Annotated in this window: 53 protein-coding genes, 1 pseudogene and 1 riboswitch (2 of these 55 running past the window's edge); of the genes and pseudogenes, 31 read left to right on the forward strand and 23 right to left on the reverse strand. The window is 69.4% G+C overall.

Annotation, left to right across the window (positions count from 1 at the left end; translation table 11 throughout):
- Positions 1-1155: the 5' portion of a helicase HerA domain-containing protein gene (locus AC2IPW_RS08515; protein ID WP_486376681.1), read on the reverse strand. Its footprint begins 864 nt before the window's first position; the window shows 1155 of its 2019 coding nt (coding positions 1-1155); its start codon is at positions 1153-1155; the stop codon falls past the left edge of the window.
- A 302-nt stretch (positions 1156-1457) separates the two neighbouring features.
- On the opposite strand from AC2IPW_RS08515, the pseudogene AC2IPW_RS08520 reads away from it, so the two are divergent.
- The 3 genes and pseudogenes from AC2IPW_RS08520 to AC2IPW_RS08530 all read left to right on the forward strand — a co-directional run.
- A pseudogene (locus AC2IPW_RS08520) lies at positions 1458-1790 on the forward strand (transposase); the annotation flags it as partial.
- Between the two features lie 279 nt (positions 1791-2069).
- Positions 2070-3350: a glutaminase gene (locus tag AC2IPW_RS08525; RefSeq protein WP_486376984.1), complete on the forward strand. Its 1281-nt coding sequence runs from the start codon at positions 2070-2072 to the stop codon at positions 3348-3350.
- 70 nt (positions 3351-3420) lie between these two features.
- Positions 3421-4635 carry a GNAT family N-acetyltransferase gene (locus tag AC2IPW_RS08530; RefSeq protein WP_486376682.1) on the forward strand — a complete coding sequence of 405 codons (1215 nt, stop codon included), beginning with the start codon at positions 3421-3423 and terminating at the stop codon, positions 4633-4635.
- Positions 4636-4723: 88 nt separating this feature from the next.
- Here AC2IPW_RS08530 and AC2IPW_RS08535 read toward each other — a convergent pair whose 3' ends face one another.
- The 4 genes from AC2IPW_RS08535 to AC2IPW_RS08550 all read right to left on the reverse strand — a co-directional run bounded on the left by AC2IPW_RS08535 (position 4724) and on the right by AC2IPW_RS08550 (position 7343).
- Entirely contained in the window at positions 4724-5404 is a 681-nt protein-coding gene (locus tag AC2IPW_RS08535) for a DedA family protein (RefSeq protein ID WP_486376683.1), read from the reverse strand.
- Between the two features lie 57 nt (positions 5405-5461).
- A complete protein-coding gene (locus AC2IPW_RS08540) occupies positions 5462-6610 on the reverse strand; it encodes a serine hydrolase domain-containing protein (RefSeq protein ID WP_486376684.1) in 1149 nt (382 codons plus the stop codon).
- A gap of 105 nt (positions 6611-6715) precedes the next feature.
- Positions 6716-6850, reverse strand: coding sequence for a hypothetical protein (locus AC2IPW_RS08545; protein ID WP_486376685.1), 135 nt, complete (start codon positions 6848-6850; stop codon positions 6716-6718).
- Between the two features lie 40 nt (positions 6851-6890).
- The gene (locus tag AC2IPW_RS08550; protein ID WP_486376686.1) at positions 6891-7343 is read right to left on the reverse strand and encodes a DUF5994 family protein; all 453 of its coding nucleotides are present in this window, start codon (positions 7341-7343) and stop codon (positions 6891-6893) included.
- Positions 7344-7533: 190 nt separating this feature from the next.
- Here AC2IPW_RS08550 and ppk2 point away from each other — a divergent pair, with 190 nt between their 5' ends.
- The 3 genes from ppk2 (at position 7534) to AC2IPW_RS08565 (ending at position 9507) form a co-directional block, all read left to right on the forward strand.
- Entirely contained in the window at positions 7534-8481 is a 948-nt protein-coding gene (ppk2, locus tag AC2IPW_RS08555) for a polyphosphate kinase 2 (protein ID WP_003935142.1), read from the forward strand.
- Positions 8482-8616: 135 nt separating this feature from the next.
- Positions 8617-8787 (forward strand): hypothetical protein, encoded by a 171-nt coding sequence (locus tag AC2IPW_RS08560; RefSeq protein ID WP_200863113.1) that lies wholly within the window; start codon positions 8617-8619, stop codon positions 8785-8787.
- A gap of 30 nt (positions 8788-8817) precedes the next feature.
- Positions 8818-9507 carry an alpha/beta fold hydrolase gene (locus tag AC2IPW_RS08565; protein WP_486376687.1) on the forward strand — a complete coding sequence of 230 codons (690 nt, stop codon included), beginning with the start codon at positions 8818-8820 and terminating at the stop codon, positions 9505-9507.
- A gap of 11 nt (positions 9508-9518) precedes the next feature.
- Here AC2IPW_RS08565 and AC2IPW_RS08570 read toward each other — a convergent pair whose 3' ends face one another.
- Entirely contained in the window at positions 9519-11606 is a 2088-nt protein-coding gene (locus AC2IPW_RS08570) for an elongation factor G-like protein EF-G2 (protein WP_486376688.1), read from the reverse strand.
- Between the two features lie 149 nt (positions 11607-11755).
- On the opposite strand from AC2IPW_RS08570, the gene AC2IPW_RS08575 reads away from it, so the two are divergent.
- The 3 genes from AC2IPW_RS08575 (at position 11756) to AC2IPW_RS08585 (ending at position 14907) form a co-directional block, all read left to right on the forward strand.
- Positions 11756-12829, forward strand: a complete 1074-nt coding sequence (locus AC2IPW_RS08575) for an alpha/beta hydrolase (protein WP_486376689.1) — start codon at positions 11756-11758, stop codon at positions 12827-12829.
- A gap of 96 nt (positions 12830-12925) precedes the next feature.
- Entirely contained in the window at positions 12926-14350 is a 1425-nt protein-coding gene (locus AC2IPW_RS08580) for an aldehyde dehydrogenase family protein (RefSeq protein WP_486376690.1), read from the forward strand.
- Between the two features lie 89 nt (positions 14351-14439).
- Positions 14440-14907 carry a hypothetical protein gene (locus tag AC2IPW_RS08585; protein WP_289381223.1) on the forward strand — a complete coding sequence of 156 codons (468 nt, stop codon included), beginning with the start codon at positions 14440-14442 and terminating at the stop codon, positions 14905-14907.
- 85 nt (positions 14908-14992) lie between these two features.
- Here the strand turns inward: AC2IPW_RS08585 and AC2IPW_RS08590 are convergent, their stop codons facing one another.
- Positions 14993-15289, reverse strand: a complete 297-nt coding sequence (locus AC2IPW_RS08590) for a chorismate mutase (RefSeq protein WP_003935148.1) — start codon at positions 15287-15289, stop codon at positions 14993-14995.
- Between the two features lie 372 nt (positions 15290-15661).
- Here AC2IPW_RS08590 and AC2IPW_RS08595 point away from each other — a divergent pair, with 372 nt between their 5' ends.
- Positions 15662-16513 carry a hypothetical protein gene (locus tag AC2IPW_RS08595; protein WP_289381220.1) on the forward strand — a complete coding sequence of 284 codons (852 nt, stop codon included), beginning with the start codon at positions 15662-15664 and terminating at the stop codon, positions 16511-16513.
- 114 nt (positions 16514-16627) lie between these two features.
- Complete coding sequence (locus AC2IPW_RS08600; protein ID WP_486376691.1) at positions 16628-17812, forward strand: thiolase family protein; 1185 nt, start codon at positions 16628-16630, stop codon at positions 17810-17812.
- A 63-nt stretch (positions 17813-17875) separates the two neighbouring features.
- Here the strand turns inward: AC2IPW_RS08600 and AC2IPW_RS08605 are convergent, their stop codons facing one another.
- Both AC2IPW_RS08605 and AC2IPW_RS08610 read right to left on the reverse strand, forming a co-directional pair.
- Positions 17876-19432 carry a long-chain-fatty-acid--CoA ligase gene (locus AC2IPW_RS08605; protein ID WP_486376692.1) on the reverse strand — a complete coding sequence of 519 codons (1557 nt, stop codon included), beginning with the start codon at positions 19430-19432 and terminating at the stop codon, positions 17876-17878.
- A gap of 115 nt (positions 19433-19547) precedes the next feature.
- The gene (locus AC2IPW_RS08610; protein ID WP_486376693.1) at positions 19548-20822 is read right to left on the reverse strand and encodes a hypothetical protein; all 1275 of its coding nucleotides are present in this window, start codon (positions 20820-20822) and stop codon (positions 19548-19550) included.
- A gap of 211 nt (positions 20823-21033) precedes the next feature.
- Between AC2IPW_RS08610 and AC2IPW_RS08615 the strand changes: the two genes are divergently transcribed.
- Positions 21034-21528 carry a MarR family winged helix-turn-helix transcriptional regulator gene (locus AC2IPW_RS08615; RefSeq protein WP_003935154.1) on the forward strand — a complete coding sequence of 165 codons (495 nt, stop codon included), beginning with the start codon at positions 21034-21036 and terminating at the stop codon, positions 21526-21528.
- The gene (locus tag AC2IPW_RS08620; RefSeq protein WP_450119989.1) at positions 21521-23311 is read left to right on the forward strand and encodes an AMP-dependent synthetase/ligase; all 1791 of its coding nucleotides are present in this window, start codon (positions 21521-21523) and stop codon (positions 23309-23311) included. Before AC2IPW_RS08615 ends, AC2IPW_RS08620 begins: the two co-directional genes overlap by 8 nt.
- 43 nt (positions 23312-23354) lie before the next feature.
- On the opposite strand, the gene malQ is transcribed toward AC2IPW_RS08620, so the two are convergent.
- Genes malQ through AC2IPW_RS08635 form a run of 3 tightly spaced genes read right to left on the reverse strand, consistent with a single transcriptional unit; the run spans position 23355 to position 27958 of the window.
- Positions 23355-25481, reverse strand: a complete 2127-nt coding sequence (malQ, locus tag AC2IPW_RS08625) for a 4-alpha-glucanotransferase (RefSeq protein ID WP_486376694.1) — start codon at positions 25479-25481, stop codon at positions 23355-23357.
- 48 nt (positions 25482-25529) lie between these two features.
- Positions 25530-26195, reverse strand: coding sequence for a response regulator (locus tag AC2IPW_RS08630; protein WP_003935157.1), 666 nt, complete (start codon positions 26193-26195; stop codon positions 25530-25532).
- Complete coding sequence (locus tag AC2IPW_RS08635) at positions 26192-27958, reverse strand: sensor histidine kinase (protein ID WP_486376695.1); 1767 nt, start codon at positions 27956-27958, stop codon at positions 26192-26194. Before AC2IPW_RS08635 ends, AC2IPW_RS08630 begins: the two co-directional genes overlap by 4 nt.
- Positions 27959-28105: 147 nt before the next feature.
- Here AC2IPW_RS08635 and AC2IPW_RS08640 point away from each other — a divergent pair, with 147 nt between their 5' ends.
- Positions 28106-29773, forward strand: coding sequence for a protein kinase domain-containing protein (locus AC2IPW_RS08640; RefSeq protein ID WP_486376696.1), 1668 nt, complete (start codon positions 28106-28108; stop codon positions 29771-29773).
- Positions 29774-30269: 496 nt separating this feature from the next.
- Here the strand turns inward: AC2IPW_RS08640 and AC2IPW_RS08645 are convergent, their stop codons facing one another.
- Positions 30270-30596 carry a DMT family transporter gene (locus AC2IPW_RS08645; protein WP_003935160.1) on the reverse strand — a complete coding sequence of 109 codons (327 nt, stop codon included), beginning with the start codon at positions 30594-30596 and terminating at the stop codon, positions 30270-30272.
- Complete coding sequence (locus AC2IPW_RS08650; RefSeq protein WP_003935161.1) at positions 30593-30967, reverse strand: DMT family transporter; 375 nt, start codon at positions 30965-30967, stop codon at positions 30593-30595. The genes AC2IPW_RS08645 and AC2IPW_RS08650 overlap by 4 nt, the downstream gene beginning before the upstream one ends.
- 296 nt (positions 30968-31263) lie before the next feature.
- Between AC2IPW_RS08650 and AC2IPW_RS08655 the strand changes: the two genes are divergently transcribed.
- The 9 genes from AC2IPW_RS08655 to AC2IPW_RS08695 all read left to right on the forward strand — a co-directional run bounded on the left by AC2IPW_RS08655 (position 31264) and on the right by AC2IPW_RS08695 (position 38693).
- Complete coding sequence (locus AC2IPW_RS08655; RefSeq protein WP_486376697.1) at positions 31264-32364, forward strand: aromatic ring-hydroxylating oxygenase subunit alpha; 1101 nt, start codon at positions 31264-31266, stop codon at positions 32362-32364.
- A 30-nt stretch (positions 32365-32394) separates the two neighbouring features.
- Positions 32395-32595, forward strand: coding sequence for a ferredoxin (locus AC2IPW_RS08660; RefSeq protein ID WP_003935163.1), 201 nt, complete (start codon positions 32395-32397; stop codon positions 32593-32595).
- On the forward strand, positions 32595-33779 hold the full coding sequence (locus AC2IPW_RS08665; protein ID WP_486376698.1) for an NAD(P)/FAD-dependent oxidoreductase: 1185 nt from the start codon (positions 32595-32597) through the stop codon (positions 33777-33779). The genes AC2IPW_RS08660 and AC2IPW_RS08665 overlap by 1 nt, the downstream gene beginning before the upstream one ends.
- A gap of 94 nt (positions 33780-33873) precedes the next feature.
- Positions 33874-35343, forward strand: coding sequence for an APC family permease (locus AC2IPW_RS08670; RefSeq protein WP_486376699.1), 1470 nt, complete (start codon positions 33874-33876; stop codon positions 35341-35343).
- A gap of 6 nt (positions 35344-35349) precedes the next feature.
- Positions 35350-36399 (forward strand): NAD(P)-dependent alcohol dehydrogenase, encoded by a 1050-nt coding sequence (locus tag AC2IPW_RS08675; protein WP_486376700.1) that lies wholly within the window; start codon positions 35350-35352, stop codon positions 36397-36399.
- A gap of 73 nt (positions 36400-36472) precedes the next feature.
- Positions 36473-36985 (forward strand): Lrp/AsnC family transcriptional regulator, encoded by a 513-nt coding sequence (locus tag AC2IPW_RS08680; protein ID WP_100246233.1) that lies wholly within the window; start codon positions 36473-36475, stop codon positions 36983-36985.
- 128 nt (positions 36986-37113) lie between these two features.
- On the forward strand, positions 37114-37446 hold the full coding sequence (locus tag AC2IPW_RS08685) for a putative quinol monooxygenase (RefSeq protein WP_486376701.1): 333 nt from the start codon (positions 37114-37116) through the stop codon (positions 37444-37446).
- A 20-nt stretch (positions 37447-37466) separates the two neighbouring features.
- Positions 37467-38309: a mycofactocin-coupled SDR family oxidoreductase gene (locus tag AC2IPW_RS08690; RefSeq protein ID WP_450120959.1), complete on the forward strand. Its 843-nt coding sequence runs from the start codon at positions 37467-37469 to the stop codon at positions 38307-38309.
- A 93-nt stretch (positions 38310-38402) separates the two neighbouring features.
- Positions 38403-38693 carry a WhiB family transcriptional regulator gene (locus AC2IPW_RS08695; RefSeq protein WP_486376702.1) on the forward strand — a complete coding sequence of 97 codons (291 nt, stop codon included), beginning with the start codon at positions 38403-38405 and terminating at the stop codon, positions 38691-38693.
- Between the two features lie 272 nt (positions 38694-38965).
- Here AC2IPW_RS08695 and AC2IPW_RS08700 read toward each other — a convergent pair whose 3' ends face one another.
- Together AC2IPW_RS08700 and AC2IPW_RS08705 are read right to left on the reverse strand one after the other, a co-directional pair.
- The gene (locus AC2IPW_RS08700; RefSeq protein WP_486376703.1) at positions 38966-40348 is read right to left on the reverse strand and encodes a T3SS (YopN, CesT) and YbjN peptide-binding chaperone 1; all 1383 of its coding nucleotides are present in this window, start codon (positions 40346-40348) and stop codon (positions 38966-38968) included.
- A 151-nt stretch (positions 40349-40499) separates the two neighbouring features.
- On the reverse strand, positions 40500-41495 hold the full coding sequence (locus AC2IPW_RS08705; RefSeq protein WP_486376704.1) for an alpha/beta hydrolase: 996 nt from the start codon (positions 41493-41495) through the stop codon (positions 40500-40502).
- Between the two features lie 284 nt (positions 41496-41779).
- Between AC2IPW_RS08705 and AC2IPW_RS08710 the strand changes: the two genes are divergently transcribed.
- Complete coding sequence (locus AC2IPW_RS08710) at positions 41780-43162, forward strand: WS/DGAT/MGAT family O-acyltransferase (RefSeq protein ID WP_486376705.1); 1383 nt, start codon at positions 41780-41782, stop codon at positions 43160-43162.
- A gap of 5 nt (positions 43163-43167) precedes the next feature.
- On the opposite strand, the gene AC2IPW_RS08715 is transcribed toward AC2IPW_RS08710, so the two are convergent.
- The 4 genes from AC2IPW_RS08715 to AC2IPW_RS08730 form a co-directional block, all read right to left on the reverse strand.
- Positions 43168-44004, reverse strand: a complete 837-nt coding sequence (locus tag AC2IPW_RS08715) for an ABC transporter ATP-binding protein (protein ID WP_486376706.1) — start codon at positions 44002-44004, stop codon at positions 43168-43170.
- Complete coding sequence (locus tag AC2IPW_RS08720) at positions 44001-44795, reverse strand: ABC transporter permease (protein ID WP_486376707.1); 795 nt, start codon at positions 44793-44795, stop codon at positions 44001-44003. Before AC2IPW_RS08720 ends, AC2IPW_RS08715 begins: the two co-directional genes overlap by 4 nt.
- Positions 44776-45804: an ABC transporter substrate-binding protein gene (locus AC2IPW_RS08725; protein WP_450120954.1), complete on the reverse strand. Its 1029-nt coding sequence runs from the start codon at positions 45802-45804 to the stop codon at positions 44776-44778. Before AC2IPW_RS08725 ends, AC2IPW_RS08720 begins: the two co-directional genes overlap by 20 nt.
- Complete coding sequence (locus AC2IPW_RS08730; RefSeq protein WP_486376708.1) at positions 45801-46520, reverse strand: TenA family protein; 720 nt, start codon at positions 46518-46520, stop codon at positions 45801-45803. The genes AC2IPW_RS08725 and AC2IPW_RS08730 overlap by 4 nt, the downstream gene beginning before the upstream one ends.
- Positions 46513-46611, reverse strand: a riboswitch (TPP riboswitch). (Overlaps the previous gene by 8 nt.)
- 112 nt (positions 46612-46723) lie before the next feature.
- Between AC2IPW_RS08730 and AC2IPW_RS08735 the strand changes: the two genes are divergently transcribed.
- The 4 genes from AC2IPW_RS08735 (at position 46724) to AC2IPW_RS08750 (ending at position 50125) form a co-directional block, all read left to right on the forward strand.
- Positions 46724-48265, forward strand: a complete 1542-nt coding sequence (locus tag AC2IPW_RS08735) for a carboxylesterase/lipase family protein (protein WP_486376709.1) — start codon at positions 46724-46726, stop codon at positions 48263-48265.
- A 124-nt stretch (positions 48266-48389) separates the two neighbouring features.
- The gene (locus AC2IPW_RS08740) at positions 48390-49124 is read left to right on the forward strand and encodes a FadR/GntR family transcriptional regulator (protein ID WP_450120967.1); all 735 of its coding nucleotides are present in this window, start codon (positions 48390-48392) and stop codon (positions 49122-49124) included.
- Positions 49121-49792, forward strand: coding sequence for a sterol desaturase family protein (locus AC2IPW_RS08745; protein WP_450120951.1), 672 nt, complete (start codon positions 49121-49123; stop codon positions 49790-49792). Before AC2IPW_RS08740 ends, AC2IPW_RS08745 begins: the two co-directional genes overlap by 4 nt.
- A 123-nt stretch (positions 49793-49915) precedes the next feature.
- A complete protein-coding gene (locus AC2IPW_RS08750; protein WP_054374508.1) occupies positions 49916-50125 on the forward strand; it encodes a hypervirulence associated TUDOR domain-containing protein in 210 nt (69 codons plus the stop codon).
- Positions 50126-50251: 126 nt separating this feature from the next.
- Here AC2IPW_RS08750 and AC2IPW_RS08755 read toward each other — a convergent pair whose 3' ends face one another.
- From AC2IPW_RS08755 to AC2IPW_RS08765, 3 genes are all read right to left on the reverse strand, one after another.
- Positions 50252-51328: an ABC transporter ATP-binding protein gene (locus tag AC2IPW_RS08755; RefSeq protein WP_416063245.1), complete on the reverse strand. Its 1077-nt coding sequence runs from the start codon at positions 51326-51328 to the stop codon at positions 50252-50254.
- A gap of 75 nt (positions 51329-51403) precedes the next feature.
- Positions 51404-52333, reverse strand: coding sequence for a glycoside hydrolase family 68 protein (locus AC2IPW_RS08760; protein ID WP_486376710.1), 930 nt, complete (start codon positions 52331-52333; stop codon positions 51404-51406).
- A complete protein-coding gene (locus tag AC2IPW_RS08765; protein ID WP_486376711.1) occupies positions 52330-53454 on the reverse strand; it encodes a LacI family DNA-binding transcriptional regulator in 1125 nt (374 codons plus the stop codon). The genes AC2IPW_RS08760 and AC2IPW_RS08765 overlap by 4 nt, the downstream gene beginning before the upstream one ends.
- Positions 53455-53556: 102 nt before the next feature.
- Between AC2IPW_RS08765 and AC2IPW_RS08770 the strand changes: the two genes are divergently transcribed.
- The 3 genes in view from AC2IPW_RS08770 to AC2IPW_RS08780 are tightly spaced (at most 2 nt apart) and all read left to right on the forward strand, a layout consistent with a single transcriptional unit that may run on beyond the window.
- A complete protein-coding gene (locus AC2IPW_RS08770; RefSeq protein WP_486376712.1) occupies positions 53557-54906 on the forward strand; it encodes an ABC transporter substrate-binding protein in 1350 nt (449 codons plus the stop codon).
- Positions 54903-55850: a carbohydrate ABC transporter permease gene (locus AC2IPW_RS08775; protein WP_486376713.1), complete on the forward strand. Its 948-nt coding sequence runs from the start codon at positions 54903-54905 to the stop codon at positions 55848-55850. Before AC2IPW_RS08770 ends, AC2IPW_RS08775 begins: the two co-directional genes overlap by 4 nt.
- Positions 55851-55852: 2 nt before the next feature.
- Positions 55853-56052: the beginning of a carbohydrate ABC transporter permease gene (locus AC2IPW_RS08780; RefSeq protein ID WP_054374513.1), read on the forward strand. Its footprint extends 625 nt past the window's final position; only the first 200 of its 825 coding nucleotides appear in the window; its start codon is at positions 55853-55855; its stop codon lies beyond the right edge, outside the window.

Raw genomic sequence — 56052 nt, forward strand, 5'->3', positions numbered from 1 at the left:
ATCTGGCGCTTTGAAACCTGCGCGCAAGAGCGTCGCGTAGAGACCGAGGCGACCCCGACTAGCGTGGTTCTTTGCACTGAAGTCCCTCGGATCCGAGCCGCCGCTGAAGTCCGTAGCGATGAAGTCCTGGACATAACCCGACGTACTTTGCTGCGACAGTGTTGCCGCGATCAGGCCTTGCGCGGTGCCAATCTGCTTGTCGTCGAAGAAGTTGATTGCGAGTGACTTGACGTGCGACTCAGTCCCATCTGCACCGAACTTATAGATGCGCACGTGCTGTGCACCGAGGCCGGCAATCGCGGACTCATCCTGCACGTTTGCGTTCGCGTACTCGCCTTGGGGATCGAAAATCAGCTGCCCAATCGGCGACTTGCCCGCGCGGCGCCTCCGCTCCGACGCAATGAACGTCTTTGCGATGATGATCTTAGCGGTGTTCGACTTGCCGGATCGCGTCATGCCCAGTAGCGCTGTCTTGTGACCGATGAAGTCCTGGATACGGACATTCACAGACGAGTCCGCCTGGCCGGCCGCGAGCGCTCGGCGACGCGTGGCTGAGTACCGAACGACGCCAAGGCGCACGAGATCGCCGGGCTCGGTATCAGGCTTCATGTAGCTCGCGATCGTCGATAGACCCTCTCCTATCGGCTTCATTACACGATATGTGCTAGTCGCGTAGAAGTTGTCGACGTCCGCGCCAAAAAAAAGCTGAGCTGTACCATCGACGACATCTTCGTAGAACGTGCCGAGTACCCGGCAGCGCAGGCCTGTGAAAGATGCTCGGTTCTGGGTGAAGGGGTCCATGTGGCGATCGAGCACGAAACTTGGTGATGGACTCTCGGCCCGGCTAAGTGCATCACGCAGTGATTCTTCCCGCACAGCGAGCAGGTCAGACTCAAGCGACAGCGGCGCAGTCCCCTCGACACGAAGAAGCAGCACTTCATCGTCATCGCCAGGGCGGTTTACGTCTCGCGCCGTGGCGAGCAGAAACGAGTGCTGCGCGATGCCACCAGCATCGAACTTCCACTTATCATGGGTCAGCACGACTGCTTCATGGAAATCCAGCCGATGGATCGCACCAATTCGAATCGCACGATCGTCCGTCAGAAGCGTGGACTGCAGCACCGAACCGGCACTCACCCCGAACGAGATACTCACTCTTCCTCCTGTCGCCTCCCCAAGCGGGAAGGCGCCGATCATTCTAGCGGGGGCGACCGACAAAATAGGTCGTGCGTCTCGCATTTCCATGGCGTCGACGGCGGGTGAAGACTGATGGCGGTGTACGTGGCCGTCCGACGACCAGGGGTGAAGACAGGGGTCCCACTTCTCAGGTCGGTTCGGTGCGGAGGCCATGTACGAGAACAGCGGTGACAGCGCACCGAACCGCTCGCCCAGAGATCTCGAACATCCCGGCGCGTCGTCACCGCCGGACCGGTCCGCCGGTCAACCATGTTGGCGTGAGCCAGCAGACCGGACCGGCGTGGAGCGAATTCTTCGCCGACCTGGTCGGCCGGGGTCTAGGCGGGGTCCGACTGGTGAGCTCCGACGCTGACGTCGGTCTGCGGGAGGCAATCGCGGCGAACCTTGTCGACAACGCTTGAATTCGAACCGAAATACCCGCTCAGACTTCAATCAGAGCCGACACTCTGCCCTCGGATACGAGAGGGTTGACAGTGGGAGTCTGCCGAACGCACTACGCAGCGAACTTGATGTCGACCTGCCCGAAGAACATGTGGCCGGCGGTGACGGCGATGTTGCATTCGGTCTACGACCAGCCCCACGCTATCTCGGTCTCGACGTTCTGGCCCGCTGCCATCCAAGTACCGTCGCCGATACCAAGAGCGAGATGGAAGAGGACACCATGCCTGCACTCAGCGCCTAAGACCTACTCATGCGCGCGGTGTGGAGCGTTCCCACCCGCCGGCGACCGCATTCGAGGTCGTGCGACACCACCTGCAACTGCGTCTGGTAGTCCTTGGCGGTATCCGGCACCGCATCGACACACGGGAGCCCGGCGGAGCGAACGGCCTGTAGCAACCGCCGATTCGCCGACGGTCGGGAAGGATGGGGGCATGCGCTCCTCGATACCGGACTACCTGACCGAGGTGCTCGACACGTGCACCGCCGATGTGAGCGGGACCGTCGCCGACTACATCCCGGAGCTGGCCGCGGCCGACCCGGATCTTTTCGCGGTGGCTCTCGTGACGGCGGACGGGACGGTGTATTCGGCCGGCGACATCGAGCATGCCTTCTCGATCCAGTCGATCTCGAAGCCGTTCGTGTACGGCATGGCGCTCGACCGGCTGGGATTCGATGCGGTCCTCGAGAAGATCGATGTGGAACCGTCGGGGGAGGCGTTCAACGAGATCTCCCTCGAACACGACTCGGGGCGTCCGCTGAATCCGATGATCAACGCGGGCGCGCTCACCGCCCACGCCCTGCTGTCCGACGATGCGTCGCCGCACGCGCGGGGCGAACAGGTGCGGTCGCTGTTCTCCGACCTGGCCGGCCGCGACCTCTCCATCGACGAGCGCGTCGCCGCCTCCGAGCTGACCACGACGTACCGCAACATCGCGATCGCGAATCTGCTGCGCAGCTACGAGGTGTTCTTCGACGACCCGGAGGACGTGGTCGCCGGGTATGTGCGTCAGTGTTCGGTGTCGGTGACGGTGACCGATCTGGCGATGATGGCGGGCACGCTCGCCAACGGCGGCGTGCAGCCGAGCACGGGTGCCCGGGTGTTCTCCCGGCCGACGGTGCGTCAGGTGCTGTCGGTGATGGCCACGTGCGGGATGTACGACGCGGCCGGCGACTGGCTGACCACCGTCGGCATCCCCGCGAAGAGCGGCGTCTCGGGCGGCATCATCGGGATCCTGCCCGGCCAGCTGGGCATCGCCGTGTTCTCGCCGCGGCTGGATCGGCACGGCAACAGCGCGCGGGGTGTCGTCGCCTTCGAGCGTCTGTCCCACGACATGAATCTGCATCTGATGGACGCCCCGATGGTTGCGCATTCGGTGCTGCGCCGCCGCGAGATCCTCGGCGAGGAACCGGAGGCGGTGACGGTGCTGGAACTGCAGGGCGACATCCAGTTCACCAACGCCGAGACCGTGGTGCGGGCCGTGGTGGACGAGCCGGTGACCACCCGGCGGGTGGCGCTCGACCTGACGTTCGTGCACTCGGTGCTGCCGGTGGGCCGGCGGATGATCCTCGAAGTGCTGCGACGGCTGCTGCTCGACGGGCACGACGTCACGCTTATCGACCCGGACGAGCACCTGCCGGACCCCGACGTCGGCGACGGTCGCCGCCCGGACGTCCATCGGTCGGTCGACGACCTGCTCGCGGCGTCGCCGTGACCGCCGGGCGGACACCGTCAGCGGTCCGCGTCGTGACCCGTCCCGGACCGGCGGCCCGTATGCTGCGGTAATGCCGGAGATCCGGGTCCTCGAGACCGAATCAGAGCTGCTGTCGGCGGCGAAACTGTTCCGTACCGCGATGATCGGGATGCCCGCCCCGAATCCGCTCCAGCCGGGCCAGATCCTGACCCAGCGCGAGCAGGGCCGCACCCTCGGCGCGTTCGTCGACGGGGAGTTGGTGGGCACCGTGGAGTCGGCGTCGAGCGGGATGATCCTGCCGGGCGGGCGCCGCGTCCCGCACGCCGCCGTCACGCACGTCGGGGTGCTGCCCACGCACACCCGTCGGGGCGTGCTCTCGGCGTTGATGCGGCACCAGCTGAGCGACGCCCAGGACCGGGGTGAGGTGGTGACGTCGCTGCGGGCCTCCGAGGCGACGATCTACGGCCGATTCGGCTACGGCATCGCGACCACGACGCACACCGTCGAACTGGATGTGCGGCGGGCGGTGCTGCGTCCGTCGGTGGGGGAGGGCGGGCCGGTGCGGCTCGTCGACCCGCACGGCGCGTGGGACCTGCTCTCGCGCATCGCCGACGACAATCCGTCGTCGCGGCCCGGGAGCATCGATCGCATCCCGCCGTGGTGGCGGTCGCAGGAGCACCGGATCGTCGGGGACCGCGAACCCCGGTACGTCGCGGTGCACGGCGAGCCGGGAGCGGAGACGGGCTTCGCCCGCTACCGCCCGATCGGCACCGACACCTGGTTCGGCAGCCGGGAGCGCACGGTCGTCGTCGAGGACTTCTTCGCGCCGACCCGCACGGCCTACCTCGGTCTGCTGCGGTTCCTGCTCAACCTCGACCTGGTGGACACGTTCGTGTTCGTCGCGATGCCGCAGGACGACCCGTTGCCGTGGTTGCTGACGGATTCACGGGCGGTGCAGCTGCGCCGCGCCGGCGACGAGACGTGGCTGCGGATCGTCGACGTGCCCGCCGCGTTGCGCGACCGGACGTTCGCCGGTACCGGTGAGGTGCGGCTGGCGGTGGTCGACGAGCGTCTGCCCGAGAACTCCGGCACCTACCGGATCTCGGCGTCGGGCGCGGAACGCGTGGACGAGCCGGCACAGCTCGAGGTGGACGCGTCCACGCTCGCCGCGACGCTGCTCGGCGGGACCCGCTGGCATCAGCTCGAGGTCGCCGGTTTGGTGCGGGTGCACGACTCGGAGGCGTTGCCGGTGGTCGAGCAGCTGTTCGCGACGGCGTCGGCGCCGTTCGCCGGCGTCATGTTCTGAACCTGAGCTTGCACCCGTTGTCGCGTCCTTGCATCCGTTTCGTCGCGCCGGAACGGGTGCAAGCCGACGGGAACGGGTGCAAGGTCGGCTAGTTCGCGTCGCTCTGCGCGCGGCGCTTGCGCACCCGCTTGACCACCGCGTACCCGGCGAAGAGGACGACGGCGCCGATCACGATGTTCTGGAACGTGGACGCGTACGGCTCGACGCGGGACCAGTTCGCGCCCAGCCCGTAGCCGGCGAAGACGAAGATGCTGTTCCAGATGAGGCTGCCCGCGGTGGTGAAGAGGACGAACCGCCACGCGGGCATGCGGGTGACGCCCGCGGGGATGGAGATCAGGCTGCGGAACAGCGGGACCATGCGGCCGAAGAACACGGCCTTGCCGCCGTGTCGTTCGAACCAGGCGGTGGTGCGGTCGAGGTCCTCGACGTCCACGAGGGGAAGCCGGTCGACGATCCGGCGGATCCGGTCGGGGCCGATGCCGCGTCCGGCCGCGTAGAGACCGAGGGCGCCGACGAGCGAGCCGAGGGTGGTCCAGAACAGCGCGCCGAAGAGGGTGAAGCTGCCGAGGCTCGCGGCGAACCCGGCGAGCGGCAGGATGACCTCACTGGGCAGCGGCGGGAAGAAGTTCTCCAGCGCGATCGCGATCCCCGCGCCGACGCCGCCGAGCCGGTCCATCAGGGACAGCGCCCAGCCGGCGATGCCGTCGGTGGGGGCAGCGGCGTCGGCAGGTATGGCAGCGAGGAGTGCGACAGTCACCTGATCCACCATAACGACCGATCACGCCGGATCCGGGCCGACGTGAGGGCCGCCACGGCCGTCGTGCGGTCAGGATCCGGCGAGCGCGGCCTGCAGTTTCTGCACCACGGCGGGCGCCGGGTTCTGGTTCTGGGCGTTCGGGATGTCACTGTTGACCGCGACGAGGATGATGTCGCGCGTGTCCTGGTTGTAGCCGAAGTAGGTGTTGAAGCCGGGCAGCTCGCCGGTGTGGCTGAGCCAGCCGTCGGCGTCCCCGAGGCCGAGCCCGTAGGCGGCGGTCGCGGTGTTGGGCGGCAGCCCGTACAGGAACGACGACATCCGCACGTCCTGGGTCTGCTGGTCGTAGAGTCCCTCGCCGGTGCCGATGGCCTTCGCCCAGATCTGCAGGTCGTCGAGGGTGGAGATCATCGCCCCGGCCGCCCAGGCCCACGACGGGTCCCAGTTGGTGGCGTCGGTGGTCTGCCCCTCCGGCTGTCCCTGTTCGGTGATGCCGTCGAGGTGGGGGGAGGGGATGTCGGCGTTGTCGGGGAACGAGGTCTCGCTCATGCCGATGGGCTCGGTGATCCGCTCGGTGATGTAGTTACCCAGGCTCTGCCCGCTGACCTGCTCGACGACGAGTCCGAGGGCGATGAGATTGGAGTTGGAGTACTCCCATTTCTCGCCGGGTGCGAAGTTCGGCGGGTCGCCGCGCACGATGTCGAGCAGCTGTTCCGGAGTCCAGGGCTTGGTCGGGTCGCCGAACAGCTGGTTCTGGAAGTTCTCGTCGAAGGTGTAGCTGGGGATGCCGCTGGTCATGTCGGCGAGCTGGCGCAGGGTGGCGGTGTCGCCGTTGGGCAGGCCCGGCACGTACTTGCCGATGGGATCGTCGAGGGAGAGCTTGCCGTCCTGCATCAGCTGGAGGATCGCGGTGACGGTGAACGTCTTGGTGATGCTGCCGATGCGGGTGTGGTCGGCGGCGGTCGGTGGCTCGGTCGAGTCCGGCCCGGCCGTCCCGGAGCTGCCGGTCCATTCGTAGTCGGCGGTGATCACCCGCGCGACCACCCCGGGGAACTTGAAGTCGTCGCGCACGTCGTCGAGTGCGGCCTGGAACTGCTCGGCCTGGGCCGCGTCGGGGGCGCGCGTGGTGGTCGTCGCGGAGTCCTCGGTGCCGGTGTCGGAGCCGCAGGCGGCGGCCGCCAGAACGAAGGTGGTCATCGCAAGGATCGACAGCCGGCGCATGGCGTCTCCAGAGTTCGGGGGATTTCTCCGGATTTCAGTGTGACGCCTGCACCGGGGTCGTGCGCTGGATTCGATCATGTTCCCCCGCATCGGGGGTATGCCCGGTCAGTTCGGAGCCGAGAAGAGCCCGGAGTAGTCGTGCGGTCCGTGCCGGCGGGGATCCGTCTCGGCCTCGGTGGGAGTGTCCGCGTCGGTAGGGGCGCCGGGCTGGAGGAAGATCGGGTACTCGTGGTGCTGCATGGTGTCCTGTTCTGTGGTGGGAAGTGAGGGGAGAAGCGGGTCAGTGGTTGCCGGGCGTACCGGCGACGGTCCGCATGATCTCGTAGGCGCGGTCCGGATCGGTGTGGGGCGCGACGATCGTCAGCGCGATCCGGGTTCCGGATTCGCCGAACAGATACATCAGATTCGACGGCTGACCGGGGATCGGACCGGTGATCTCGATGCCGTCGACGTCGTCGATGCGCCGCTGAGCAGAGCTGACCGCATTCCATTCGAACGCGATCCGCGTGACGGGCCCGAGCCTCGGGACGAGCGCGGAGACCAGGTCGTGCAGTTCGGAGGTGACGTTCTGGGTCCAGGGGAACCAGGCGCCGTCGACGGACGACGTGGGCGCCCCGGCAGGTCGCAGCAGCAACCGCGGGGTGCGGGTGGGTTCGGGGAACGGTTGTGTTCCCGGCTGCGCCGGCGCAGCCCGGTCGGTGCCGAGCTGTCCGGGCAGCGGTGTGTGCGTCACGGGACGCTCCTTGGTCGGCCGCGAATCAGCCGGAAGATGTTCCAATCGGGGCCCACCGGGCGGGAAGCCCGATGCGAAATGCCCATCGATGACTCGAAGCCTACAGGGTGGGGTGGAAACGGGCGAATGCGCCGCGGGTGGCACCGGCGTTCGAACCGCACCGTGCCGGTGGCGGCGGTAACCTCACGGAGTGGACGAGTTGAACGAGAAGGGCGAACCGTTCGAACTCGCGTCGGACGGTCAGGTCGACGTCACCCCGGAGATCGACGAGATCGGCGAGTTGCTGCGGAAGTCCGGCCGCAAGAATCGGATCGCCGACGTCGACGAGCCGTGGCGGAACGGGTATCCGTACGACACGAAGATGACGCGGCGGCAGTACGAGGCCCGCAAACGCAAGCTGCAGATCGAGCTGCTCAAGCTGCAGGCCTGGGTCAAGGAGCACAACGAGAAGATCGTCGTCATCTTCGAAGGCCGCGACGCGGCCGGCAAGGGTGGGGCGATCAAGCGGTTCACCGAACACCTCAATCCGCGTGGTGCGCGGGTGATGGCGCTCGAGAAGCCGACCGAGCGGGAACGCACGCAGTGGTATTTCCAGCGCTACGTCGAACACCTGCCGGCGGGTGGGGAGATCGTGCTGATGGACCGGTCCTGGTACAACCGGGCCGGTGTCGAACGGGTGATGGGCTACTGCACCCCGAACGAGTACCGCGAATTCACGCGCTCCGCACCGGAATTCGAGCGGATGCTGGTGCAGTCCGGGATCCACCTGGTCAAGTTCTGGTTCTCGGTGGGCCGCGAGGAGCAGCACGCGCGGTTCGTCGCGCGCAGCACCGACCCGGTCAAGCAGTGGAAACTCTCGCCGACGGACCTCGCGAGCCTCGACAAGTGGGACGCGTACACGGAGGCGAAGGAGGCGATGCTGTTCTACACCGACACCCCGCACGCCCCGTGGACCATCGTCAAGGCGAACGACAAGAAGCGTTCGCGGATCGAGGCGATGAAGTGGGTGCTGCACCGCTTCGACTACACCGGCAAGAATCCGCGCGTGGTCGGCACCCCCGATGCCCAGATCATCGGCTCGCCCGAGACGGTCTACGACGAGGGGGAGCGCCCCTCGGAGACCTTCCCGAAGGTGTGATGTGCGCCCGGTGCGCGGTTTCGGGGCGCGGGCGACCGGGTAATGCGGGAGGGCTGCACCGACCGAGGTCGGCCGACATCGAAAGGACGTCACACCGTGGGAAGTCCGGAACAGCGCGATGACCGAGAAGAGCCCGTGGAGGCCACCGACCGCCCCGCCCCGGTCACCGGGGAGGACCTGGAGAACCTGGTGGACGACATGGAGAAGCGGGTCGAGAGCGAACGCGAGGAGGAAGGTGTCGAGGGCAGTGTCTCGGACCGTGAGCAGCAGCGGCCGATCGAGACCGGCGACGAGGCGCCGGACTGACCGGCCCGGCCCGTGACGGATCGGCAGACGATGCCCGGTGCCACGACCCGCACCTTCGTCCTGTTACCGGGCGCGGGGTCGGACTCGTGGTACTGGCACCGGGTGGTGCCGCTGCTGCGCGGGCACGAGGTCGTGCCGGTCGACCTGCCGTACACCGATCCCGGCGCCGACCAGTACGCGTACGCGGACGTCGTGGTGGCGGCCTGCCGTGACCTCGCGCGCCCACCGACCCTGGTGGCGCAGTCGATGTCCGCGTTCACCGCGGCGATCGTCGCCGAGCGGATGCCGGTCCACGCGCTGGTCCTGGTGGCGCCGATGATCCCGGCGCCGGGCGAGTCGCCGGGACAGTGGTGGTCGGCGGTGGGCCAGTCCGAGGCGAAGCGCGCCCAGGACGTCGCCGACGGACGTGACCCGGATGCGCCGCTGGATCCGCGCACGCTGTTCTTCCACGACGTGCCCGCCGACGTCGTCGACGAGGCGTTCGCGCACGAGCAGCCGGACATGGCGGAGTCGGCGTTCGAGCCGGCGTGGCGGGCGCGGCAATGGCCGGAGGTGCCGGTGCGGGTGATCGCGGGCCGTCACGACCGGTTGTTTCCGCTGCCGCTGATCGAGCGGCTCGCGCGCGAGCGGCTGGGGGTGGAGGTCGAGGTGATCGACACCGGGCACCTGCCCGCGCTGGCCCGTCCCGCGGAACTGGCGGCACTGCTGCTGCGAGAATGACCCGCCCGTCGTCAACGGTTTCCGTTGCGGGACTTGCCGTTCGACGTGGACTCGTGCTGCGCGCCGGTGAACTGCGCCGCCGCCGCGGCCGGCATGGGCTCGTAGCGCAGATGCATCCGGGAGAACTCCGCGGTGCCCTGCGTGAGCGACCGCAGATCCACCGGATAGCGGGCGAGTTCGAGTTCGGGGACCTCCGCGCGCAGCAGGGTGCGGCCCGGCTCGGCGCTCTCGGTGCCCAGGACCCGGCCGCGCCGAGCGGACAGGTCGCCGAGGACGGCGCCGAGGTACTCCTCGGGCAGGATCACCCGCACCGCGGCGACGGGTTCGAGCAGCGTGACCTCGGTGTGCGTGGCGGCGTCACGCAGGGCCAGCCCGGCCGCGGTCTGGAACGCGGCGTCGGAGGAGTCCACCGAGTGCGCCTTGCCGTCGACGAGGGTGACGCGGACGTCGATGAGCGGGTTTCCGGTGGCCACCCCCTTGGCGGCCTGCGCCCGCACGCCCTTCTCCACGGACGGGAAGAACTGCCTGGGCACGGCGCCGCCGACGACGCGTTCGGCGAATTCGATGCCGCCGCCGAGCGGCAACGGTTCGACCTCGACGTCGCACACCGCGTACTGGCCGTGACCGCCGGACTGTTTGACGAGCCGGCCGTGGCCCTTGGCCGGGGCGGCGAACGTCTCGCGCAGCGCCACCCGGTACGGGACGGCGTCGACGTGCACGCCGTGGCGGGTGCGCAGCCGGTCGAGGACGACCTCGGCGTGGGCCTCGCCCGTGCACCACAGCACCAGCTGGTGGGTGTCGGGGTTCTGTTCGAGGCGCAGGGCGGGGTCCTCGGCGGTCAGCCGGGCGAGGGCCTGGGAGAGCTTGTCGTCGTCGCTGCGGGTGTGGGCCTCGACGGCCACCGGCAGCAGCGGCTCGGGTAGCGGCCAGCGGTCCAGCAGAGTCGACGCCCCCGCCTCGGAGAGGGTGTCGCCCGGCTGGGCGGTGAGGAGCTTGGCGATGCACACGAGATCCCCGGCGACGGCCTCGGGTACCGGGCGCTGTTGCCGGCCGAACGGGCTGGTGAGGGTCGCGACGCGTTCGGTGGTGTCGTCGCCGGCGGAACCGGCCAGCCGGATCGTCGTGTCGGGCCGCAGGGTTCCGGAGTACACCCGCACGAGGCTGATGCGCCCGACGTAGGCGTCCCCGGCGACGCGGATCACCTGCGCCGCCAGCGGTGCCTCGGGGTCCGCGGCGGGCGCGGGCGGGCGACGGTGGGTGGGGTCGGGGAAGGCCATCGCGACGAGGTCGAGCAGCTCGGCGGCGCCCACCCCGTAGTCGGTGGTGGCGAGCGCGGGATGCAGTGCGCAGTCGACGATCTCGTGCCGCAGCCCCTCGTCGAGGGATTCGGTGTCGAGGGTTTCGCCCGCGAGGTATCGCTCCATGAGGGTGTCGTCCTGGCCGGAGATGGCCTCGACGAGGCTCTCGCGTGCGGCGCCGGTGTCCGGGACGGCGGCGGGATTGCCGTAGCCGCGGCCGGTGAGCAGATCGATCGAGCCGCAGGGGCGGCCGCCGTCGAAGACCGGCACGTAGACCGGGCGCAGGGTGTCCGGGCCGAGGTCGAACGCGTCGTGGCACGCGGTGAGCATGTCGTCGAAGCCGGTGCGGGCGACGTCGAGCTTGGAGACGACGATGGCGCGGGGGATCGCGGTCTCGGCGCACTCGCGCCACAGGGTGCGGGTGGCGGCGGAGATGGGATCGGTTGCGGAGACCACGAATACGGCCGCGTCGGCGGCGTGCAGGCCCGCGCGGACCTCGGCGTCGAAGTCCGGGTGCCCGGGGGTGTCGAGGATGTTGATCTTCACCCCGTTCCACTCGAGCGGCAGCACGGCCAGCTGCACCGAACGGCGGTGCTGCTGTTCGATGGCCTCGTAGTCGGAGACGGTGGTGCCGTCGGCGGTCCGGCCGGCCCGGCCCACGGCGCCCGCGGCCAGCGCCAGGGATTCGGCGAGGGTGGTCTTGCCGACCCCGCTGCAGCCGACGAGGACGACGTTGCGGAGCTGTGCGGGGCGCTCGACGGCGGGCGCCCGTTCGGTGCGTGCGGCAGAGCGGTCGGGCATCGGCGACTCCTCCCGTGGCCTGTGCCCAAGTGTAGGAGGCGCCTCCGCCGCCGTGGCGTCTTTCGGGCACGCCGACGGTCCGGGAAAGACACCACGGGGACGACTCGTCCGCTACTCTCAACCTGAACTTGAGGTTTAGGGAGGTCCTCGTGGTGGTTGCCCGGCGCCCGGCACTCGTCCGCCTGCTCACGACCGGGACGGCGCTCGCCGCCGTCACCGTGCTGGGAGCGGGAGCCGCCGTCGCGGCACCCGACACCGGGTCGAACTCCGGCTCCTCGGTGCCGGCCGCCTTCCAGGAGGACCCCGGCCCGCTGCCCGAGCTGCGCGAGATCGAGACCGCCGCCATCGTGGGGGAGACCCCGATCGCCGAACGCGCGGTGCGGCTGACGGTCGCAAGCCCCGCGCTGCGTCGCGACGTGGGCGTCGAGATCCTGCTCCCCGCCGACAACTCCGTCCCGCGGCCCACCCTGTTCCTGCTCGACGGGGTCAGCGCCCGCAACCACACGAGCGGCTGGATGAACATCGGCGGCGCCCCCGCCTTCTTCGCCGACAAGAACGTCAACGTCGTCATGCCCAACGGTGGTCGCGGCAGCCTCTACAGCGACTGGCTGCAGTCCGATCCCAAGCTCGGGCTCAACAAGTGGGAAACCTTCCTCACCCAGGAACTTCCGCCGCTGCTCGCCGCGCGGCTGAACAGCAACGGGGTCAACGCGATCGCCGGGAACTCGATGGGCGGGCAGGCGGCCATGATGCTCGCCCACCGGCACCCCGAGCTGTACCGGGGCGTCGCCGCGTTCAGCGGCTGCTACTCGACGGGCGACCTGCTCGGCAGCGCCGTCGTGCAGACCAGCACCTCGTCGCAGGGCGGCGACGCCGTGAACATGTGGGGGCCGCCCGGCAGCCGGGAGTGGGCCGAGCACGACACCGTCGCGCACGCCGAGAACCTCGCCGGCAAGGAGCTGTACATGTCCGCCGCGACCGGCGTGCCGGGACCCCACGAGACACCCGACACCCCGGACCTCGCGCGCACCCTCGTCCTCGGCGGCATCCTCGAGGCCGGCTCGCGGATGTGCACCCAGCGGCTCGAGGAGCGTCTCGGGGCTCTGAAGATCCCCGTCACCGTCACCTACGAACCCGTCGGGGTGCACGCGTGGGGCTACTGGCGCGACCAGCTGCCCAAGGCGTGGCCGACCCTCCAGCGCGCCCTCGAGACCCAGCCCTGACGCGGCGCGGCGGGCCGGGCCGGCTTCCCGCGGTGCGTCGGGCACGCGTCGTACGCTGCCTGTGAAGCACATCACTCAGGGGAGAAGGACCGACACATGAACAACGTGCTCGATCGCACGAAGATCTACATCGGCGGCGAATGGGTGGACTCCGACGGCACCGGCCGGATCGACGTGATCGCCCCGGCCACCGAGGACGTCATCGCCGTCGTCGCCGAAGGCACGGCGCAGGACGTCGACCGGGCCGTCCGCGCCGCGCGGGCGGCGTTCCCGGCGTGGTCGGCACTCAGCGGCGCCGAACGAGGCGCCCACCTCGGCAAGGTCGCGGCCCTCATGGCCGAGCGCATCGACGAACTCGCCGAACTGGTCTCCCGCGACATGGGCATGCCGGTGTCCCTGGCCAAGCCGGTCCAGATCGGCATGCCGCTGAAGAACATCACCCGCTACGCCGAACTCGCCGCGACCTACGACTTCGACGCCGGCGAGGTGGGCAACGCCCTGATCGTCCGCGAACCCATCGGCGTCGTCGGCGCCATCACCCCGTGGAACTACCCGCTGCACCAGGTGGTCCTGAAGGTCTTCGCGGCCCTCGCGGGCGGCTGCACCGTCGTGCTCAAGCCGACCGAGGTCGCGCCCCTGATCACCTACGCGCTCGTCGACCTCTGCGACGAGGCCGGACTGCCGCCCGGCGTGTTCAACCTCGTCAGCGGCTACGGGCCCGTCGTCGGCGAGGCCATCGCCGCGCACCCCGACGTGGACATGGTGTCGTTCACCGGCTCCACCCGCGCGGGCAAGCGCGTCGCCGTGGTCGCCGCGGAGACGGTGAAGAAGGTCGCCCTCGAACTCGGCGGCAAGTCCGCCAACGTCATCCTCGACGACGCCGACCTGACCCGGGCCGTCACCGACGGTGTCGCCCAGTGCTTCCTGAACTCCGGGCAGACCTGCTCGGCACTGACCCGCATGCTCGTCCCGGCCGAGCGGATGAACGAGGTGGCGGCCCTCGCCGAACAGGTCGCGCGCGCTTACACCGTCGGGGATCCGACCGCGGCCGGCACCCGTCTCGGCCCGCTGGTCAACGCCAACCAGTTCAAGCGGGTGCGGTCCTACATCGACAAGGGCATCGAGGAGGGCGCCGAACTGGTCCTCGACGGCCGCGAAACCGGCCTCGGCACCGGCTACTTCGTCGGACCGACCGTGTTCGCGAACGTGACCGAGGACATGACGATCGCGCGCGAGGAGATCTTCGGGCCGGTGCTGTCGATCATCGGGTACCGCGACGAGGACGACGCCGTGCGCATCGCCAACGACAGCGACTACGGGCTCTCCGGCGGCGTCTGGTCCGCCGACCGCGCCCGGGCCGAGCGGGTCGCTCGGCAGATGCGCACCGGGCAGGTCTACATCAACGGCGGCGCCTTCAACACCGACGCACCGTTCGGCGGCTACAAGCACTCCGGTGTCGGCCGCGAGGCGGGCGTCTTCGGCCTCGAAGAGTTCCTGGAGGTGAAGGCACTGCTGCGGTGACCGGCCCGTCACGTTCGGGCGCCACCGAACGATAGACGGAAAGACGGCATCGGTTTCCCCGGACCGGGAATGCGCGGAGGGAGCGGACGATGTACATCATGCCGCCGGACCCCAGTGGCGGGTCCACAGGCGACCCGAGTGGTCGTGGTCTGCGCGAGGTACTCGAAGGCCGGCTCCCGGACCTTGCCGCGTGCGCGCGGCTGCTGTCCGGCGGCTCCGAGCGGGCGGCTCCGGTCCTGGACCGGGCGCTGGCACGGGCGGTCGCGACCTGGCGCGGCCCGATCGGTCCGGAACTGTGCGCGTACGTCGTGTCGTGGTTCGTGTACCTGTTGCACGCCGAGAGCCGGGCACCCCGGCGTGCGGAGGGTTGCGGTGACGACGCCGTGCTGTTCTCGACGTTGCCGCCGGTCGAGCAGATCGCCCTCGTGCTCGGCGAGTTCGAGGAGCTGCCGCCGGCGGGCATCGCCGCCGTCGCCGGCCGCGCGCTCGCCGAGTTCGAGCTCGAGGCGCCGCGCGCGGCCTCGGTGCGGGAGGGTGTCCTGCACGCGCGTCGCTGAGGTGTTCCGGGCGCCGGTGTGCCGGCAGCTACGACGACGCGGCCCCCGCACCGATCGGTGCGGGGGCCGCGTGAAGTCGTGGGGCCTAGGACAGGCGGGTGCGTCCGAGCCGGAGCAGCGTCATCGCCAGGGTCTTGCCGTCGGCGCCGAGTTCGGCGAAACGGTCGAGGACCCCCATCTCGAGGTTCTGCGCCTGCCGAGCGTTCCCGGACTCCTTCGCAGCGATGCCCGCCCGGCGCGACAGCTCGCTCCGGCGCTCGATCGCCTCGAGAATCTGCGCATCGAGCTCCCCGATCTCGTCGAACAGTCGACCGAGGTCTTCCTGGGTCGAAACCACCTCGCGGGCGGACTCGAAGCCAGGCGAATCAAGCTGGACAGTCATGCAGATTCCTCCGGTCTCGTCTGGATCGTCGATGATTGTGTCGTTCCCGTCGGGGCCAGTGTTACTCATCCGTAGACAAGATTTTCGTGTCCCGCCGCCCGGGCTCGACGGCCACGAGATGAACACCTCTTGAACTGGGCTTTATGTCCGTCCTGTGGCGTATGTGGCAATGGTCACACCCCCGGCTGCGGGCCCGGATTCGGCCACCGGACGTAGGGTCGAAGGTCCCTTCGGCGGGCGACCGCGATCGCGGTGCGTGTCGTACGCCACGATCGGTGGTCCCTGCGGTAGCGTTCCCCACCTACCGGCAACCGGTCGGGGCGGTGGGGTCCCGGCGCTTCCGGAAGGGGAACGCAGTGGGACGGGTGTTTCGTGCACGGCACCGATGAAGACGAGTCCGCCTCCGCGCCGCTGATCCGCCCGGAGGAGTGGCCGCCTGCCAAGGTCAATACCCGGGTCGCGGCCGCGATAACCTTGGCGGGCTTCGTGATCCTCGTCTCTCTCTGGCGGGCTTGGGATGCCGGTCACGCGGGAGCCTGGCCGGTGACCCGGTTCTTCCTCATCCTCTCCGGCCTGATGGCTCTCACCGCGCTCTTCGGATACGTGTTCTGGCGGCCGCGTCGTGGTGACCCGGAGATTCGTCTCGTCGAGGCGCGGGGCCGCGGGGCCACCGAGATCCGCGCGTCCGGCCCGGTCTTCCATCTGATGGGCGCCATGACGACGAGCGCGGCGTTGCTCTCGCTCGGCGCTGCCGTCGAGATCGTGCTGTTCGACCACGGCGTTCCGTGGGTGAGTGTGCTCCTCACGGCTTTCGGGCTGCCGTGCGCGGCGTTCGTCGTGGAGGTGCTGCGCGGCGGGATCCGCCGCGGGGCGCTGCTGCTGACACCGGACGGGATCCGGCAACGCGGCTGGACGATCGAGTCGTATCTGCCGTGGGTGTCGGTGGCGGGGGTGCACGCCGTCCATCACGGCTTCCCCGAGATCTGGGTGCTGGGCACGCCGGCCGCGGCGTGGGCGCGACGACGGACCAGCCGGCTGTTCCGCCTGGAGCGATTGCCCCCCGAAGCGGTGATCGAGATCGATTCCCGCAAGTTCGACTGCGACCCGGTGCTGCTGTACCGGGTGCTCGAGTTCTACGCGAACAATCCGCAGGCCCGTACGGAACTCGGGTCGGCCGCGGCGACCGAGCGCGTACATCGGCACGACCTCGACGACCCCGCCTGACACTGCCCGTCTTGCGCCCCAGTGCCGCCCGACTGTGTTGCGGCTCACTACTCCGGTATCGTCGACAGCAAGATATGGCACTCGGTGCCGTTCCTGCGAGAGATGGGACGTGAGATGAGCACTGCGGAACGGATCGTCATCGTCGACGGTGCGCGCACCCCGGTCGGTAGCTTCGGCGGCGCGTTCAAGGACGTGCCGGCCCACGAACTCGGCGCGATCGCCGCCAAGGCGGCCCTCGAGCGTGCCGGGGTCGCACCCGGGGACATCGACGAGGTCGTCATGGGCTGCATCGGGCAGGTCGGCCCCGACGCCTACAACGCCCGCCGCGTCGCCCTCGCCGCCGGACTGCCGGTGGCGACCCCCGCGTACACCGTCAACCGGCTGTGCGGCTCGGGCCTGCAGGCGATCTGGTCGGCGGCGATGCAGATGCGCTGGGGCGGGGTCGATCTGGCCCTGGCCGGCGGCGACGAGAACATGTCCCGCATGCCGTTCTACGACTTCGGCGCCCGCTCCGGCTACAAGCTCGGCGACCGCACCCTCGTCGACGGCACCGTCGGCATGCTCACCGACCCGTTCCACGGCATCCACATGGGCGTCACCGCCGAGAACGTCGCCCGCGAGTACGGCATCGACCGCGCCGCGCAGGACGAGTTCGCCGCCGAGTCGCAGCGCCGCGCCGCCACCGACGCCGCCCGCGCCGCGTTCGCCGAGGAGATCACCCCCGTCGAGATCGGCGGCCGCAAGCCCACCGTGGTGACCACCGACGAGCATCCCAAGCCCGACACCACCGTCGAGACCCTGGCGAAGCTGCGCCCGGCCTTCGTCAAGGACGGCACCGTCACCGCCGGCAACGCCTCCGGCATCAACGACGGCGCCGGCGTCGTCGTGCTCGCCCGCGAATCCGTCGCGGCCGAGCGGGGCCTGGGTGGGCTCGCGGTGCTCGAGTCCGTCGCCACCGCCGCGCTCGAACCGGAGCTGATGGGCTACGCGCCGGTGCTCGCCCTGCAGAAGCTGTTCGAGCAGACCGGCACCACCCCGGCCGACATCGACACCGTCGAGCTCAACGAGGCGTTCGCCTCGCAGGCCGTCGCGGTGCTCCGCGACGCCAAGCTCGACCCGGCCCGCACCAACCCGTACGGCGGGGCGATCGCCCTCGGCCACCCCGTCGGCGCGACCGGCGGCATCCTGACCCTGCGGGTGGCCAAGGACCTGGTGCGCCGCGACCTCGAGCTCGGCATCGTCACCATGTGCATCGGCGGCGGCCAGGCGCTCGCCGCCCTGATCCGCCGCATCCGCTGATCCGGGCCGCTCCGCGGCCGGTGTGTCCTTTGGGCTGCCCCGGCAGCCCAAAGGACACACCGCTCACAGATTGCGGTCGTGCCCGGCCCAGTACGAGGCGCGCAGGGAGCGCTTGAGGATCTTGCCGGTGGGGTTGCGCGGAAGCATGTCGACGATGTCGATGCTCGACGGGCACTTGAAGTGCGCGAGGTGCCGGCGGGTGTAGTCGACGAGTTCCTGCTCGTCGGCCTTCTGGTCCGGGGCGAGCACCACCACCGCCTTGACCGTCTCGCCCCACTTCTCGTCCGGGACGCCGATGACCGCGACCTCGGCCACGGCCGGATGCTCCACGAGGACCCGCTCGACCTCCGGGCAGTACACGTTCTCACCGCCGGTGATGATCATGTCCTTGAGGCGGTCCTCGATGAACACGAACCCGCCGTCGTCGGCCCGGCCCATGTCGCCGCTGCGCAACCACCCGTCGGGAGTGATCGTTTCGGCCGTCGCGTCGGGTCGGTTCCAGTAGCCGGGTGTGGTCTGCGCCGAGCGCCACCACAATTCGCCGATCCCGCCCGGTGCCACGTCCTCGAGCGTAGCCGGATCGACGACGCGCATCTCCACCCCGGGGATCGGGGTGCCCGCCGACGCCATCCGCCGCTCCTGCGCCGGTTCGCGGTGCACGTCCGGCAGCAGCGCGGTGATCACCCCGGCGAGTTCGGTCATGCCGTACACCTGGACGAACTCGGTCTCCGGCCACGCGGCAAGCGCGCCGCGCAGCAGCGGCAGCGGCATCGGCGCGGCACCGTAGGTGATGCGCTTGAGCCGGGCGAAGGCGCCGATCGCCTGCTCGCCGGCGGCGAGGACGGCCGCGATCACCGGCGGCACCAGGAACGCGATGTTCGCTCCCGCCGCGAGACCCCCGAACAGGGAGGGCGCGTCCGCCTCGCGGGTGAACACGCAGCGGCGGCCGTCGTGGATACCCATGATCGCGTAGCAGGTGCCGCCCACATGGAACAGCGGCATCGCCACGAGAAGGCAGTCGCCATCGGTGAACGGCAGCACCGCGAGCACGTCCTCGGAGTGCGCGAACAGGTTGCGGTGCGTCAGCTGGACGCCCTTGGGCCGGCCGGTGGTGCCGGAGCTGTAGAGCAGCAGCGCGGTCGTCTCCGCCGCGATCTCGGGCAGGGTCGCCGGCGCGGCCGCCGCGAGCCACGACTCGAACTCGTCGTTCTCCCCGCCGACGACGACGATCTTCTCCACCGCGGACAGCCGCGGCCGCAGCGACTCGATCTCTTGCGCGAATTCCGCTCCCACGAACAGGATTCGGGCCTGCGAGTCGTTGATCACGTAGTCGAGTTCGTCGCCGGCGAGCCGGAAGTTCGGGATCGCGTTGGCCGCGCCGAGCGCGGAGGCGGCGTAGGTGACCTCGAGGCAGGCGAGGTTGTTCTTGTCGACGAACGCGACGGTGTCACCCGGCCCGATGCCCTCGGCGGCGAGAGCACCGGCGAGGTGGAGCAGTCGCTCGTGCCACTGCGCCCAGGTGTGGGTGCGGTCGAGGTACTGCACCGCGACCTCGTCCGGCTTGGTCTGCGCCCAGTGCGCGACGCGGTCGAGGATGACGGACGGAGCGGGGACGGACATACGGGGGCCTCCTGGAAGAACAGCGGCCCGCCCTGTGGCGGGTGTCACACAGGCTATTGCCGGGGTGGCGCGGCGTCTCGGAATCGGGCGTATCGCCGCGGCGGCCGCCGAACCCTCACTGTCCGGGCAGGCAGGCCTCGACGCCGCCGGTCTCGAAGGTGGAACTCTCGCAGTAGGCCGCCCGCGGGTAGTAGGGCCCCATCGTGGCGGCCGGGTCGCCGCCCTGCGCGGCCTGCACCGACTGGGGCAGGAACGCGTCGGACGGCAGCATGTTCCGGTAGAGCAGGGTCTTCTTCGGGACCTGGGTCGAGCCCCACGGCAGGACCGTCACCGTCGGGTCGGCCGTGGCGCGGGCGGGCACGTCCTCGGGCGCGGCGACGACGTAGGTGAACCAGCCCTGCGTGTCGACGGCCGTCTCGAAGTCGGCCGCGCACGCGACGACCGGGTACGGGGTGACCTGGTCGTTCTGGCACATCGACCAGTACCGCACCTGACGGCCCGGTGCGGTGACCGGTTCGCCGGCGCGGGTGTCGGGGAACGTGGGGGCTTGGCCGCGCACGACGACGATCCGGCCCGGCTGGTAGGTCAGGACGGCGCCGATGTACTTGTTGTCGCCGTTGGGGAACAGCCCGGAGGTGGTGGCGGGACTGACGAAGGTGGCCTCGGGATTGTCCCCGGGGAAGGCGCCCGATGCGGCGCCCTCGACGATGCGGTCGACGGCCGCCTCGGCGGCGCGCTCGACCGGTCCGCTGCCGTAGTCGGCCGGGTCGAAGTCGGAGGTGCACGTGGGTACCGGCGTGGCGCGTCCACCCTGGTGCAGGGTCACGTCCGGGAGGGGAACCCCGCCGGTCGCGGAGGCCGGATCGTCGGGCACGTAGACCCGGATGATGAGGAATCCGGCCGGTGCGGTGGGGGATCCGGTGGGGAGCGCGGCGATCTCGTTGCGGGCGTGGTCGGCCGGCCCGGTGACGACGGTCGCACTCCAGCGCCGGGCCGATGGGGGCAGGGCCTCGGCGGCCGCGTCCGCGAACGGGTTGCCGCTGCCGGGGTCGGGTGCGATCTGCGCGTCGCGCAGGGTGTCGACGGTGTCGAAGTTCGTTCCGTAGGTGTTGAGCGAGAAGTACCGGGCCGCCGGGTAGGTGCCGTGCAGTTCGATGCTGTCGCCCGGGGCCAGCGCGTACGGCAGCACCCAGTAGGTCGCATTGCCGTCGGGGAACGCGACGTCCAGCACGGTCGAATCGGACCGGAACTGCCACGCGCACGACCCGACGGGTTGCTGTGCCGCGGAGGTCGCCGGCGTCGCCAGGGCGTGCGCTGCCGCGAGCAGGCCGACGAGCACGGTGGTCACGCGACGGCCGCGTCCGGCCGTCGAAGGGGCGCGTACGGCCATGGGAACTCCTCGGGCGAGGGAGAGTCCTGTCGCATCATCTGTACCCGACTCGGGCTGGCCGCACCGGCGGTTCGGGCGGATTCGCGGTGGACGGTGCGGCTCGTCGACGGCGCCGGCGACGTAGTGCGGGATCCGGTCGTCGAGTCGTCTGTGCGGCGCCGCGGGTAGAGGCGATTGGGGTGTCGAGCGGCACAGGGCTTACAGTTGCGTTGTGCAACACAAACGGGAGGTTGCGGCGCAGTCCGCAGCGACCGGTGTATCCGAGGTCTACGACGAGTTCGTGTACCTGGTTCGCCATCTCACAGCGGGGGAGCGCGCCCATGACGACGTGCTGTCCCTCGCGCAGCATTCGATGCTCGGATTCATCGACCGCAACCCGGGCTGCCGAGCCACCGACATCTCGGATGCGTTCAGCGTGAATCGGTCGACCGTCTCCCGTCAGCTGCGCAGCTGCATCGACGCCGGCTGGGTCCAGGCCGAGGCCGGACCCACCCGGCTCGGCCATCCCCTCCGGCTCACCGACCGGGGCCGCGAGATCCTCGCCCGCACCGTCGCCGGGCGCCACGACGAGATCCGCGCGGCGCTGACCGGCTGGGACCGGGACGACATCGATCGGTTCGTCGACATGCTGCGCCGATTCCGCCAGGGAGTGGAACACCGGTCCACTGCCCGCCCCGACCACAACGAGGGAGACGCTCGTGCGTGAGTACACCACCCCCGCCCAGTTCACCGTCGGCGACGACGAATCGGTCGTCCGCACGGTCTTCACGCACGCGGAGAAGACGCCGCACCGCGTGATGTACTCCCGCCCCGAGGGCGAGGACTGGGTCGCCGTGACCGCACGGCAGTTCGCCGAGCAGGTCTCGGGGGTCGCCAAGGGTCTCATCGCGGCGGGCGTGCAGCCCGGCGACCGGGTCGCCCTGCTCTCGGCCACCCGCTACGAGTGGGCGTTGTTCGACTACGCCATCTGGGCCGCCGGTGCCGCCACCGTGCCGATCTACGACTCCTCGTCCACCGAGCAGATCCGCTGGATCCTGCAGGATTCCGAGGCCGGCATCGCCGTCGTCGAGACCGCGCGCCACGAAGCGCTGTTCGTCGACATGCCGGCCACGCTGCGCCGCACCCTGCGGATCGACGGGGGTGCGGTCGACACGCTGATCGCCGAGGGCGCCGCCGTCGACGACGCGACCCTGCGGGCCCGCCTCGACGGCATCCGCGCCGACGACCTCGCCTCGCTCGTGTACACCTCGGGTACCACCGGCCGGCCCAAGGGCTGCATGCTCACCCATCGCAACTTCTACAGCGAGGTCCGCGGCATCCTCACCGCCTCGATCGGTGAGGTCGCCAAGCCGGGCAGCCGGGTCCTGACCTTCCTGCCGCTCGCGCACGTGCTGGCCCGGGCCGTGTCGCTGGCCGTCTTCGAAGGCGGTGCGGCGCAGGCACACTGGTCGGACTTCGGCACCATCTCCGCCCAGTTCGAGCGGTACGCCCCCAACACGATCCTCGGCGTGCCGCGCGTCTTCGAGAAGGTGCGCGACGCCGCGGCCCGCAAGGCCGCGGCCGGCGGCCGATTCAACGCGGCGATCTTTGCGTTCGCGGAGGAGACCGCCATCGCCTACAGCGAGTCGCTCGACCACGGCGGCCCGTCGTTCGCCCTCAAGGCCAAGCGCAACATGGCCGACAAGCTCGTCTACGCCAAGCTGCGGCAGGCGATGGGCGGCGAATGCTGGTTCGCGATCTCCGGTGGCGGCGCCCTGAGCCCCCGCCTCGGCCACTTCTTCCGCGGCGTCGGCGTCCCGATCTACGAGGGCTACGGCCTGACCGAGAGCACCGCCGCGCACAGCGTGAACGTCCCCGGTGCCCAGAAGATCGGCACCGTCGGACAACCGATGGGCGGCAACAGCACCCGCATCGCCGACGACGGCGAGATCGAGCTGCGCGGCGGGGTCGTGTTCCAGGGCTACTGGCGCAACGAGAAGGCCACCGCCGAGGCCTTCCACGACGGCTGGTTCCGCACCGGCGATCTCGGCGAGATCGACGACGACGGCTATGTGCGTATCACCGGCCGCAAGAAGGACCTCATCATCACCGCCGGCGGCAAGAACGTCTCCCCGGGTCCGCTCGAGGACCGGATGCGCTCGCACACCCTCGTCTCGCAGGCCGTGGTCGTCGGCGACGGACGCAGCTACATCACCGCGCTGCTCACCGTCGACCCCGAGGTGCTCGACAACTGGAAGGCCGAGAACGGCAAGCCCCCCACGGCCACCATCGCCGACCTGCGCCGCGACCCGGCCCTGCACGATGCGCTGCAGTCCATCGTCGACGACGCCAACTCGATGGTCTCGCACGCCGAGGCCATCAAGAAGTTCGTCGTCCTCGACCGGGACCTCACCGAGGAGACCGGTGAGCTGACGCCGACGCTGAAGATCAAGCGCAACGTCGTGACCGAGCGTTTCGCCGCCGACATCGAGAGCATGTACGCGAAGTGACGCGCGGCCGGCTGCCGGGTCCCCGGCAGCCGGCCCGAAGCGTTCAGGCCTTGTCTGCGGACGGCTCCGGGGCCGCCGCGTCGAGCAGGGCCGCGAACCGCTCGTTGCCGGGCAGGTCCTCGAGGAGCACGGTCCGGCCGTTCTCGTCGGCCAGCGGGATCCGCCAGTTGGGGTACTCGTCGGACGTGCCCGGCTGATTCTGGCTGCGTCGCTCCCCGACGGCGTCGGCCAGCGACACCCCGATCAGCGCCGACGGGCTCGCGGCGACGAACCGGTGCAGTGCCTCGACGGTGCGCTGCTCGTCGGCATCGGCGTCGAGCAGCCCGCGCTCGCGCAGCACCGCCAGCACGGCGTCGCGTTCGGCGGCCGCATCGGCGGCCTCGGTCTCCAGGTCCCGCTCCAGCAGACCCAGCTCGGAGCGCAGTGTGATGTGTTCTCCGGCAAGGAAACCCGCCGTCGGCGGCAGGTCGTGCGTGGTGACCGACGTCAGGCACAGCCTGCGGTAGCTCTCCGGTGGCCGCGGATCGTCGCCGTCGCGCTCGAACCACAGGATCGACGTCCCGGCGATGCCGCGGCGCGACAGGTACTCCTGCACCCAGCTCTCGAACACGCCGAGGTCCTCACCGATCAGCACGGCGCCTGCCCGGTGCGCCTCGAGCGCCAGGATCCCGATGAAGGCGTCGTGGTCGTACTTGACGTACGTGCCCTGATCGGGCGTGCAGCCCTCGGGAATCCACCAGGTGCGGAACAGGCCCAGGATGTGGTCCACGCGCAGACCCCCCGCGTGGCGCAGCGCGGTGCGCACCACGTCGCGGTAGGGGCGGTAGCCGAGCTCGGCGAGCCGGACCGGATGCCAGGGCGGCTGGGTCCAGTCCTGGCCCTGCCGGTTGAAGTCGTCCGGCGGCGCCCCGACGGTCATATCGCGGATCAGCGCGTCGCCGAGCGTCCAGGCATCCGCACCGTCGGGTCGGACACCCACCGCCAGGTCGTGTACGATCCCGATGTCCATGCCGGCCGCGCGCGCCGTCGCCTGTGCCTCGGCGAGCTGCTCGTCGCACAGCCACTGCAACCAGCAGTGGAACTCGATGCGCTCGGCCAGCTTGGTCCGCTGCCGCGTGACGTACGGCTCGTCCGGGGTGGCCGCCGACGTCTGCCACCGGGTGCTGCGCGTACCGAACTTCTCGCTGAGGGCGCACCACAACGCGAAGTCGGCCAGTGCGTCGCCACCGGCGGCACGGAACGCGTCGAACTGCGCCTGCCGCGCCGGGCTGCGCGGCACCCGGAACACCTGCCCGAGCACCTCCAGCTTGGCCCGGTACGCGGTGTCGCGGTCGATGCGCTTGTCCTTGCGGTTCGACTTGGCGAACTTCCCGGTGTACGCCTCGAGCGTCTTGCGGTGCTTGCGCGGCAGGAACGCCGCCTCCCGGATGTTCTCCACGCGCAAGTAGATCGGGTGCACGAACCGCCGTGAACTCGGCAGGTACGGCGACGGCTCGAGCGGCGGCTCCGGTTCGCCCGCGTGGACAGGATTGACGAGCACGAAGTCGCCCCCGTGCACGGAGGCGGTGATCGCCGCGAGGTCCGCGAGGTCCGCGAAGTCGCCGACGCCCCACGACCGCTTCGACCGCACCGAGTACAACTGCGTGGCCAGGCCCCGGCGGCGTCGCTCGAGGAGCCGGTCGGCGGTGGCGAGCCGGGCGGGCGTCACCACCAGGGTGGCTTCGGCCTCGGCGTCTTTGCTGCGGGCGTGCAGGGTGTGCCACCCGAGCGGAAGGTCCGGGACGGCGAACGTCGCGCGGCCGACGAGCCGGCCGTCGACCTCCCGGGGATCGACCCACACGTCCCGCTGCGCGACCTCGACGACGTCGCCGTCCTCGGTGCGCACCTGCACCTGCACGGGATCACCGTGGGCCACGTGCACGGGGAAGGTGTGCTCCTCGCCCTGCACGACCACCAGCACGGGCGGCAGCATCCGCCGCCACGGCCGATTCGGCACATCCAGTAGGGCGGCGTCGATCTCCGCCTCGGTGCCGGCGGGCACCCCCAGGGAAACCAGGACCCGGCGCAGCGTGTCGTCGCTCGCGTAGTGGTCCTGCTGATCCCACCCCACGTACGTGGTGGCGATCCCGAATTGCTCGGCCAGTTCCCGCAGCTTCACCGTCGATGTCACGACACCCGATCATGCCAGGTCGCGGACGTCCCGGCAGACCTGGCGGGATCAGCTGCGGACCGTGGGGCCGAGGTAGGCGAGCACGGCCCGGACACGCTGGTGGTCGTCGGGTTCGGGTGGCAGGCCGAGCTTGTCGAAGACGGCGCGCACGAGCACGTCGACGGAGCGTTCCCCGAGGGACAGGGCGGCTCCGATCATCCGGTTCGAACAGCCTTCGACCATGAGGGTCAGGACCTCCCGCTCCCGGGAGGACAGGTCGTCGAGGGCCACCCGGTCGCGGTGCGGCCGCGAGATCAACCGGCCGGCCACGTCGGGATCGAGTGCCGTTCCGCCCGCCGCGACGCGGTGCAGCGAGCCGAGGAACCCGTCGATGTCGGTGAGGCGGTCCTTGAGCAGATATCCCAGACCGGCGGTCCCGCCGGCGAAGACGTTCATGACGTTCTCGGTTTCCACGTACTGGGACAGCAGCAGCACGGCGGTACCCGGGAAACACCGCCGAACGGTGAGGGCGGCGTCGATCCCCTCCGTGGTGTGGGTAGGCGGCATCCGGATGTCGACGACGGCGAGGTCCGGGTGGTGCTCTCCGACCAGTTGCAGCAGACCCTGCCCGTCCGCGGCCTGGCCGACCACCTCGATTCCCTCGTCGCGCAGCAGACCGGCGATGCCCTCGCGGAGCACCGCGGAGTCGTCGGCGAGCACCACCCGCAGGTTCATGACGGCTCCTCGGATGTCCCGGCGGTGAGGGGAAGGGACAGCGTCAGGGTCGTGCCGCCCCCCGTGGGACTGTGCACATCGAGCACCCCACCGAGAGCCGCGGCCCGGTCGCTCAGCCCGCTCAAGCCGCCGCCGGCGGTCAACGTCGCACCGCCGCACCCGTCGTCGGTGACGACCATCCGCAGCATGTCGCCGTCCCGGCGGAGGTCGATCCCGATATGGGTGGCGCCGGAGTGCTTGGTGGCGTTGGCAACCGCTTCCGCGGCGATGAAGTAGGCGGCGAGTTCGACCGAGGCGGGAGCCCGCCCGGTCAGGGTGTCGACGATCTCCACCGGCAGCGGAGCGCGCTCGGCCAGGGCGGTCAGCGCGGCGGCGAGACCGTGTTCCTGCAGCACCGGCGGGTAGACGCCCCGGGCCAGTTCCCGCAGCTCCACCAGCGCCGAGTCCAGTTCGGCCGTGCCCTCGGTGAGCAACTCCTGCTTGCGTTCCGGCTGGGACGTCCGCTGCGCACGTCGCAACAGGATCGTCGCAGCGACCAGGCGTTGCTGCGCACCGTCGTGCAGGTTGCGTTCGAGCCGTCGCCGCTGCGCGTCCCCAGCGGCGACGATCCGCTCCCGGGACCTGCGGACCTCGGCGAGCTGAGCCTGCAACTCGGACTGGAGCCGCTGGTTGTCCAGCGCGAGGGTGGCCGCACTGCGCACCGCCGCGAGCAGTTGCGGCTGATGCCGCAGCGACCGGTCGTACACGAGCGCCCCGACCGGGACGCCGTCGCGTTCCAGGACGGTCGCCGCGCGGGGGTCGTCGCCGCCCGGCAGTCGCTGCGGGTCCCCGTGCGCGTCGAGGTACTGGTTCGACTGCGGCGACCACGACCACAGGACCAGACCGGGGTCGCGCAGTGCCTTGCGCAGCGCGTGGACGAACTCCTCCCCGAGCGGGGCCGCACCGACCTCGATCATCACGTCGCTGACCGCCCCGCGGGCGACCCGGTAGCGCCACAACCCCACCAGCACCGCGATCGGGAACAGCGCCGTCGCCAGGTAGCCCACGTAGGCCGTCCCCACGTTCCCCATACCCGACGACTGCGCGGTGATCAGTCCTGTTCCGATGACCGTGGCGAACCCGAGAATCCCGGCGACCCACAGGGGCGCGAACGCGGCCCGATACGCCGGAGATCCCGCCCGCCACCGGGCCAGCAGCACACCGATCACGACCACACTGACGCCGGCGGCCACCGCACCGAACACCAGCTGCAGGACCCGGAAGATCGCCGGGTCGTCCCGGACCAGCAGGAGGTTGGGCGCGGTGAACCATTCGGTGCCGATCATCACGGACGGGTTGTAGAACATCAGGTCGAGCAGCACCGAGACCAGGAAGAACACATAGCAGCCACCCACGAACCACCGTTCCCACCGCCGGGTCAGTCGCCCCGTCGGAAAGCCCAGCAGTATGTGGATCAACACCGGCAAGTACATCACCGTCAGCGCCGCCCCGAGGGTGAAGACCACCGGATTGCGGGCCGCGGCGCCGCCCTTCACCAGCCACAACACCCCGGCCAGCACCATCAGCCGTCCCGTGTTGTCGTCCGGTCGGCTCTGCCACGCGACGATGCCCGCCGCGACGAAGGCGACACCGACCGCGAGGAACGCCACCAGCTCCACCGGTCCCGCGGGCGGACCTCCCGGCCAATCGACCGACACCAGCACCACCCCGACAACCAGCAGGGTGGTCACGGCGACGACCGCCGGCAATGTTCGACGACTCACGACGAGGCCTCCGATCCTCGCTCTCAGCATCCCGCTCCGGGCCCCGGCCGACCACCGTGCTGGCACTGTTGGACCATCCGTGATTCCGCCTCGGTTCCGCCGACGATCCCCGAGGGGTTGAATAGAGGAGACGGGCCGCTTCGGGAGGTGGTGGCGGTGAGCGGAAACGGGGCTCCCGGGCCGGGTTCGGTGTTTGCCGGGTACACCATCGAGCGGCTGCTCGGCGCGGGCGGCATGGGGTCGATCTACCTGGCGCAGCACCCGCACCTGCCGCGCAAGGTGGCCCTCAAACTGCTCCATCCGGTCCTGACCGCCGACGACAGTGTCAGGGCCCGCTTCGAACTCGAGGCCGACCACGCCGCGCGGCTCGAGCACGCCAACATCGTCCAGGTCTACGACCGCGGCTGCGAGGACGGCCGGCTCTGGATCGCGATGCAGTACGTCCCCGGCACCAACGCCGCCGCGCTGCTCCGGCAGGGCCCCGTCCCGCCCGAGCGGGCAGTGCACATCGTCTGCGAGATCGGCAAGGCCCTCGACTACGCCCACCAGGCCGGGGTGCTGCACCGGGATGTGAAGCCGACGAACATTCTGCTGGCCGAGCCTGCCGGTCCGGGCGAGCCCGAACGGGTCCTGCTCACCGACTTCGGCATCGCCAAAGCCCTCGACGAGGCGAGCGGGCTCACCCGCACGGGGACGTTCGTCGGCAGTCTGCAGAACGCCGCACCCGAGCAGTTCGACACCACCGTCGCGCTCGACCGCCGCACCGACATCTACTCGCTCGGCTGCACGCTCTACCACCTGCTCACCGGCCGGCCCCCGTACTCCGGCGACACCCTGCCCAAGCTGTGGCACGGACACGTCCGCAGCCCGATACCCCGGCCGAGCGAGGCCCGGCCCGACCTGCCGAAAGCGTTCGACGCCGTCGTCGCGCGCGCCCTCGCCAAGGACCGCAACGACCGCTACGGGACCTGCCGGGAACTCACCGCCGCCGCCCGCGCTGCCCTCACCGGAGAGACCACGACCACCGCCCCCGCCCCGGTTCCCGCCGCGGCGGGTGACGACACCCTGGCCCGCACGGTGGCGGTGGACGCCGCCGCGGAACCGACCCGGGTCGCCGCACCGCGGCGCGCCGCACGGCGCGGCGACAGCGCGGCACCGCTGCGGGTGGTGCTCGCCGACGACTCCGTGCTCCTGCGCGAGGGCATCTCCCGGCTACTGAGCGACGAGGGAATCGACGTCGTAGGCGAGGCCGGTGACGCTGCCGCCCTGCTCGCTCTCGTCGCCGACGAACGTCCCGACATCGCCGTCGTCGACATCCGGATGCCCCCGACCCATACGACCGAGGGAATTGTCGCCGCCGCGACCATCCGTGCCGACCACCCCGGCACCGCGGTGGTCCTGCTGTCGCAGTACGTGGAAACCGACCACGTCATGAACCTGATCGCCGACGGGGCCGCCGGCCTGGGCTATCTGCTCAAGGATCGGGTCGCCGACATCGACGAGTTCGTCGACACCCTGCACCGGGTCGCCGAGGGCGGTTCGGCCATCGACCCCAGCGTGGTGAGCCGACTGGTGACCCGGCCGCACCGCGACAGCCGTCCCATCGACACGCTGTCCACCCGCGAACGCGAGGTCCTCGCTCTCATGGCCGAGGGCCGCTCGAACCGGGCGATCGGGGCGGCCCTGTTCCTCGGGGAACGCACCGTCGAGGCGCACGTCAGGGCGATCTTCCTCAAGCTGGGGCTGCACCCCGAACCCGAAGACCACCGGCGCGTCCTGGCCGTGCTGAAGCACCTCGAGGCGACCACGCCCTGAGCCGTCCCGGACGCCATGTCGGGCGCGCGCCGCCCGTTCGCGGCACGCTGTCCTGGGTGTACTGGCGAAGCGTCAGGAAAGTGAGGCCGAGTCGCGCACGTTGTGCGGATCGTTCTGCCTTTGCGTTGGCTACGGCACCTGGCGCTTCACCGCCGGGTACCGGGATTGTCGGGGCGCTGTCCCCGGCCGAGTGCACAGTGAGTTCGTGCAGGGGTGCATCCACCGCCGGGGCAATCCCGCCACGGCGGCTGTCTTGCAGTGCCGGACGGATCGACGGACCACGCTCACGACGGGATTCATTGTCCGATAGTCGGTCTCGAGCCAATCGTCGATGTTGGCGGTCGGCGAGTTCCAGGCCGAGTCCAGCGGCGGTGTCGAGGTCCCGGCCGGCGCCGGTCGAATCCAGGATTCGACGAAGCTGTCGCCGGCATCCAGTGCTGCATTCGACGAGCCACGCCTGGTCGTGGAACCGGATCCGGTTCGGCATGCGTCCGCCCTATGCCTCGAGCGTCCCTAGTTCGATCAGGAGAACGCCGGTGGCTATCAATGCAATGCCGACGTTCATCTTCGGTGTCAAGGGGTCCTGAAAGAGCATGCGGCCCAGGACGGCGGTAAGGACGACGCCCCCGGCGACCCAAATGCCGTAGACGATTCCTACCGGCATCCCCCGACCGAGGACGAGTGCGATGAGGGTGAATGCCGCCAGGTAGCTCAGCGCGATCGGGACGATCCATCGTCGGTGACGTAATCCGTCCGATGCTCTCAGGCAAAGTGTGCCAGTCACTTCCAACACGATGGCAAAGATCAGGAGTGCCCAGGTCATAGCAGTGGCGCCCGGTCGTTGTCGGTGTGAGTGGGGGAGTCGGCACCGGCCTCGTCAGGGCGGTGGGATCCCAGTTCGACGACGAGGACGCCGACGATCACCAGAGCGATTCCGACAGCCATGACAGCGGTGAGTTTCTCGTCGAACAGCGCGGCGGCCAGTACCGCGGTGAGGGTGATTCCGCTGGCGCCCCAGATTCCGTATGCCACCCCTACCGGCATGTGGGTGAGCACGCGGGCGAGGAATAGGAAGGAGACTCCATACCCGAGTGTCACGACCAGATACCACGCGGGGTGGTCCGCTGCGGCCCGAAGGCTAAGCGTTGCGGTGACTTCGGTGGCGATGGCCCCTATGAGCAGCAACCACTTCATGGGCGAAACCTACCCCGGACGTTGCGGCCGCCGCGCCGCGACCCGTCCACGTTCGTCGTGCGGCCGATGTGGCTCCGGTGCGGCCGGGACGGTCGTCCCGGCGCCCTCGCCGCGGCGCCGAGGCTTCGCAAGCCCAGCGTGACCATCTCTCAGTGTTGTCACGCAATGCGTAAGAGATTTGGGGTATGTACTTGACTTTGCGTAGTTGCGGCCGCAGTATTCTTCGCAAGTTGGTTGTGAGCCGGGTTACAGACTCGGCGGACTGTGACGAAGGATGTGCAGATCACGTGATTCAGATGAGTGACATTCGAGCGCGGTACGGATTGCCCTCGAACGGTGAGATCCTCGAGGCGCTCGAGGCGGGGGAGACCTTGCCGGCGCCGTACTATTTCGCGCCGGAGATCCATGCGCTCGAGCAGGAAAAGATCTTCTCCAGGTCGTGGCAGTACGCCTGCCATGAGTCCGCGGTGGCCAAGCCAGGCGACTACGCGGTGACCCGTGCCGGGTCGATTCCCATCATTGTCACGCACGGTCGCGACGGTGAGCTGCGCGGGTTTGTGAACGTGTGCCGGCACCGCCTGCACGCGATCGCCGAGGAAAACGGCAACAAGCCGTTGCTGCAGTGCCCCTATCACGGCTGGACCTACGGCCTGGACGGCAAGCTCAAGACCGCACCGCGTTCGCAGCGCGAGCCGAACTTCGACTGCTCGACGATCTCGCTGGAGCCGGTGTCGGTCGAACGGTGGGACCAGTGGGTCTTCGTCAATCCGGATCCGAACGCCGCATCGTTGGCGTCGGTGACCGCTGGAATCCGAGAGCGCACCGACGAGCTGAACGCCGATCTGCGCCGGTACGAATTCCAGGTTCGCTACGAGTACGACATGGAATGCAATTGGAAACTGTGGGCGGAGAACGCCGTCGAGTGCTACCACTGCCCGACTCTGCACAAGGCGAGCTTCGGCAGGACCTACCACACCAGTCCCGACGACTACGCCGTCGACTCCGACGAAAGCACCATCTGGCACACCGGCCCGCTCAAGTGGCTGCCCGGAGATGCTGATCCGGCCGCGCACAAGGGGTTCCGCTTTGCGTTCACCTTCCCTTCGTCGTTCTTCGCACTCGACGACTACGTCGGGTTCGTCGGCAGTGTGCAGCCGGTCGGCCCGGAGAAGTGCTGGGCCTTCGTCGACATGTACGCCAAGCCCGGAGCCGACCCGGCCCTGGTCAAGGAGTGGCTCGAGATGTGGGATCAAACCCTCGTCGAGGACAAGCGCGCCACCGACATCCAGCAACTGGGCTACAACTCCGGCAAGGTCCGTGCCGGTCGCCTCCTCCTCGACAGTGAGAGCCCGCTGCAGAGCTTCATGAAGGCCACCGTCCAGACCTTGTCCTCGTGATCGACCCCACCGCAGCGAAGGAGCCAGACCATGGCCATCATCTCCGTGGACCGGCACAAGTGCCAGGGATACGCCAACTGCGTCGTAGCTTCGCCCGACGTGTTCGACCTCGCCGACGACGGCAAGGTAGCCCTCTTGCAGGCCCAAGTCGGTGACGGCACGCGCGCCGAGGTCGAGGACGCCGTGCGCTCCTGTCCCGCCGCAGCCCTGAAGCTGGAAGGCGGCGCCTGATGCGGCACGTTCTCGTCGTCGGCGCTTCCCTGGCCGGGGTACGGGTGGCCGAGAACCTCAGAAGCCGCGGATTCGATGGCCGCCTCTCGCTCATCGGCGCCGAACAACACCTGCCCTACGACCGCCCCCCGCTGTCGAAGGAGCTTCTTACCGGCAGCCTCGATCCGGACGCCGTTGTCTTCCACGAACGAGCGTGGTTCGCCGACCACGACATCGATCTCCGCCTCGGCGAACGTGCCGTTCATCTCGATCCCCAGCGAAGAACCCTGCAGACCACCGAGGGGACACTCGAGTACGACGAGCTCGTCGTCGCCACTGGCGCGCGTGCTCGGAATCCGTTCCCCCAGGCTCCGCGAGGAGTATGCACTCTCCGCACCCTCGACGATGCCGAGGCCTTCCGCGCGGCGCTCACCGCTGCTGCGCACCTGGTGGTCATCGGCGGTGGGTTCATCGGACTCGAGGTCGCGTCCTCGGCCCGTGCGCTGGGCAAGGACGTCACTGTGGTCGAGGTCGCCGACACCCCGCTCGTTCGTAGCCTCGGGGTCGAAACGGCCCCCGCGGTCGCAGATCTCGCGCGGAATCACGGCATTCGCCTGCTGTGTGGACGTTCTGTGACTGCCCTGGGCGGCACCGGGAGCGTCGAAAGCGTACGTCTCGACAACGGGGAAGATGTCGACTGTGACCTGGTGCTCTTGGGTGTAGGAGCAGTACCGAACACCGAGTGGCTGGACGGCGCCGGCCTGGAGATCACCTCTGCCGGCATCGTCTGTGACCCGACCGGGCGCGCAGGGGAACATCTCTGGGCCGCCGGCGACGTCTGCTCATGGCGGGATACCGTCGGTGTCGCGCATCGCCACGAGCACTGGACCTCCGCCGCCGAACAGGCCACGTTGGTCGCCCACAACCTTCTCGGTGACGACAGCCGCACTCTCACCTCGGCCCCCTACGTCTGGTCCGATCAGTTCGGCCGACGCATCAACCTCATCGGCACCACCACCGGCTACGACGCCGTGCGCGTGCTCGGGCACGACGTGTCCGATCTCGTCGCCCTGTATGCCCGCGACGGCCTCCTGGTCGGCGCATGCGTCGTCGACCAGGCGTCGCTGATGCTCAAATGCCGCAGGTGGGTCGCTGAACGTACCCCCGTCACCGCTATTCCCGCGTGGGACCTCGCCCGCGTCTGAGGACGACTGCACCCGCTACTTGGGAGGACACCCTGTGAGTCCCGCCGAAATACCCCACCCCCCGGCTCCGCTTGTCGGCACTCACGCCGAAGCAATGGTCCGGACGCTCACCTGGCGCGACGGATTCGTCTTCGCCCTCAACATGCCGATCGGGCTGTTCCTGACCCTCGGTTACACCGTCGGCGCAATAGGCGGATGGACCGCCATCACTATCTGGGGCGTCGCCTGCGCCCTGGCCTTTCTGCAGAGCAACCTCTTCGCCGAAATGGCAGCGATGTTCCCCGACAAGTCCGGCGGCATCTCCGTCTACGCCTACGAGGGCTGGAAACGGCACTTCGCCCCCCTCGGCGCCATCGCCGCTTTCGGCTATTGGATGGGCTGGTCGCTCTCGCTCTCGGTCGAAGGAGTCGTGCTCGGCACCCTGATCGAGCAGGCCTTCTTCCCGGACTCTGACGTCGCTGTACATCTGCCGATCGGTCACGAACTCGGTTTGCCCTATCTGATCGCCATCGGCTCCATCGTCGTGGCATGGGCGCTGAACTACTTCGGCGTCAAGATCGCAGCCGGTGTGGCCCGGGTGACCGGGGCGCTGTTGGTAACCGGCCTGGCTGTCCTGATCGTCGGTCCCTTCGTGTCCCCGCATGCGGACTTCGACATCGACCGGATTACCTGGGCTGGGACCAGCTCCCCGTTCGACTGGAAAGTCATCGTCGTCTGGTTCTACATCACCGCCTGGACCACCTACGGCACCGAGGTGTGCGCCAGCTTCGCCGCCGAATACAAGGACCCGGTCAAAGACACTGCCCGTGCCTTGCGCGTGTCAGCGGCGTTCATCCTTGGCCTGTACATCCTGGTGCCCTACGTCGTGGTCGGCGCCCTGGGAGAGCAGACCATCGGTGCCAACCCGGTCAACTACATCGGTCTGGCCTTCGACGAGATCCTCGGAAGTTACTCGTGGATGGGCCAGCTCCCGGTGATGGCCGCATTCATCATTGCCATGATGACCGCCACCGCCGATGGAGGCCGCTCGCTCTACGGCATCGCTCGCTCCGGAGGCACCATCAGACAGCTCGGGGTGCTCAATCGATTCGGCGTCCCCGGTCGCGCCCTGACCACCGACATGCTCATCAACGTCACCGTCCTGGTCGTCCTCGGGGAGCCGATCGCCATACTGCTGGCCAGCAACCTCGGCTACCTGACCGCCGTCACCTTGGCCGTGGGTGCCTTCGTCCTGCTGCGCCGCGACCGGCCCGACCTGCCCAGACCCATCCGGCTGCCCACGCCGTGGATAGCCGTGGCCTACGTACTGTTCGCGATCAACACCTTCGCCATCGGCGTGGGGATCCTCAATCCCGGACTGACCGGGTACGGCGGTCTGAGCGAAACAGTCACCGGCATAGGAATTCTCATGATTGCCTGTGTGCTCTGGTACTACCGCCAGCGCATTCAGGACAAGACCCGAATCCAATGGCGCATTCGCGGCGAGGACCCATCCCACGTCGTGCACCCGAGCGAACCCGAACCCGAGCAACCCGCAGCGTCTCCGACCAACTCGAGGAATTGAGGAATCATGAAGGCCATCCGCGTCCACGACTACGACCACACACCGACCCTGGACGATGTTCCCGCCCCGGTACTGCGTGATCCCCACGACGTCATCGTCAAGATCGGCGGCGCCGGGGTCTGCCGCACCGACCTGCACATCATCGAGGGCCAGTGGAAGGACAAGAGCGGCGTCGCCCTGCCGTACACCATCGGCCACGAGAACGCCGGCACCGTCACCGAGGTCGGCTCGGCAGTCACCAACGTCGCCGTCGGGGATTCGGTGATCCTGCACCCGCTGGCCACTTGCGGGCTGTGCTCGGCGTGCCGTCACGGCGATGACGTGCACTGCACGCACTCGGATTTCCCCGGTATCGACGCCGACGGTGGGATGGCCGAGTATCTGCGCACCTCCGCACGAAGCGTCGTCAAACTCGACCCGGCACTGGCGCCCGCCGACGTCGCGGCCTTGGCCGACGCCGGACTGACCGCCTACCACGCCGCCCGCAAAGCCGCGGAGGTCCTTCGACCCGGACACACGGCCGTCGTCATCGGTGCCGGCGGTCTCGGGCACATCGGAATCCAGGTGCTCAAGGCCCTCACCGCAGCACAGATCGTCGTGGTCGACCGATCCGCCGCTGCGCTGCAGCTGGCCAAGGAGATCGGGGCGGACGGCACCGTCGTGGCCGACGGCACCGAAGCTCAGCAGGTGCTCGAACTCACCGGTGGCGCCGGAGCCGAAGCTGTCCTCGACTTCGTCGGCGAAGGATCCGCACTCGCCGCCGGCATCGCCATGCTTCGTCGGGCCGGCAACTACTACGTCATCGGTTACGGGGGCACGCTCGAAGTCCCGACCATCGACATCATCAGCACCGAAATCAATTTCATCGGCAACCTGGTCGGCACCTACAACGACCTCGTCGAACTCATGGCCCTGGCAGCGCAGGGCAAGGTGCACCTGCACACCGTCAAATACCGGTTCTCCGACTTCGCGCAAGCTCTCGACGACCTGCACCACGGACGGGTACGCGGACGGGCCGTGCTCGTACCGGACGGCGAGTTCGTCGAGACACGGTGACGACCGGGCTCCGACAACACGCGTAGCTCCTCCAGAGCTCAACTACGAATCGCGCAGGCAATAGAGTAGAAGGATGCGCAAGATGGCGATCAACGGTAGTGGAGACCCCTCGGACCGCTCGCGTGAACACGCGGTCGAAGGCCTCGACGACGTCGATCGCGGTATCCTGCGGCTGCTCCAACAGGACGGACGAATGCCCTACCGACAGATCGCCCGCGAACTGGGCGTGTCGGAAGGTACTGTGCGCCACCGGACAGGCCGGCTCGAGGAATCGGGAGCGCTGAACGTAGTCGCTATCGCCGATCCCTTCCGGCTCGGCTACCGCATCCTGGCTTTCCTGCTGATTCGTGTGGAACCGGGACAGCACGACCACGTGGTGTCCGCGCTGACCTCCTGGGTGGAGTCGACCTACGTTTCCAGTTGCATCGGCCATGCCGACATCTACGTGCAACTGGTGTGCCGGGACAACAACCATCTGCACACCTTGCTGCACGAGCGCATCCCCGAAATCGGAGGCGTCCGTGAATTCGAGACCTTCATGGAATTGAAGATGCACAAGGTCTCGTACGGCTACTCCGCACCCTGACGGCTGGCCGACACCGCCGCGCCGCGGCCGCCGCTTCTACACCTGTCACAGCCGTACCTCGCCGACCCGGCAACTGCCCGAGCAGGCGCTGCCTGATCGGTGGGTGTCGCTACATTCAGAAGGAAGAAATGATTTTCATTGTTGTCAAATTCGAGGTCCGTCCCGACTGCAGTGACAGCTGGCTGTCGCTGACGGCCGACTTCACCGCGGCCACCCGGGCCGAACCCGGCAACCTTTGGTTCGAATGGTCTCGCAGCATCGACAAGCCGAACGAGTACATCCTGATCGAGGCGTTCCGGGACCCGCAGGCGGGGACCGATCATGTCAACGCCACGCACTTTCGCGAGGGACTCGAGGCCATGCGTCCGGCCCTGAGCGAGACGCCGCGCATCATCCACACCGAAGTTCCCGGGCTCGAGTGGTCGCACATGGGCGAACTCGAGATCACCCCCGTCCACTGAACAGTACCGATCGGAGCATCATGACCCAGCGAATGGGCGGCAAGGTCGCCTTCATCACCGGTGCCGCCCGAGGACAGGGCCGCAGCCATGCGGTCCGCCTGGCCCAGGAAGGCGCGGACATCATCGCCGTCGACGTGTGCGACGAGGTCGGCCGTACCACCGACTTCTATCCGCCCGCGACCGAGGAAGATCTTGCGGAGACGGTGCGTCTGGTGGAGAAAGAGGGGCGCCGCATCATTGCGTACCGAGCCGACGTACGTGACTACGACCAGCTCGAAGCCGGCCTGTCTCGCGCCGTCGAGCAACTCGGGCGCCTCGACCTCGTCGTCGCCAACGCCGGCATCTTCCAATTCGGTGACGAGATCACCGACACCTCCCCGGCCGACTGGCGCGATGTCATCGACGTCAATCTCACCGGCGTTTTCCATACCTGCAAGGCGGCGATTCCTCACCTGGTTCGGGGTGGTCGCGGCGGCAGTATCGTCATCACCTCCTCCGACGCCGGGGTCAAGGGATTCTCCCGGTTCGGGCACTACGTCGCCTCCAAGCATGGCGTCATCGGCTTGATGCGGACCCTGACAATGGAACTGGCGCCCCACTCGATCCGAGTCAACGTCGTCGCCCCCACCAACTGCAACACAGACATGATCCAGAACGACGCGGTCTACCGGCTGTTCCGCCCCGACCTCGAGCGCCCCACTCCCGAACAGTTCGCCGAGGCATCCTCGACGCTGCTCGCCCTACCGCAGCCCTGGGTCGAACCGGTGGACGTGTCGAACGCCATCGTCTTCCTGGCCTCCGACGAAGGTCGCTTCATCACCGGAGTAACTCTCCCGGTGGACGGCGGCTCCGCCGCCATCTGACCCGGCACGGAGAGAAGCCTCCGGATGAACAACAGATTCCGGTGGGGACGGCCCGGTCCGTCCTCACCGGACTGCCCAGATCGGACGACGCCGATGAAATCCCGCACCTCCCTTCCCGTCCCGCTTGTCGACCGGTACGACTGGCAACTCCGCGCTCGATGCCGCGGAATCGGAAGCGAGACCTTCTTCGCTCCGGCCGGGGAAACCCGTTCGGCGCGTACCCGACGGGAACGGGCCGCCAAACAGATCTGCGCCGTCTGCCCCGTAGTCGATCAATGCCGAACCCACGCCGTGAACTGGAGGGAACGGTTCGGAGTCTGGGGAGGAATGACCGCAGCCGAACGCGCCGCACACCGGACATCGACCGCCCCGATCACTGTGTGACGACGCTCGGATCACGAGTTGGAGGGCCCCGAAGAACGGAGGTGATCGCAGATCCGTTCGCCGACGCTCCCCACGCGATTTCGTGAAGTACCCCTGAGCCGGGACGCTCCAGTCACTGCCCCGAGTTCATTGCACGTTGTGGCGACGGACTCAAAGGCCTCCATTGCGTTCCCGGCCGTGAACTACGAGACGGAACCGGCGGTAGATCGGCAGATCGCCGCGCTGTCGGTCTCCGCCCCGTCCCGCTGACGCAGAACGTCGACCCGAGGTGCTCAGTCGGAGAGTTCGTCGAACAGCGTAGGTTCGTCCGGGTTCTCGAACAGCTCGGTCTGCTCGGGAGGGGACGACCGGCGCCGGCGCCGGCGCTTCCCGGTGCTGCCGGCCGGGGGCACGAGCAGCCGCATCGCTGCGGTGAGCGAGCGGCAGGTCGCTTCCCATTCCAGCGCCTTCGCCTCGGCCCGCGCGGTACCGGCGTCGTCCCCGGCCGCGGCGCGCCCCATCGCCTCGGCCTGCCAGCACACCTGCGCGTCCACGCTCAGCCGCAGGAAACGCAGCAACTGGTCCGGTTCGTCGTCGGCCATGCGGGCCACGGTGCGGGGCTCGACCGCTACCTCTCCGTCGAGATGGAGGTCGCGCAGTGCCAGCAGCGTCAACGGAAGATCCGCCTCGGACTCGGTCGTCCACGGCGGCAGCTCGTCCGCGGGCGGCGGCACACAGTCGTGGTCGGTCTCGTGCAGCAGCTCGCCGCCGAGACTGGTGCCGAACCCCTCGTCCAGCCCCTCGAGGAACTGCGCGACCAGGTCGAGTGTGGCCAACAGGTGGGCCGGCACGAAGGGCGACGCGGGCAGGTGCGCCGCCACCGCGACCCGGTCCTCGACCAGCACGAACTTCAGGTGCGGCCACCGCCGGTTCAGGTCGGCGACGACCTCGGCGGCGCGGGTACGTCCGGTGATGTGGTGGACGATCGGGGCGAACACGTCGACGGTGCGCTCGTGCGGCCCGACGCCGACGAACACGAGCATGCCCGCGACCCGCACCGCCAGGTCGCCGTCCTCGTCCCACAGCGGGACGTCGCCGATCCGCTCGCGCAGCGTCGACTCGATCAGCTCGCGCACGTGGTCCTCGCCCGCCGTCTCGACGGCGAGGGGGAGCGCAGCCTGCGGCGGGATCTCCTCGGCCGGCGGCGGCAGTTCGAAGTCGGCCCGTCCGGTGCCGAACGTCTCGGTGCGCAGGAACAGCGGATGCGGCACCCCCCACACCCGACGCAACGCCGTCACCGCGACGGCCGCGAGCTGGTCGGCCCACGCCGCGGGCCGGTCCATCCAGTAGGCGGGCGACCCGCCGTCCTCCGGGTCTTCGGGTCCCCGGGACGGTTCGCGCCAGCCCAGCTCGGCGAGCAGCGCCTCGTCGCCCGGCCGGAGACGGCGATCGGGGTCGAGGTGGGCATTGGACGGCACCTCGCACCGGACCTGGCCCTCACCCCACGCGTAGAACTGCACGCACGGTCCGGCGGGGCCGGTGTCCTCCTCGACGAGCGGTTCGAGGACCAGCCCGTCGCCGTCGCGCATCGATGCCACATGGTCGGCGAGACGTGCCCGGAACTCGCTCCAGGACCGGTCGACGTCGCGGTCGAATCGGCTCTCGGTGTCGGTCACGATCCACCCCCTTTCCGCGGTCGCGGGACCGTGTGAAGACACTAGCCGGGGGGACCGACAGGCGCCGCGCGGGCAGCATCGCGCGGTTGCGGGGCCCGGGACGTCCGGCCACTCGGGGGGTCGTAGTCGGCGCCCCGCTCCGGCCGACCCGTCAGTCCAGGCTGCGGACGAATACCCCGATCGAAGCGACGGCCCGTCCCGCCTCGGGCACGATGCCCGCCGCGGCCTGGAACACGTGCACCTGCCGCTCCCACACCTGCAGTTCGCAGTGCACGCCCGCGCTCGCGAGACGTTCGGCCATCAGCTCGGCGTCGACGTACGTCATCTCCTCCGAACCGGTCTGGATGAGGGTGGGGGGCATCGCGGTCAGGTCGGCGTCGACCGGCGACACCGCACGCGGGCCCGACCCACCGGCGGCGGCGTCGATGCGGGCGATCACGTCGGCCAGGGCCGGAACGGCGCGGCGCGGGAACAGGGCGCACCGATACGAATTGGGATGCGCGAGCTTGCCCCGGGTGTCGAGGTCGGTCAGCGGCGAGAGTGCCACGTTGCCGGCCGGACGGCCGAGACCGAGCCGCAGCGCCGCGAGCGTCACCTGGAAGGTGAGGAATCCGCCCGCCGAGTCGCCGGCCACCACGATGCGCTCCGCCGGGTAGCCGTGCGCCATCAACCACCGCAGCCCCTCGATGCCGTCCTCGACCGCGCTCTCGATCGGGTGCCCCGGCAGCATGCGGTAGGCGACGCTGAGCACGGGAGCCCCGGCCGCCGACGAGATGCGGGAGACCATCTGCCGGTGGGTGGCCAGCCCGCACACCAGGAACGCCCCGCCGTGCAGGTACAGGATCGCGGTGGAGCCGTCGGCACCCGGGGCGGCGAGGAACTCGGCGCGGCAGGACGGCAGCCGCACCGGATGCCGGTGCGTGCCGGGGACCGGCTTGAGGGGGAACGCGAGCCGGTCGACCACGCCCGTCGGCCAGGGCAGGTGCGGGGCACGCGCCCACGCGTCGATGACCGGCTTGACGGTGCTGCGCACCGAGAACGTCAGGGCCTGCGACGGCATGCTCACCCCGGCGATCTCACGCCGCAGCACCGGCCGCGGCACGGGCGGATACGACAACGAAGGATGGTTCGACGCGGTGCTCGTCATCGGGGCCTCCTCGTCCTCGTCCGCTCGGGCGGAGCTGCACTCGTCGTCGGCTCCGGCTCGTCCTCCGCGGCCCTTCCGCCGTGGCTTTCGCAACGTTCGTCCGGGTCGGTTGATCGACAGTACGACGACGATCCGCCGGGGCGAAGCACCGTGACTCGATGGAGACCGGACATCGAGGTTTTCGCAGGTCGCGGGCCTTTCTGTTACCGATTCGGTACGGCATGCGCGGGGCCGACGTACGATCCATCCCAGCATGCGACGGCGGACGAAAGGGGGCAGTCCCCGTGGGGTACATGCCGGTGACGGACTCGATGTTCCTGCTCGCCGAGTCGCGGGAGCGCCCGATGCACTTCGGTTCGCTGGAACTGTTCACCCCGCCGCCCGACGCCGGTCCGGGGTACGTCACCGACCTCTACAACCGGCTCGTCGCCGACGCGCACGTCGACGAGCTGTTCCGCAAGCGACCGGCCGATCCGGTGTCGAGTCTCGGCTACACCTGGTGGACCGTCGACGACGAGATCGATCTCGAGTACCACGTCCGGCACTCGGCGTTGCCGGCACCGGGGCGGATCCGCGAGCTGTTCACCCTCGTCTCCCGCCTGCACAGTGGGCTGCTCGACCGGCACCGGCCCCTGTGGGAAGCGCACGTGATCGAAGGGCTCGCCGACGGCCGGTTCGCCGTCTACACGAAGATGCACCACGCGCTGCTCGACGGGGTCTCCGGGCTGCGGCTGCTGCAACGCACCTACACCGCCGACCCGAGCGTGCGCGACTTCCCGGCGCCGTGGCACCTGCCACCCCGCCCCCGATCCGGGAACGGATCCGGGACCGCAGAGCGGACGTCGACCATTGGTACGGTGCGCTCCGTGGCCGGCGACGTGATCGGCGCGGCGCCCGTTGCGCTGCGGATCGCGCGGACCGTGCTCGGCGGGCGCCGCGTCGCACTGCCGTACGAGGCCCCGCGGTCGATGTTCAACGTCCCGATCGACGGCACGCGACGTTTCGCGGCGCAGTCCTGGAGCCGCGCACGCATCACTCGGGTGCGGCGCGCGGCCGGCGTGTCGAGCAACGACGTCGTCGTCGCCATGTGCGCCGGGGCCATTCGCGCGTACCTCCTCGAACGGCAGGCGCTGCCCGAGACCCCGCTGATCGCGATGGTCCCGGTGTCGCTACGCGCGAAGGACACCCCCGAATCGGCCTCGGGCGGCAACAGCGTCGGGGTCACGCTGTGCAACCTCGGCACCCATCTCGAGGACCCGCTCGCCCGGCTGTCGACGGTCAGCGACTCGATGGCGGAGGGCAAAACCCTGTTCGGCGGCATGACACCGCTGCAGGCGACGGTGTGGTCGGCGCTCAACATCGCCGGACTCGCGCTGGCGCCGATCTCGGGCGCGGTCGCCCTGGCGCCGCCACCGTTCAACCTCATCATCTCCAACGTGCCGGGACCTCGGGAACCGGTGTACCGCGGCGGATCCCGGCTCGACGGGATCTACCCGGTCTCGGTCGTGCTCAGCGGCCAGGCACTCAACATCACGCTGACCAACACCGCGGACACCGTCGACTTCGGCGTCGTCGGGTGCCGCCGCACCGTCCCCGCGCTGCAGCGACTGCTCGGGCATCTCGAGGACGCCCTCGCGGAACTCGAACTTGCACTCGATATTTCGTGAGAGGGTCAGTCCCGCAGCGACGAGCTGCGCGGATCCTGCGGTGTCGAGCTGCGCGGGTTCTGCGGTGTCGAGCCGCGCGGGACCTGCGGTGTCGAGCCGCGCGCCCCCGTGCTGTGCAGGGCGTCGACGAGTTCCCCCTCGAGCGCCACGAACTCCGGTGACGTCAGCGTATCCAGGCCCCGAGGGCGCGGCAGCGGCACCGCCACCTCGTGGCACACCCGCGCCGGGCGGGGCGTGAGCACCAGCACCCGATCCGACAGCAGCAGCGCCTCCCGCACGTCGTGGGTGATCATCAGCACCGTCCAGCGGTCCCGCTGCCACACCTGCTGCAACCACAACTGCATCTCGGTGCGGGTCAGCGAATCCAGCGCGCCGAACGGTTCGTCCAGCAGCAGCACATCGCGGCCCTGCAGCACCGTCCGTGCCAGCGCCGCGCGCTGCCGCATCCCACCCGAGAGCTGCCGCGGGGCGGCATCCTCGAAACCGGCGAGACCGAAGGCGGGGAACAACTTCCGTGCCCGGTCCCGCGCCTCACCGCGGGGCGTGCCCTGGACCTCGAGGCCGAGCGCGCAGTTGTCGAGCACACTGCGCCACGGAAACAACAGATCCTTCTGCGGCATCAGCGCGGCCCGTCCCGGGGCGGCCGGCCGCCCGGCGACCGTGACGGCGCCGGTGTCGGGCACGTCGAGGCCGGCGATCAACCCGAACAGGGTGGACTTGCCGCAGCCGCTCGGACCGATGAGCGAGACGAACTCGCCCTCGGCCACCGCGAACTCGGCGCCGTCGAGCACGGTGCGCCCACCGAACGCCTTGTGCACGCCGGTGACGGCGACGGCGTTCACCGGGGGCTCCTCGTCGCCAGCGCCCACGGCGCCACCACCCGCTCCGCGGCGTAGGTGAGCAGATACAGCGCGAGTGAGAGCATCGCGGTGACGAGCACCGCCGCCAGCACCAGATCGGTCCGGAACGAGTTCTTCTGGGTGCTCATGTAGATCCCGAGTCCCGACGTGGCGCCGACGTACTCGGCGAAGACCGCACCGACCACGGCGTAGGTGATCCCGATGCGCAGCGCCGTGAAGAACCGGGGCAGCGCCGACGGGAGCCGCACGTACCGGAACTCCTGCCGGCGCGAGGCACCCATGCTGCGCAGCAACGCCCCCGCCTCCCGGTCCGCGGCCGCGAAGCCCTCGATCAGGCCGATCGCCATGGGGAAGAACGTGGCGAGCGCGATCACCAGGATCTTCGGCAGCAGCCCGAATCCGAACCAGATGATCATCAGCGGCGCGATCGCGATGATCGGCAGGGTCTGCGACACCACGAACAACGGCACCAGGGCGCGGCGCAGCCACGGCGAGAAGTCCACGACGATCGCCAGAGCCCACGCGACCGCCAGGGACACCGCGAAGCCGACGAGCGTGACCTGCAGCGTCGACCAGGCGTGACCGGCGATGTCGGCGCGGTGCGCCCACCCCTGCCCGAGGACCCGGGCGGGGGAGGGCAGCACCTGCGGGCGGATGCCGCTGACCGCCACGTACAGCTGCCAGCAGAGGGCCAGCGCGACGACGGTCACCGCGGCCGGTGCGACGCGCCGCAGCCAGGGGTTCCGGGTCGGGTCAGGGCGTGAGGTAGTCATCGGTGAAGTAGGTCGACCAGTCCGGCTCGGTGGTCAACGGTGCGCCGTCGGGACCGGCGAGCAGGCCCTTCTCGAACAGGAACCGGGAGTACCCGGTCCATCGCTCGAGGGTGAGGGTGCCGACACGGCCGTTCTCGTCGCGCATGTAATCGGCCGACAGCATCCGCTGACTCTCGTAGACGAGTTCCTCGTCGGAGAACGCCCCCGGGTTGGCCTCGATCAGGGCGCGCGCGCCGCGGTCGGGATCCTGCGCGGCGATCTCGTAGCCGCGCTGGACGGCCTGCACGAACGCGCGGGCCTGGTCCGGGTGTTCGGCCAGCCAGTCCTCGTTGCCGTCGATCACGATCGCGTAGGCGTCGGGGAACCCGTAGTCGGTGTAGCGGAAGTACCGCATCGGCAGCCCGCGGTGCTCGGCCTCGATGCCCTCCCACGCCAGGTAGGAGACGGTGAAGTCGGCGGTGCCGGAGTACACGGCCTCGTAGGCGGAGGTGCCGAGGGTGACGGAGGTGAAGTCGCCGCGCCCGCCGTCGTTGCGGATCACCTGGGCGAGCGTCTCCTCGTCGCCCGGGTCGCCGAAGCCGGCGTAGGTGCGGGAATCGAGGTCCGCGGGCCGGGACAGGTCGGCGCGGTCGGCCTTGACGGCGATGCCGGTCGCCCAGTGCTGCAGCGGCGCGAGCACCGAGACGGTGCGCGAGCCAGCCGCCCGGGAGAACGTCGCCTGCGCCTGCGTGGAGATTCCGAACTCGGCGTTGCCGGCGTCGACGAGGGTGTCCGGGGTGGTGTTGTTGTAGGGCAGGAACTCGACGTCGAGACCGGCGTCGGCGAACAGACCCTCCTGCTGGGCGACGTACAGGCCGGTGTGGTTGGTGTTCGGCGTCCAGTCCAGGGCGAATCGGATGGTGTCACCGGAATCGTCGCTGTTCCCGGCGCAGGACGCGGTGAGCAGCAGTGCGGCGGTGACGGCGGCCAGGACGGTGAACCGGCGGCGCAGCCGGGGGAGCGTGGTCATGAGGCCGGCCACTCCTGGATGTTGAGTGCGGTGTCCCAGAACAGCAGCTCGTAGCGCGTGGCGATGGTGAACGCCTCGGTCATGGCGTCGCGCTCGGCGTCGGTGGCGGCCGCCGCCGCGGCGTCGACGAGGTCGCGGGCGCCGGCGACCGCGGCGTGGAACTCGGGCGCGTCGTAGGTGGTGACCCACTGGGCGTAGGGGTGGGCGGGATCCGCGGCGAGCACGTCGGCGGCGCGGACGGCGAGATCGCGGCCGACCTCGGCGTAGATCCAGAAACAGGGGAGTACCGCGGCGGCGCCCACCGGATACGGGTCGGTGGCGACGGTGGCGGTGAGATAGGAGACGTAACCGAGGCAGGCGGGCGAGTGCGCGGGGGTGTCCTCGGCGGGCGGCAGGACCCCGCCGGTGAGCAGACCCCGGTGCAGGGCGGATTCCTCGGTGGCGGCCGTGGCCGCGCTGTTCGCCCAGAACGCGGCGGTGCCCGGGTCCGGGGCCTTCGCCGCGAGGAGGGCGAGTGCCTTGGCGTACCCGGCGAGGTACAGGGCGTCCTGCTCGATGTAGAAGCGGAACGCGTCGAGCGGCAGTGTTCCGTCGCCGAGGCGGCGCAGGAACTCGAGGTCGTCGATGGCCTCGCGCAGGACCTTGGTCCGGTCCCACAGCAGATCGGTGAAGCGGTCGGTCCCTGCCGGGACCGACGCGCGGGCAGGCATGGTCATGCCAGGACATCCCTTCGTCAGCATTACCTGATCAGGTTCGACGGGTGTGATCTCAGCCCCGCGCACATGCGGAGCACCCCGTGTCTACGGAGCCGACGATAGCACTCGGCGCAGACCGCCTCCGTCGCCCGGGTCGGCGGGGTCCGCATGCAACCTGTCTGTTGTTGGTACCTTGGCCCCAGACCGTTCGTTCGGGAGGGACCGTGGACGCCGAGACGCTCATCGTCGGCTGCAAGTACGGCGACGTACGCGGCTACCGCGACGGCTCCGTCTACACGTGGAAGGGCGTCCCGTACGCCGCGCCGACGTCCGGTGACCTCCGGTTCCGCGCCCCCGAACCGCCGGAGCCATGGACCGACGTGCTCGACGCGCGGCGCTTCGGGCCCATCGCGCCGCAGGGACGCAACAACCCGATCCCCATCGATCCGGGGCTGACGATCGGTGAGGACTGCCTCTCGCTGAACATCTGGGCGCCGGAGCCGGACGGGGAGCCGCGGCCGGTGATGGTGTGGATCCACGGCGGTGCCTACGTCCTCGGCTACTCGGGGCAGCGGATCTACGACGGACGGTTGCTCGCCGAGCGCGGCGACGTCGTCGTGGTGACGGTCAACTACCGGCTCGGTGCGCTCGGCTTCCTCGACTTCTCGTCGTTCTCCACCGCCGGGACCACCTTCGAATCCAATGTGGGACTGCGGGATCAGATCGCCGCCCTCGAGTGGGTACGCGACTGCATCTCCGCGTTCGGGGGCGACCCCGACCGGGTCACCGTGTTCGGCGAGTCGTCGGGCGGTGGGTCGCTGACCACCCTGATGACCGTGCCCCGCGCGGAGGGGTTGTTTCACCGGGCCATCGCGCAGAGTCCGCCGGCGACGTCGGCGTACGGGTCCGAGCGGGCCGCCCGGGTCGCCGAGCGGTTCCTCGAGATCCTCGACCTCACCCCGGCGCGGGTGTGGGCGCTGCGGGACATGCCGCACGAGACGCTGACCGACGCGGGTGACGTGCTCGTCGGGGAGATTCCCACGAAGTTCCCCGGCACGCTCGCGATGGCGCCCGTGGTCGACCGCGACCTGGTGCCGAAGTACCCGGTGGCGGCGTTCCAGAAGGGGCTCGCGCACCGGATCCCCCTGATCATCGGCTCCAACAAGGACGAGCCGTCGATCTTCCGCTTCATGAAGTCCCCGTTGATGCCGGTGAGCGACGCCTCCGTGCAGGCGATGCTCGACGCGCTCGCCGAGGATCACCCGGAACTGCCGCCGGACCGCATCGCGGAGATCATCTCCGCGTATCCGGACGTCACGAAAACGTCGGGGGCGATGGCTCTTTCGCGCGACGCCGGGTTCAGGATGCCGGTGGTGTGGATCGCCGACGCGCACAGCGCCCACTCGCCGACGTGGGTGTACCGGTTCGACCATGCGACCCCGATGCTCAAGGCGGCGCGGATCGGTGCCGGTCACGCCACCGAACTGCCGTACGTCTTCGGCAATTTCGGGACGCTCGATCGTGACCCCACGTTCTGGCTCGGTGGCCGCAAGGCTGCGACGACGATCTCGGGCCGGATCCAGCGTCGCTGGCTCGCCTTCGCGCACCACGGGGTGCCGGCCGCCCTGGACGGATCCCGGCACTGGGCGCCGTACGACACCGACAAGCGCATGACCCTGCTGATCGACAACACCGACTCCCTCGTCCCGGACCCCGACAAGGTGCTGCGTGAGGTGTGGGGCGACCAGGTGATGGGCTTCAGCTGACCACTCCGGGTGGCCGAATGTGACATTCCGTCGGTCTGACCGACGCGATGTGACATTCGGCCGCAAAGGGAACTGGTCTTACCACTTGACCTCTGTCCAAACGGTGGCCTACGGTCGGGTCGTGATGTTCGAGCCGATCGCCCGCAAGTCCGCCTCCGGCGAGGTGTACGACCAGATCGCCGCCCGCGTGCTCGGCGGCGATCTCGCCGCCGGGGCGTCGCTGCCGAGTGAACGCCACCTCGCCGAGGCCTTCGGGGTGTCGAGACCCGCTGTCCGCGAAGCTATTTCCCGGCTCGCGCACGCCGGCCTGGTGGAGGTGCGTCAAGGGGAGGCGACGTCGGTGCGCGACTTCCGCACCCAGGCCGGGCCGGAACTGCTCCCGCGACTGCTCGTGCGCGACGGGCGACCCGACTGGGACGTCGTCCGCAGCGTCCTCGAAGCCCGGCAACTCATCGGCCGCCAGGTCGCCCGGCTCGCGGCCGCCCGCGCGACCGAAGAGACGGAACTCCGACTGCGCGAGTCCGTGGCACGTCTCGCCGCGGGAGACGACCCCGTCGCATTGCAGGTCGCCGCCCTCGGATTCTGGGAACACGTCGTCGATGCCGCCGACTCCCTCGCGTTCCGGCTGATCTTCAACAGCCTGCGCAACGCGTACGAGCCGGCCATGACCGCGATGGCCGGGGTGCTGATCGCCGAGGTCGGACGCGCCGACCTCTACGAACGGCTCGCCGGCGCCATCGTCGCGCGCGACGAGGACGGCGCCGAACGCACTGCCGGCGAACTGCTCGATCTGGGCACGTCGGCCTTGACCACCGCCATCGAGCACGCCGAACATGGAGATGCGAGGAACCGGACATGAGCACGAATCGGACCGAAGGACGGGGCCGTCGCGCCTCGATGGGCCTGCGGGACGCCGCCGCCGAGTTCGTGCGGCACCCGTCGCCGTGGATGATCGGCGCAATGCTCGCCGCCGCGGTCGTCGCACGGATCCTCGTCGGCGACTGGCAGGTCACGGACGCGTTGGTCCCACTGGTCGCCCTGCTGGTGTTCCCGCTGGTGGAGTGGGTCATCCACGTCGGCATCCTGCACTGGCGGCCGCGCCGGATCGGTGGGCTGACGCTCGATTCGCTGCTGGCCCGCAAGCACCGCGAACACCACAGCGACCCGCGCGACGTGCCGCTGGTCTTCATCCCCTGGCAGACCCTGGCATGGCTGTTGCCGGTGCTCGTCCTCGTCGCGTGGCTCGTCTTCCCCAGACCAGGACTGGGACTGACGTTCCTCGTAACCCTCGGTGTCCTCGGCTCGATCTACGAGTGGACGCACTACCTCATCCACACGGACTACCGCCCCAGCTCGCGGCCCTACCGCGCGGTGTGGCGTCATCACCGGCACCACCATTTCAAGAACGAGCACTACTGGTTCACCGTCACCACCGCCGGCACTGCCGACCGGATTCTCGGCACCGAACCGGACCCGGCGACGGTCGAGACCTCGCCGACCGCCCGGAACCTGCACGCGACCAGGTGATCCGCTGCCCGGACCGCGCTCGCGGGGAGATTGCCGGCGAGAGACGGTGACCTTGCGATGCCGTCGCCGAAACCGTGCACCGGGTAACATTCCCGGAACCAGCATCCAGACCAGGGAGGGGCTGTGGCGAGTGACTTCTCCGTCGGCGACCATGTCCGATGGAACTCCGAAGCCGGATACGTCGAGGGCGTCATCGTCAAGAAGCACACCGAGGACGTGGAGTTCAAAGGACGTACTCGGCGGTGCTCCGAAAGTCACCCTCAGTACGAGATCAAGAGCGACAAGACCGATCACATCGCGATGCACAAGGGCGACGCGCTGACCAAGCTGTAGCGCCCGAGTCTCGATGGTCACTCGCATCCCGACGGTCGGTCACTCGAGACGAGATGAGCATCTTCGACGGTGAGCAGCCTGTCGAAGGTGGCGACAGCGCGGTGCCGAGCTTGCTCGCTGCGGCGCCTATTGCGACAGTCGTGCGCCGCCGGGAGTGGTGGCGAAGACGTGGACGTGCGACGGGTCGATGCGCACGTGCACGACCTGCCCCTTCGCCGGCGGGTTTCGCCAGTCGACCCTGGCCACAATCGGTTCGTGCCGTGCGCCCACCCGGATGCGCCCGAAGACGAACGCTTCCGAACCGAGTTCCTCGACCACGTCGATCTCGAGTTCGAGTCCGTCGTCGGCGAGTTCGACGTGCTCGGGCCGGATCCCGAACACCACCTCACGTCCGGCCGCCGACAGCGTGGCCCGCGGCACCGGAATCACCTGATCGCCGAAGCTGATCCCCCCATCGGTGACGGGCACGGTGAACAGGTTCATCGAGGGCGAGCCCATGAAACCGGCAACGAAGACGTTTGTCGGCCGCCGGTACAACTCGCGCGGGCTCGCGCACTGCTGCAGGACGCCGCCCCGGAGCACCGCGACCCGGTCGCCCATCGTCATCGCCTCGACCTGGTCGTGCGTGACGTAGACGGTCGTCGTGCCCAGCTGGCGCTGCAACTTGGCGATCTGCGTCCGGGTCTGCACCCGCAGCTTCGCGTCGAGATTCGACAGCGGCTCGTCCATGAGGAACACCTGCGGCTGGCGGACGATGGCGCGGCCCATGGCAACTCGCTGCCGCTGGCCGCCCGACAACGCCTTCGGCTTACGGTCCAGATACGCGCCGAGGTCGAGCATGTCGGCGGCCTCGCTCACACGGCGTCGGATCTCGGCCTTGTGGGTACCGGCGAGTTTCAGTGCGAAGCCCATGTTCTCTGCGACGCTCATGTGCGGGTAGAGGGCGTAGTTCTGGAACACCATTGCGATGTCGCGTTCCTTGGGTTCGGCGTGCGTGACGTCGCGGCCGCCGATGGTGATGCGACCGCCGTCGACGTCCTCGAGACCGGCGAGCATGCGTAGCGAGGTCGACTTACCGCAACCGGACGGGCCGACCAGGACGAGGAATTCGCCGTCCTCGATGTGCAGGTCGAGCCGGTCCACCGCGGGGCTGTCCGAACCGGGGAACAGCCGGGTCGCGTGGTCGTACGTGATGGTTGCCATGAGAAAAGTGAGTCCCTCCACCGGCAGGAACGTGCCGGACGATCCGAGTGAGTGAGGTGAGTGGTGCGGGTGGTGTCAGTGCGTGGTTGTCGAACTGGCGGTGTCGATGAGCGGCACGCGGCTCGAGGACGAGATGGTGCCGAATTGCGGTCCGTGGCCGTTGTCGAAGCCCCACGTCGTCCAGGTGCCGTCTCGTGTCCGCCGCATCTGCACCGCGTACAGGTCGGTGGTGTCGACGTTCGCCGCCTCGGTGATCTTCCACGGCCCGAGCAGGGACTGCCCTTCGGCGATCCAGGTCCCGGACTGGTGTTCGGCGTGAACGCTGGTGTTCTTGGGTGCGCAGGAGAACACCAGGACCGGTTTCCCGTCGACGATGTGCGCCTGCAGGACTTCCATCTCGCCGAATCCGGCGGGCGTCGAGAGTGGGGGTCGGACGTGCCAGCTGCTCAGGTCCTCGCTGGTGGCGTGGCCGACGACGGCGCGGCCCTCGGGATCGCCGGAGTTGGCGCGGGCGGTGATCAGCATGTGCCACCGACCGGCGTGCTCGAAGACGTAGGGGTCGCGCCAGGCCTCGTCCGGCCAGCTTCCCTCGCCGAGGCGTTCGTACCAGCGGCCGTCGGCCTCGAGGACGAGGTCGGGGTCCTTGGTCCAGGTGAGCAGGTCCGAGGAGGTGGCGCGGCCGATGCGTTGTCTGAGGCCGTTCTCGGCCCGGCTGACGCCGGTGTAGAACATGCTCCAGAGTCCGTCGGTATCGCGGACGACGGAGCCGGTCCAGGTCGCGAGGTCGTCGAAAGCGGGGGCGTCGGAGGGCGCCAACGCGTCGGCGGTCAAGGTCCATTGCGCGCCGTCCCGTGACGTCGCGTGTCCGATGGTGGCACGGTAGTGGCGGCGTTCGCGGTCCTGCAGGGCACGCGAGGCGCGGAGAAAGAACAGGTGGTAGTCGGTGCCGTCGTCGGCCATCCAACTGTCCCAGACCCAGTGGTCGGGAAGGGCGAGTCGCATCATGTCTCCTGGGGATGTTCGGCCGTCGGGCGGTCGTGTTCTCGGCGCGAAGGGCCGTCCGCGGTCGCCGCTGCCGGGCGCCTCCGGTCCGGTGCCGGGCCGGTGCTGGCGCGGACGGTGAGTGTGACCGGGGCCGTGACGGAGGTGGGTACGCCACCGTCCGCAGTGGGGCCGGGATTCAGCGTGTCCAAGACCAGGCGGGCGGCGATCTCGCCCTGCTCACGGACGGATTGGTGCACCGTGGTCAGGTCGGTGAGTGCGGCGAGGGGATGATCGTCGATTCCGACCACGGAGACGTCGTCGGGTATCCGCAGGCCCCTGCGCCGCAGGGTTCTGATCGCGCCGAGGGCGAGTTCGTCGCTGTGCGCGAACACAGCCGTGGGGGCGTGCTCCGGGTTCGCGTCGAGAATGTCGGCCATCGCCGAGGCGGCGTTGAGGCCGCCCCAGTCGACGTCGCGGATGAGAGAGTGATCGACTGCGATCCCGGCCTCGGTCAAGGCGTCGACGTACGCCGCCGAGCGGCCGGAGCGGGCCGGCCAGCCGGGCTGGTCCGGGTCGTGGGCGGCGATCATGGCGATACGTCGGTGGCCCAGTTCCAGAAGGTGATCGACGGCCAGGCGGCCGGCGCGGTAGTCGTCGATGCAGACGTAGGGGTAGTCGGCGTTCTGGCCACCGGCGGCGATGATGCCGACGCCCATCAACGCGAGTCGTTCCTGCTCGTGCTGATCGACCGGGAATGCGACCACCACGACGGCGTCGACCTTTCGGCGGGCGGGCAGCCGGGTGAAGAAGTCGTGGCGGTCGTCGGCGTCGCCGACCTGGTACAGCAACAGGTCGAAGTGGGCAGCTGAGAGCACCGTCTCGATGCCACTCACCATCTCACCGAAGAACCAGCGCTCGATGTGGGGGACCGCCAGCGCCACCCGTCGGGTCGGGCCGCCGGCGAGGCGGACCGCATCCGGGGAGACGACGTAGTCGAGGCGGCGGGCGGTGGCGAGGACCTTCGCCTTCGTCGCCGCCGACACGCCGTACGAGTCGTTGAGGGCGCGTGAGGCCGTGGTCAGCGAAACCCCGGCCTCCCGGGCGACGTCGCTGAGGCTCAACGAAGCAGGTCGATTGGACACAAGCCCGATGGTAGACCGATCTCCCTTGATTTCGGAAGCGCTTCCGACATACGCTTCGGAAGCGCTTCCGAAATGTGATGCGCATCTCAATGCGGAGGAGTTATGAACTCACACCACTCGACCCCGGCCCGGTGGGCGCGCAGATTCGCAGCCCTCGCAGGCGCCGCGGTCCTGCCGACGGTGGTGGCGTGCGCGCCGCCGGGCAGCGGCAACACCGCGACCGTACCGACTGATCCGGGGCCGGTGAGCATCGATCTCGGCACCGATCCGATCGAGTTGACCCTGTACGACGGTGCAGGGTTGAAGAAGATCGACGAGGCTCTGATCGCGGCGTTCACCGAGCGCCATCCGAACGTGACCATCACCCCGCGCTACGACCCCGACGACGTACAGGCCGTCAACGCCCCCCGGGTGCTCGCGTCGGAGAATCCGCCGGACATCGCGCGGATCATCGCACTGCCCGCCGCGGTAGCCAACCGCCAGCTCACGGAACTCGATCCGTGGGCCGACGCCTACGGCTGGAACGCTCTACCGCCGGGACAGAGGGCCATGTACCGGGTCGATGCGAACGGGGTCCGCGGCACCGGCCCGCAATACACGATGGCCAGCGGGTTCACAGTAACCGGCTTCTACTACAACAAGGATCTCGCCGACCGGATCGGGATGGCCGAGCCTCCCGCTACCGTCGCGGAGTTCGAGCGGGCCCTGGCGTCGGCGAAAGGTGCCGGACTCGTCCCGATCATGGCCGGCAACAAGAGCTCGCAGGTCACCTTCCTGGTCCAGATGATGCTGAACAGCGCCCTCGGCCCGGACGCGGTCGACGACTGGGTCTTCAACGCGCCCGGCGCCACCCTCGACACCCCCGCTGCGGTCGACGCGGCCGCGGTGGTGGCCGACTGGGCCGCGAAAGGCTACCTCCCCGCGGACACCAACGGCACCGACGCCACCGCCGCCGCCGGGCGGTTCGCCGCGGGCGAGGCCCTGTTCTACGTCTCCGGGAACTGGGATGCCGCGACCCTACAGGCCAAGATGGGCGAGAACGTCGGCTTCACCCTTCCGCCCGTGCCCAGCGGGTCACCCGTTGCGGCCATGTCCGACCCGGTGTCGAACTTCGCGATTCCCTCGGGCTCGGACGAAAAGAACGCCGCCGCAGCCTTCCTGGACTTCCTCCGCTCCGACGCCGGCCGGCAGGTCGTGGTCGACGCCGGCTTCGCCCCCTCCGGTACCGGCCCGGTCCCGGCCACCGCGCCCGGCTCGCTGGGCGCCGAGATCCAGGCGGCCTTCGACGAACTGGTCGCCGCCGACGGCCAGGTCCAATTCGTGCAGAACGCCACCAACGGTATGTCCGGCACCTGGTTGCCGCAGGTCCAGATGCTCGTCGCCGGCCGCACCACGCCCGGCGAGATGATGGCCGCCATCCAATCCGCATACGAGCAGGACCTGCTGAGATGACCTCTACCGCACACGCCCCCCAGGCATCCCCCACGCAGGCGTTTCCGCATCGCGCCGCCACCCGGCCGGGGCGGGGCCGCCACGCCAGGCGAGCCCTGACCGGATGGCTGTTCGTCCTGCCCGCCGCGGCGATGTACACCGTCTTCGTCCTCCGGACGCTGCTGGCCACCCTCTGGTACTCCCTCTACAACTGGGACGGCATCTCCGTCGGCAGCTGGGTGGGGCTCGGCAACTACCGCCGCGTGCTCACCGACCCGCAGTTGCTGTCCTCGATCGGGCACGCGTTCTTCCTCATCTTGTTCTTCACCGTTCTTCCGGTGATCGGCGGCCTTCTCGTCGCCGCCATGCTCCAGGAGATCCGCATACGCGGCCTCGGTACCCTCGCCCGCACCTTACTGTTCCTGCCGCAGATCATTCCCGGCGCGGCCGCGGCGGTCGCCTGGGTGTGGATGTTCTCGACCGACGGCACCGTGAACCAACTGCTCTCGGCCGTGGGCCTGGGTGGGCTCACCCGCTCCTGGCTCGGCGACTTCGACTGGGCCCTGCCCGCCGTCGGTGTCATCGGCACCTGGCTCGGCCTCGGATTCTGCACCATCCTGCTGATGGCCGGCATCGGGAAGATCGACGTCTCGATCTACGAGGCCGCCCGGCTCGACGGCGCAGGCTTCTTCAGCACCTTCCGGTGCGTCACCGTTCCCGCCCTGCGGGCCGAGATCGGGGTCTGCGTCACCGTCACCATCATCGCCGCCCTGGCCAGCTTCGACATCGTATTCATGTCGACCCAGGGCGGACCCGGCTACGCGACCACCGTGCCCGGCGTCCAGATCTACCAACTCGGCTTCACCGAATCCCGGGTCGGTCTCGCCAGCGCCCTCGCTGTCGTCCTCACCGTCCTGATCCTGCTGATCGTCCTGCCGATCCAGCGCTTCTTCAGAGAGACTTGATCATGAAAACCTCGGTTCGCCAACGAATTCCCGGACTCGTCCTGCTGCTCGGCACCATGATCTTCTCGATCCTGCCGCTGCTGAGCATGTTGTCGGCGGCACTTCAGCCGCAGGGCACCGTCCCGCTTGGGCTGTCATGGCCGTCGAACCCGCAGTGGCACAACTTCGTCGACGCCTGGCGCGTCGCGGAGGTGACACCGCT

Source organism: Rhodococcus sp. NS-SX18 (genome assembly GCF_057367935.1).

Excerpts from the sequence above, each read along its gene's own strand:
- AC2IPW_RS08525 (WP_486376984.1), top strand. The coding sequence starts at position 2,070 with ATGCGCTCCTCGATACCGGACTACCTGACCGAGGTGCTCGACACGTGC.
- AC2IPW_RS08530 (WP_486376682.1), top strand. The coding sequence starts at position 3,421 with ATGCCGGAGATCCGGGTCCTCGAGACCGAATCAGAGCTGCTGTCGGCG.
- AC2IPW_RS08535 (WP_486376683.1), bottom strand. The coding sequence starts at position 5,404 with ATGGTGGATCAGGTGACTGTCGCACTCCTCGCTGCCATACCTGCCGAC.
- AC2IPW_RS08540 (WP_486376684.1), bottom strand. The coding sequence starts at position 6,610 with ATGCGCCGGCTGTCGATCCTTGCGATGACCACCTTCGTTCTGGCGGCC.
- AC2IPW_RS08545 (WP_486376685.1), bottom strand. The coding sequence starts at position 6,850 with ATGCAGCACCACGAGTACCCGATCTTCCTCCAGCCCGGCGCCCCTACC.
- AC2IPW_RS08565 (WP_486376687.1), top strand. The coding sequence starts at position 8,818 with ATGCCCGGTGCCACGACCCGCACCTTCGTCCTGTTACCGGGCGCGGGG.
- AC2IPW_RS08570 (WP_486376688.1), bottom strand. The coding sequence starts at position 11,606 with ATGCCCGACCGCTCTGCCGCACGCACCGAACGGGCGCCCGCCGTCGAG.
- AC2IPW_RS08580 (WP_486376690.1), top strand. The coding sequence starts at position 12,926 with ATGAACAACGTGCTCGATCGCACGAAGATCTACATCGGCGGCGAATGG.
- AC2IPW_RS08585 (WP_289381223.1), top strand. The coding sequence starts at position 14,440 with ATGTACATCATGCCGCCGGACCCCAGTGGCGGGTCCACAGGCGACCCG.
- AC2IPW_RS08590 (WP_003935148.1), bottom strand. The coding sequence starts at position 15,289 with ATGACTGTCCAGCTTGATTCGCCTGGCTTCGAGTCCGCCCGCGAGGTG.
- AC2IPW_RS08600 (WP_486376691.1), top strand. The coding sequence starts at position 16,628 with ATGAGCACTGCGGAACGGATCGTCATCGTCGACGGTGCGCGCACCCCG.
- AC2IPW_RS08605 (WP_486376692.1), bottom strand. The coding sequence starts at position 19,432 with ATGTCCGTCCCCGCTCCGTCCGTCATCCTCGACCGCGTCGCGCACTGG.
- AC2IPW_RS08610 (WP_486376693.1), bottom strand. The coding sequence starts at position 20,822 with ATGGCCGTACGCGCCCCTTCGACGGCCGGACGCGGCCGTCGCGTGACC.
- AC2IPW_RS08630 (WP_003935157.1), bottom strand. The coding sequence starts at position 26,195 with ATGAACCTGCGGGTGGTGCTCGCCGACGACTCCGCGGTGCTCCGCGAG.
- AC2IPW_RS08645 (WP_003935160.1), bottom strand. The coding sequence starts at position 30,596 with ATGACCTGGGCACTCCTGATCTTTGCCATCGTGTTGGAAGTGACTGGC.
- AC2IPW_RS08650 (WP_003935161.1), bottom strand. The coding sequence starts at position 30,967 with ATGAAGTGGTTGCTGCTCATAGGGGCCATCGCCACCGAAGTCACCGCA.
- AC2IPW_RS08655 (WP_486376697.1), top strand. The coding sequence starts at position 31,264 with ATGAGTGACATTCGAGCGCGGTACGGATTGCCCTCGAACGGTGAGATC.
- AC2IPW_RS08660 (WP_003935163.1), top strand. The coding sequence starts at position 32,395 with ATGGCCATCATCTCCGTGGACCGGCACAAGTGCCAGGGATACGCCAAC.
- AC2IPW_RS08665 (WP_486376698.1), top strand. The coding sequence starts at position 32,595 with ATGCGGCACGTTCTCGTCGTCGGCGCTTCCCTGGCCGGGGTACGGGTG.
- AC2IPW_RS08670 (WP_486376699.1), top strand. The coding sequence starts at position 33,874 with ATGGTCCGGACGCTCACCTGGCGCGACGGATTCGTCTTCGCCCTCAAC.
- AC2IPW_RS08675 (WP_486376700.1), top strand. The coding sequence starts at position 35,350 with ATGAAGGCCATCCGCGTCCACGACTACGACCACACACCGACCCTGGAC.
- AC2IPW_RS08680 (WP_100246233.1), top strand. The coding sequence starts at position 36,473 with ATGCGCAAGATGGCGATCAACGGTAGTGGAGACCCCTCGGACCGCTCG.
- AC2IPW_RS08685 (WP_486376701.1), top strand. The coding sequence starts at position 37,114 with ATGATTTTCATTGTTGTCAAATTCGAGGTCCGTCCCGACTGCAGTGAC.
- AC2IPW_RS08690 (WP_450120959.1), top strand. The coding sequence starts at position 37,467 with ATGACCCAGCGAATGGGCGGCAAGGTCGCCTTCATCACCGGTGCCGCC.
- AC2IPW_RS08695 (WP_486376702.1), top strand. The coding sequence starts at position 38,403 with ATGAAATCCCGCACCTCCCTTCCCGTCCCGCTTGTCGACCGGTACGAC.
- AC2IPW_RS08705 (WP_486376704.1), bottom strand. The coding sequence starts at position 41,495 with ATGACGAGCACCGCGTCGAACCATCCTTCGTTGTCGTATCCGCCCGTG.
- AC2IPW_RS08720 (WP_486376707.1), bottom strand. The coding sequence starts at position 44,795 with ATGACTACCTCACGCCCTGACCCGACCCGGAACCCCTGGCTGCGGCGC.
- AC2IPW_RS08725 (WP_450120954.1), bottom strand. The coding sequence starts at position 45,804 with ATGACCACGCTCCCCCGGCTGCGCCGCCGGTTCACCGTCCTGGCCGCC.
- AC2IPW_RS08730 (WP_486376708.1), bottom strand. The coding sequence starts at position 46,520 with ATGACCATGCCTGCCCGCGCGTCGGTCCCGGCAGGGACCGACCGCTTC.
- AC2IPW_RS08740 (WP_450120967.1), top strand. The coding sequence starts at position 48,390 with ATGTTCGAGCCGATCGCCCGCAAGTCCGCCTCCGGCGAGGTGTACGAC.
- AC2IPW_RS08745 (WP_450120951.1), top strand. The coding sequence starts at position 49,121 with ATGAGCACGAATCGGACCGAAGGACGGGGCCGTCGCGCCTCGATGGGC.
- AC2IPW_RS08755 (WP_416063245.1), bottom strand. The coding sequence starts at position 51,328 with ATGGCAACCATCACGTACGACCACGCGACCCGGCTGTTCCCCGGTTCG.
- AC2IPW_RS08760 (WP_486376710.1), bottom strand. The coding sequence starts at position 52,333 with ATGATGCGACTCGCCCTTCCCGACCACTGGGTCTGGGACAGTTGGATG.
- AC2IPW_RS08770 (WP_486376712.1), top strand. The coding sequence starts at position 53,557 with ATGAACTCACACCACTCGACCCCGGCCCGGTGGGCGCGCAGATTCGCA.
- AC2IPW_RS08775 (WP_486376713.1), top strand. The coding sequence starts at position 54,903 with ATGACCTCTACCGCACACGCCCCCCAGGCATCCCCCACGCAGGCGTTT.